This is a genomic window from Micromonospora sp. NPDC049903 (genome assembly GCF_044460945.1).
Taxonomy (GTDB): domain Bacteria; phylum Actinomycetota; class Actinomycetes; order Mycobacteriales; family Micromonosporaceae; genus Micromonospora.
Genome location: NZ_JBITKL010000006.1, coordinates 228,551 through 281,503, shown reverse-complemented (window position 1 = coordinate 281,503; position 52,953 = coordinate 228,551). Strand labels below are relative to the sequence as shown.

The 52,953-nt window shown below is 71.1% G+C and carries 38 protein-coding genes; 24 read left to right on the top strand and 14 right to left on the bottom strand.

Annotated features, from left to right (window positions below):
- The first annotated feature begins 207 nt into the window (after positions 1–207).
- The gene (locus ACIBO1_RS13850; RefSeq protein ID WP_396745412.1) at positions 208–1,146 is read left to right on the top strand and encodes a pyridoxamine 5'-phosphate oxidase family protein; all 939 of its coding nucleotides are present in this window, start codon (positions 208–210) and stop codon (positions 1,144–1,146) included.
- 101 nt (positions 1,147–1,247) lie between these two features.
- On the opposite strand, the gene ACIBO1_RS13845 is transcribed toward ACIBO1_RS13850, so the two are convergent.
- A complete protein-coding gene (locus ACIBO1_RS13845) occupies positions 1,248–2,843 on the bottom strand; it encodes a phytoene desaturase family protein (protein WP_396745409.1) in 1,596 nt (531 codons plus the stop codon).
- A 44-nt stretch (positions 2,844–2,887) separates the two neighbouring features.
- On the bottom strand, positions 2,888–3,742 hold the full coding sequence (locus tag ACIBO1_RS13840) for a YhjD/YihY/BrkB family envelope integrity protein (protein ID WP_396745406.1): 855 nt from the start codon (positions 3,740–3,742) through the stop codon (positions 2,888–2,890).
- Between the two features lie 94 nt (positions 3,743–3,836).
- Here ACIBO1_RS13840 and ACIBO1_RS13835 point away from each other — a divergent pair, with 94 nt between their 5' ends.
- The 3 genes from ACIBO1_RS13835 to ACIBO1_RS13825 all read left to right on the top strand — a co-directional run bounded on the left by ACIBO1_RS13835 (position 3,837) and on the right by ACIBO1_RS13825 (position 7,896).
- Positions 3,837–4,391 carry a GNAT family N-acetyltransferase gene (locus ACIBO1_RS13835; RefSeq protein ID WP_396745402.1) on the top strand — a complete coding sequence of 185 codons (555 nt, stop codon included), beginning with the start codon at positions 3,837–3,839 and terminating at the stop codon, positions 4,389–4,391.
- Positions 4,392–4,481: 90 nt separating this feature from the next.
- Positions 4,482–7,049 carry a M14 family metallopeptidase gene (locus tag ACIBO1_RS13830; RefSeq protein WP_396745399.1) on the top strand — a complete coding sequence of 856 codons (2,568 nt, stop codon included), beginning with the start codon at positions 4,482–4,484 and terminating at the stop codon, positions 7,047–7,049.
- Between the two features lie 124 nt (positions 7,050–7,173).
- The gene (locus ACIBO1_RS13825) at positions 7,174–7,896 is read left to right on the top strand and encodes an endonuclease V (RefSeq protein ID WP_396745396.1); all 723 of its coding nucleotides are present in this window, start codon (positions 7,174–7,176) and stop codon (positions 7,894–7,896) included.
- Positions 7,897–7,900: 4 nt separating this feature from the next.
- Here ACIBO1_RS13825 and ACIBO1_RS13820 read toward each other — a convergent pair whose 3' ends face one another.
- Entirely contained in the window at positions 7,901–11,071 is a 3,171-nt protein-coding gene (locus tag ACIBO1_RS13820) for an FG-GAP repeat domain-containing protein (RefSeq protein WP_396745393.1), read from the bottom strand.
- A 448-nt stretch (positions 11,072–11,519) separates the two neighbouring features.
- Between ACIBO1_RS13820 and ACIBO1_RS13815 the strand changes: the two genes are divergently transcribed.
- The 3 genes from ACIBO1_RS13815 to ACIBO1_RS13805 all read left to right on the top strand — a co-directional run bounded on the left by ACIBO1_RS13815 (position 11,520) and on the right by ACIBO1_RS13805 (position 21,238).
- The gene (locus ACIBO1_RS13815) at positions 11,520–19,286 is read left to right on the top strand and encodes a ricin-type beta-trefoil lectin domain protein (RefSeq protein WP_396745390.1); all 7,767 of its coding nucleotides are present in this window, start codon (positions 11,520–11,522) and stop codon (positions 19,284–19,286) included.
- Entirely contained in the window at positions 19,283–19,939 is a 657-nt protein-coding gene (locus tag ACIBO1_RS13810; protein ID WP_396745388.1) for a hypothetical protein, read from the top strand. The genes ACIBO1_RS13815 and ACIBO1_RS13810 overlap by 4 nt, the downstream gene beginning before the upstream one ends.
- Before the next feature lie 702 nt (positions 19,940–20,641).
- A complete protein-coding gene (locus ACIBO1_RS13805; RefSeq protein ID WP_396745385.1) occupies positions 20,642–21,238 on the top strand; it encodes a hypothetical protein in 597 nt (198 codons plus the stop codon).
- 86 nt (positions 21,239–21,324) lie between these two features.
- Here ACIBO1_RS13805 and ACIBO1_RS13800 read toward each other — a convergent pair whose 3' ends face one another.
- The 3 genes from ACIBO1_RS13800 to ACIBO1_RS13790 are packed head-to-tail and all read right to left on the bottom strand — an operon-like array spanning position 21,325 to position 22,093.
- A complete protein-coding gene (locus tag ACIBO1_RS13800; protein ID WP_396745382.1) occupies positions 21,325–21,588 on the bottom strand; it encodes a hypothetical protein in 264 nt (87 codons plus the stop codon).
- Positions 21,585–21,842, bottom strand: a complete 258-nt coding sequence (locus tag ACIBO1_RS13795; RefSeq protein ID WP_396745379.1) for a DivIVA domain-containing protein — start codon at positions 21,840–21,842, stop codon at positions 21,585–21,587. The genes ACIBO1_RS13800 and ACIBO1_RS13795 overlap by 4 nt, the downstream gene beginning before the upstream one ends.
- A complete protein-coding gene (locus ACIBO1_RS13790; RefSeq protein WP_350693718.1) occupies positions 21,839–22,093 on the bottom strand; it encodes a hypothetical protein in 255 nt (84 codons plus the stop codon). Before ACIBO1_RS13790 ends, ACIBO1_RS13795 begins: the two co-directional genes overlap by 4 nt.
- A 211-nt stretch (positions 22,094–22,304) precedes the next feature.
- Here ACIBO1_RS13790 and ACIBO1_RS13785 point away from each other — a divergent pair, with 211 nt between their 5' ends.
- Together ACIBO1_RS13785 and ACIBO1_RS13780 are read left to right on the top strand one after the other, a co-directional pair.
- A complete protein-coding gene (locus tag ACIBO1_RS13785) occupies positions 22,305–23,186 on the top strand; it encodes a helix-turn-helix domain-containing protein (RefSeq protein WP_387258958.1) in 882 nt (293 codons plus the stop codon).
- A 4-nt stretch (positions 23,187–23,190) separates the two neighbouring features.
- Positions 23,191–23,373: a DUF397 domain-containing protein gene (locus ACIBO1_RS13780; protein WP_396745473.1), complete on the top strand. Its 183-nt coding sequence runs from the start codon at positions 23,191–23,193 to the stop codon at positions 23,371–23,373.
- A 212-nt stretch (positions 23,374–23,585) separates the two neighbouring features.
- Here the strand turns inward: ACIBO1_RS13780 and ACIBO1_RS13775 are convergent, their stop codons facing one another.
- Both ACIBO1_RS13775 and ACIBO1_RS13770 read right to left on the bottom strand, forming a co-directional pair.
- On the bottom strand, positions 23,586–23,918 hold the full coding sequence (locus tag ACIBO1_RS13775) for a helix-turn-helix domain-containing protein (protein ID WP_396745375.1): 333 nt from the start codon (positions 23,916–23,918) through the stop codon (positions 23,586–23,588).
- Positions 23,915–24,283 (bottom strand): type II toxin-antitoxin system RelE/ParE family toxin, encoded by a 369-nt coding sequence (locus tag ACIBO1_RS13770; RefSeq protein ID WP_396745372.1) that lies wholly within the window; start codon positions 24,281–24,283, stop codon positions 23,915–23,917. The genes ACIBO1_RS13775 and ACIBO1_RS13770 overlap by 4 nt, the downstream gene beginning before the upstream one ends.
- A 126-nt stretch (positions 24,284–24,409) precedes the next feature.
- Between ACIBO1_RS13770 and dxr the strand changes: the two genes are divergently transcribed.
- The 3 genes from dxr to ispG are packed head-to-tail and all read left to right on the top strand — an operon-like array spanning position 24,410 to position 28,053.
- Positions 24,410–25,621 carry a 1-deoxy-D-xylulose-5-phosphate reductoisomerase gene (gene dxr, locus ACIBO1_RS13765; protein WP_396745369.1) on the top strand — a complete coding sequence of 404 codons (1,212 nt, stop codon included), beginning with the start codon at positions 24,410–24,412 and terminating at the stop codon, positions 25,619–25,621.
- Positions 25,621–26,871: a M50 family metallopeptidase gene (locus tag ACIBO1_RS13760; protein WP_396745366.1), complete on the top strand. Its 1,251-nt coding sequence runs from the start codon at positions 25,621–25,623 to the stop codon at positions 26,869–26,871. Before dxr ends, ACIBO1_RS13760 begins: the two co-directional genes overlap by 1 nt.
- A gap of 9 nt (positions 26,872–26,880) precedes the next feature.
- Positions 26,881–28,053, top strand: a complete 1,173-nt coding sequence (gene ispG, locus ACIBO1_RS13755; RefSeq protein ID WP_131052779.1) for a flavodoxin-dependent (E)-4-hydroxy-3-methylbut-2-enyl-diphosphate synthase — start codon at positions 26,881–26,883, stop codon at positions 28,051–28,053.
- A gap of 864 nt (positions 28,054–28,917) precedes the next feature.
- On the opposite strand, the gene ACIBO1_RS13750 is transcribed toward ispG, so the two are convergent.
- Entirely contained in the window at positions 28,918–29,496 is a 579-nt protein-coding gene (locus ACIBO1_RS13750; RefSeq protein WP_396745363.1) for a PadR family transcriptional regulator, read from the bottom strand.
- A gap of 185 nt (positions 29,497–29,681) precedes the next feature.
- Between ACIBO1_RS13750 and ACIBO1_RS13745 the strand changes: the two genes are divergently transcribed.
- Positions 29,682–30,521, top strand: a complete 840-nt coding sequence (locus ACIBO1_RS13745; RefSeq protein ID WP_396745360.1) for a GNAT family N-acetyltransferase — start codon at positions 29,682–29,684, stop codon at positions 30,519–30,521.
- A gap of 110 nt (positions 30,522–30,631) precedes the next feature.
- Complete coding sequence (locus ACIBO1_RS13740; protein WP_396745357.1) at positions 30,632–34,303, top strand: ATP-binding cassette domain-containing protein; 3,672 nt, start codon at positions 30,632–30,634, stop codon at positions 34,301–34,303.
- A gap of 52 nt (positions 34,304–34,355) precedes the next feature.
- On the opposite strand, the gene ACIBO1_RS13735 is transcribed toward ACIBO1_RS13740, so the two are convergent.
- From ACIBO1_RS13735 to ACIBO1_RS13725, 3 genes are all read right to left on the bottom strand, one after another.
- Entirely contained in the window at positions 34,356–35,423 is a 1,068-nt protein-coding gene (locus ACIBO1_RS13735; RefSeq protein ID WP_396745354.1) for an NADH:flavin oxidoreductase/NADH oxidase, read from the bottom strand.
- 72 nt (positions 35,424–35,495) lie between these two features.
- Entirely contained in the window at positions 35,496–36,272 is a 777-nt protein-coding gene (locus ACIBO1_RS13730; protein ID WP_396745351.1) for a DUF998 domain-containing protein, read from the bottom strand.
- Positions 36,265–37,230, bottom strand: coding sequence for a glutathione S-transferase family protein (locus ACIBO1_RS13725; protein ID WP_396745349.1), 966 nt, complete (start codon positions 37,228–37,230; stop codon positions 36,265–36,267). Before ACIBO1_RS13725 ends, ACIBO1_RS13730 begins: the two co-directional genes overlap by 8 nt.
- A gap of 105 nt (positions 37,231–37,335) precedes the next feature.
- Here ACIBO1_RS13725 and pcaF point away from each other — a divergent pair, with 105 nt between their 5' ends.
- From pcaF to ACIBO1_RS13685, 8 genes are all read left to right on the top strand, one after another.
- A complete protein-coding gene (pcaF, locus tag ACIBO1_RS13720) occupies positions 37,336–38,538 on the top strand; it encodes a 3-oxoadipyl-CoA thiolase (protein WP_396745346.1) in 1,203 nt (400 codons plus the stop codon).
- Between the two features lie 115 nt (positions 38,539–38,653).
- On the top strand, positions 38,654–39,472 hold the full coding sequence (locus ACIBO1_RS13715; RefSeq protein WP_396745470.1) for an SAM-dependent methyltransferase: 819 nt from the start codon (positions 38,654–38,656) through the stop codon (positions 39,470–39,472).
- 4 nt (positions 39,473–39,476) lie between these two features.
- On the top strand, positions 39,477–41,636 hold the full coding sequence (locus ACIBO1_RS13710) for a putative bifunctional diguanylate cyclase/phosphodiesterase (protein WP_396745343.1): 2,160 nt from the start codon (positions 39,477–39,479) through the stop codon (positions 41,634–41,636).
- Between the two features lie 129 nt (positions 41,637–41,765).
- Positions 41,766–42,266 (top strand): DUF456 domain-containing protein, encoded by a 501-nt coding sequence (locus ACIBO1_RS13705; protein WP_396745340.1) that lies wholly within the window; start codon positions 41,766–41,768, stop codon positions 42,264–42,266.
- A 402-nt stretch (positions 42,267–42,668) separates the two neighbouring features.
- Positions 42,669–44,033: a glutamine synthetase family protein gene (locus tag ACIBO1_RS13700; protein WP_396745467.1), complete on the top strand. Its 1,365-nt coding sequence runs from the start codon at positions 42,669–42,671 to the stop codon at positions 44,031–44,033.
- Between the two features lie 239 nt (positions 44,034–44,272).
- Positions 44,273–45,628: an aldehyde dehydrogenase family protein gene (locus ACIBO1_RS13695; RefSeq protein WP_396745464.1), complete on the top strand. Its 1,356-nt coding sequence runs from the start codon at positions 44,273–44,275 to the stop codon at positions 45,626–45,628.
- Positions 45,629–45,631: 3 nt separating this feature from the next.
- Entirely contained in the window at positions 45,632–46,396 is a 765-nt protein-coding gene (locus ACIBO1_RS13690; protein WP_396745337.1) for a 3-oxoacyl-ACP reductase, read from the top strand.
- A gap of 174 nt (positions 46,397–46,570) precedes the next feature.
- The gene (locus tag ACIBO1_RS13685; RefSeq protein WP_396745334.1) at positions 46,571–50,209 is read left to right on the top strand and encodes a SpoIIE family protein phosphatase; all 3,639 of its coding nucleotides are present in this window, start codon (positions 46,571–46,573) and stop codon (positions 50,207–50,209) included.
- An 18-nt stretch (positions 50,210–50,227) separates the two neighbouring features.
- Here ACIBO1_RS13685 and ACIBO1_RS13680 read toward each other — a convergent pair whose 3' ends face one another.
- Positions 50,228–50,542: an STAS domain-containing protein gene (locus ACIBO1_RS13680; RefSeq protein ID WP_396745331.1), complete on the bottom strand. Its 315-nt coding sequence runs from the start codon at positions 50,540–50,542 to the stop codon at positions 50,228–50,230.
- 94 nt (positions 50,543–50,636) lie between these two features.
- On the opposite strand from ACIBO1_RS13680, the gene map reads away from it, so the two are divergent.
- Both map and ACIBO1_RS13670 read left to right on the top strand, forming a co-directional pair.
- A complete protein-coding gene (gene map / locus ACIBO1_RS13675; RefSeq protein WP_396745328.1) occupies positions 50,637–51,494 on the top strand; it encodes a type I methionyl aminopeptidase in 858 nt (285 codons plus the stop codon).
- Complete coding sequence (locus ACIBO1_RS13670; RefSeq protein ID WP_396745325.1) at positions 51,491–52,207, top strand: VIT1/CCC1 transporter family protein; 717 nt, start codon at positions 51,491–51,493, stop codon at positions 52,205–52,207. Before map ends, ACIBO1_RS13670 begins: the two co-directional genes overlap by 4 nt.
- 12 nt (positions 52,208–52,219) lie before the next feature.
- Here the strand turns inward: ACIBO1_RS13670 and ACIBO1_RS13665 are convergent, their stop codons facing one another.
- Positions 52,220–52,939 (bottom strand): nucleotidyltransferase domain-containing protein, encoded by a 720-nt coding sequence (locus ACIBO1_RS13665; protein ID WP_396745322.1) that lies wholly within the window; start codon positions 52,937–52,939, stop codon positions 52,220–52,222.
- Positions 52,940–52,953: the final 14 nt, after the last annotated feature.

Sequence of the window (52,953 nt, the reverse complement as noted above, 5' to 3'; positions counted from 1 at the left end):
CATCGACCGCACCAACTACCACGCCACCATCAACATCAACATCCTCGAAACAGCAACATTGACAACCCGCCCACCGCCCTAACTGAGCGGCATTGCTGCTAACGCCTCGCGTATAGCAGGGGACCCCTCCTAACATTCCAGGCGAGCAGCCGAGGGTGCGATGGGTGCCGTAACCGTCAAATTGCGACGCTGACTACGATTCCGGGCATGCAATCGTCCCCTGGCGTCATCGTGCCCGAATCCGCGCTCGGCTCAACGATCTCCGCGTACCGCACCTGCGAGCTGGCGACGCTCACCAAGGACGGCACACCGGTCGCCTGGCCGACGTCCGGGCTGCTCCGCCCGGACGGCACGATCATGCTCACCACCTCGTTGGGTTACCCGCAGAAGGCGTTCAACGTGCGCCGCGACGGCCGGGTGGCGCTGCTCTTCTCCGACCCGACGGCCAGTGGGCTGATGCAGCCGGAGCAGATCCTGGTACGCGGCACGGCGCACTGCCCCGACGAGGTGCACACCGATCCGACCGGTGACCTGGCCGACTTCTGGACCCGGATGTTCCAGCGTCAGCCGAACTGCCGCAAGTACCTCGACTGGCCGGCGACCATGTTCACCGACTTCTACTTCATGCGGCTGCTGATCACCGTCACCCCGACCGAGGTGACCACCCGCCCGCTACCGGCCACCCCGGAAGCGGGCGAGTCGTCGGCCGAGGACGGGTCGCTGGTCGGTGCGGAGGTGCTGGCGGCGTACCCGAGTGTGGTGCTGGCGGCCCGGGACGGCGCGGGCGCACCGCTGTTGGTGCGTACCACCGCGACTGCCGGCGCGGACGGCTACCGGGTGGTGGTGCCGGACGGGGTGGACCCCGTCGAAGGCGCGGCGACCCTGCTGGTCCACCGGCACGACGCGCAGTTGTGGAACCTGCACAACGCCAACGTGCGCGGTGATCTGGTCCGCAGCGCCGACGGCTGGACGCTGCGTCCGCAGAAGCTGGTCGAGCCGGCGGCCCGGCACAAGGCCCGGATGACGGATTCGCTGCGTACGGTGCGTACCACCCGGGCCGCGACCCGTCGCTACCTGGACCGGCGAGGCTGGCCGCGTCCCACCGTCCCGTGGGCGGCCTACCGCGCCCTGCGCCCGGCCGACTGAGCCGTGCGGGTGTGCGGGTGTGCAGGTGTGCACGTGTTAGGAAGGGACCCCTCCTATACACCAGGCGTTAATAGGGGGCCCTTCCTTACACCGCACCGGGCTCAGCGGCCCAGGTCGGCGAGGATGCGTTGGGCGGCGTTGTGTCCGGCGGCGCCGATCACGCTGCCCGCCGGGTGGCAGCCCGCGCTGCCCGCGTACACCCCGTCGACACCGGTGGCGTACGGCATCCGGTCGGTGAACGAGACGGTGTTGTCGACGTGATGGATGTGCCCGCCGGTGATGCCGAAGTGCGCCTCGATGCCGGGCGGCGGCAGCGGCACCGCGTCGGCGATCAGGTCACCGGTGCCGGGGGCGTACCGTTCGCAGATCTCCACCAGCCGGGCGACGTATCCGGGCAGCGCCGCGTCCCAGGTGGTGCCGGCCAGCTCGTACGGCACGGACTGGACGAACAGCGCCGACGAGTGGTGACCGTCCGGGTCGGCCAGCGACGGGTCGACGGTGGTGTGCAGATACCACTCGATGGTCGGCTCCTGCGGCAGCCGTCCGGCCTGCACGTCGGCCCACATGGCGCGCAGCGCCGCCATCGGCGACTCGCCGCCGCCACCGGCCAGGGACGCCGACCCGGGCAGCAGGTGGATGGTGGACCCGAACGGGCTGGGCGCGTCCGGTGGCAGGCAGGAGAAGCGGGGCAGGTCGCGAAGCGCCAGGTTGAGCTTGAGCGTGGTGCCGGTGCGCCGGACCGCCGTCATCCGCTCGCCGAGTTCGGTCGGCAACGCGCCGTCGGGCAGCAGCGCCATCAGCCGGTACGGGTCGCAGGCGCCCAGCACCACCTCGGCGTCGACCTGCCGTCCGTCGGCGAGGACGACACCGGAGGCGGCCCCGCCGTCGAGCGTGATCGCGGTGACCGGGGTGCCGGTGACGATCCGGGCGCCGGAGGCGCGTGCCGCGTCGGCGAAGGTACGCGACACGGTGCCCATCCCGCCTTCGGCGATCATCCAGGTGCCGTCCGAGCCGGGCAGCCGGCACATGTTGTGCACCAGGAAGTTGTGCCCGGTGCCGGGGTCGTCCGGGCCGGCGTTGAGCCCGGACAGGCCGTCGGTGACCGCGTACATGCTGACCAGCAGCTCGGACTGGAACTCGAAGCGGGCGAGGTAGTCGGCGACCGAGCCGCGTACCAGGTCGACGAAGACCTGCCGCAGTTCGGGCCGTACGTAGCGGTCGGCGGTCTCCTCGACGGGCAGCGGCTCGGCCAGCCAGGCGGGGGCGAGGTCCGTGCGCAGGGCGGCCAGCTCGGCCTGCAACGCGTCGTCGGCGGCCACGTCGGCGGGGGAGAAGAACTCGGCGAGCTGGGCCCGGGTGGCCGTGGCGTCGGTGCCGAAGAGGAGGTACGGCGATCCGACGCCGCCGGGGGTGGGCAGGAAGTAGTGCGGGTCCCGGCGTCGTACCGGAATGCGGACGTCGAGCGCCGCCAGCAGTTCCGGGGGCATCAGGCCGAGCAGGTACGAGCCGGTGGAGTGGCGCAGCCCGGGCACCTTGGGGAAGGGGTTCTCGGTGCGGGTGGCACCGCCGATCACGTCGGCGGCCTCCAGCACCAGCACGTCCAGGCCGGCTCGGGACAGCAGGATGGCGGAGACCAGCCCGTTGTGTCCGGATCCGACGACGACCACGTCCGCGCGCCCTGGAACCTCACCCCTCATCCCCGCACCCTAACCCGTCCGCACCTGCTCCGGGACCGAGTTGATCATGCCCGGGGCGGCGACCCGTCGTCGGCGGCACGGCGGGTACGCCAGTCGGCCAGCGCCAGGGTGGCGGAGTAGCCAGCCAGCACGATCACGTGGAAGAGATAGAGCCAGAGCAGCACGGCCACGGCCGCACCGACCTCGACCAGACCGCCGAAGGGCAGGCCCAGGTCGAGCGGAAGCGAGGCGAACAGCACGAAACCGTGCAGGAAGCCGGAGAGGTTGGCGGCGGTGAACGACCCGACCGCCAGCGTGGAGAGCCAATCCGGCGACGCCGGACCGACCACCCGGAAGACCCACACCAGCACCGGGGTGAGCACCAGCCACACCGCCAGGAAGGACAGCACCACGCCGAGCGCGCCGGCCCAGCCGCCCCGCCGCACCAGCTCGGTGGTGGTCGGCAACGCCAGCAGGATCGACAGCAGCAGGGCCGGGGCCGGGGCGAGCAGCGGCAGCAGCAACACCCGGCCCCGCCAGCCGACCAGGTGCTCGTCGGTGCGGGGCGCGGCCACCGAGACGAACGCCCGGCGCAGCCCCTCGCCGTAGAGCGACGCGGGCAGCAGCGCGGCCAGCGCCAGCCAGGGCGTGAGACCCACCCCGGCGTCGACCAGGGCGGCCACCGCGTGGGGCGCGCCGATGGCGTCCGGCAGGGTCTCCACGGCGTACCCGGTGAGCCGGCGCACCCGGTCGCCTCCGGCGAGCAGGGAGGTGAGCCAGATCGCCAGCAGCGCCACCGGCACCACCGCGATACCCCCGTAGAAGGTGATCGCGGCGGCGTGCAGGGACAGGTCTCGTCCGCGTACCGGGCGGAAGGCGGCCCGGGTGATCCGTCTGGTTCGTCGCCACGCACCGCCCATCCCGCTTCTCTTCCCCCTCGCGACTCCGCCCACGCCTGGTGTCACCGGCAGCACACCCAACGCGCGGTGGTCGGCGTCGTTACGATCGGCGGCCATGACCGTGGACGTGACCGAGCGGCTGCTGCTGCGCGAGTGGCAGGACACGCCGGAGGACCTGGGCCGGCTCTACGACCTCTACTCCCGCGAGGAGGTGATGCGCTGGCTGGGCGGGGGAGCGGGACGGCTGACCGAGCCCGACCAGGCGGCCCCCCGGCTGGCCGCCTGGCGGGAGCGGTACGCCCCGTACGCCGGCCGGTACGGACTCTGGGCGATCGAGGTCCGCCAGACCGGGGTGGTGGCGGGCAGCGTACTGCTCAAGCCGTTGCCCGGGGCCGACGGCATGACGCCGACCGACGACATCGAGGTGGGCTGGCACCTGCACCCCGACTCCTGGGGGCACGGCTACGCCACCGAGGCGGCGCGGGCGGTGCTGGCCCGCGAGTTCGCCACCGGCACCGAGCGGGTGTACGCCGTGGTGCTGCCGGGCAACGAGCGGTCCACGGCGGTCTGCCGCCGGCTGGACATGACCCACCTGGGCCGGCGCACCGACTGGTACGGCGGCATCGAGGTGGAGGCGTTCGCGCTGACCCGCCGCGAGCTATCGACGTAGCACTGTCGCCGCTGGTAGAACAGCCAATCATCACGGTGCCGGCGATCACGAGTTCCCGGCACCTCACCTCCCTCGAGACGAGGTACCTGCGTGGCTGTTCGACGACCACTCATGGCACTGCTCGCCGCAGTGCTCCTCTTCGGACCGGCCCCCGCCGCGGTGGCGGCGCCGGCCGCCCCTGACCCCACGGGCGCGTCGGTCCAGTCGCCCCGCGGTCAGTCCGACACCGACCTGCCGTTCACCGTCGGGTCGCCGCAACAGCGGGGACGCTCCGCCGACGCCCCCGGCCGGCAACCCGCCCAGCCGGCCCCGTCGGCGAAGCTGCCCGGCAAACCACGGAACGACGTGATCCAGGACGTGCCGGTGGAGCTGACCGACGCGTCCATCCCGCTCAACCTCATCCCGTACCACGACATCCCGGCCGCGCTGCGCGGCCTGCAGCGCAGCGACCGGATCAGTGTGGAGGTCATCGGGCAGTCCGTGCTCGGCCGTGACCTGCACCTGGTGGTGGCCACCTCGCCGATGTCCGACGCCGCCTGGACGTCCTGGCAGAAGCTCTCCGACCTGCGGATGCGCGACCCGGCCGCGGCGCGGGCCACGATGGCGGCCGGCGGCTACGACACCTGGCGGACCCCGCTGTTCGTCAACAACAACATCCACGGCAACGAGTGGGAGGGCACCGACGCCAGCCTCCAGGTCCTCCAGGAGTTGGCCTTCTCCACCGACCCCGAGGTCGTCGGGATGCTCGACCGCCACGTGATCGCCTTCGTGGTCACCAGCAACCCGGACGGCCGGGTCGCGGCGACCCGGGCCAACGCCAACGGCTTCGACATGAACCGCGACTTCATCACGGCGTCGCAGCCCGAGGTCCGCGCCGTGCGCGCGCAACTCGTCCGCTACAGCCCGCTCACCATGGTGGACATCCACGGGTACGTCTCGTGCACGCTGATCGAGCCGACCACCGGCCCGCACGGCGACAACTACGAGTACGACCTCTACATCAAGCACGCGCTGCGCAACGCGCTGGCGATGGAGCAGGCCGTCCTCGCCACCGGCGAGACCCGCGCCTCGTGCGCGGACGGCAGCGGCGGTCGGCGTACCGACATCCCGTTCCGGGACCGGGCACAGGGCTGGGACGACTGGCCGCCGATCTTCACGCCGATGTACTCGATGTACCACGGCACCATCGGGCACACCATCGAGGTGCCGCTCAACCCGCGCGGCAACCTGACCGAGGCGGAGCGGCACGAGCGCACCCGGATCAACACCGCCGTGGCCCGGGCGTCGATCGAGGGGAACCTCCGGTACGCCACCGAGAACCGGGCGGCGCTGCTGGACAACCAGCTCGAATGGTTCCGGCGGGGTGCCGCCGGGGAGCCGACCCGGCCCATCGACGACCCGCTCGCCCTCTCGCTGGCCCGGGGGGACAACGCCAAGACGCACCCGCAGAGCTTCCCCCGCGCGTACGTCATCCCGGCCGGTACCGGTCAGCGCAGTGAGACCGCGGCGGCCCGGCTGGTGCAGTTCATGCTCGACAACGACGTCGTCGTGCACCGCGCCTGGCGTCCGTTCACGCTCGACGGCACGCGCCACGAGGCCGGCGCGTACGTCGTCGACATGCGTCAGGCCAAGCGTGGCCTGGTCAGCGCGCTGCTCGATGTCGGGCGGGACGTGACCCAGGACTTCAACGCGATGTACGACATCTCGGCCTGGAGCCACGGTCACCTCTGGGGCGCGACCGTGCAGCGGATGACCGGGAACGTCACGCTCGACGACAAGGTGCTGCGTCCGGTGACCGAGGCCCGTGCCACGGGTTCGGTCGCACCCGGCAACCGCACCCAGTACGGGCTGGTCGTCGACTCGGTCGCCGGCATCCAGGCGGTCAACCGGCTCCTCGACGACGGCGTGACGCTGGGACGGGCCCCCGACGGGACGTTCGTGGTGTCGGCCGGTGCCGCCGTGGTCGGTCCGATCGCCGAGGCGTACGGCGTCGAGTTCACGAAGATCACGCCGCCGCAGGCGCGGACCGCCACGCCGGTGTCCCGGGTCCGGCTCGGGGTCGCGGCCAACGCCGGTGAGATCCACGCCTTGCGGCAGATGGGCTTCGCGCCGATCTCGGTGACGCACACCGCATTCAACAGCGGGGCGCTCTCCTTCGCCGACTTCGACGCGCTGTTCGTCTCCACCACCTCGTTCAACCCGCTCAGCCTGGACGCCACTCGCGGTGCGGAGTTCACCCGGTGGCTGGGCGACGGCGGGACCGTGGTGGGCCGGGGCAGCAGCGGCAAGCTGTTCAACGACCGCGCCGGGCTGCTCGACGTGACGATCGCGGCGGGCCGCAGCGACGCCAACGGCATCGTCGCGGTGCGCAACGATCCGGCCTCGCCGATCACCGGTAACGCGCTGCCGACCGCGTTCGTCGACGCGCCGCAGTACTTCACCCGGGTCGGCGACGGCGTACGCGTCGACCAGCGTCTGGCCGCCGAGGGCTTCTTCCTCGCCGGACACTGGGGTGGCCAGGAGGCCGCCGCCGGTCACGCGGTGGTGGTCAGCGGCGTGGCCAAGGGCGCGAACGTGACCCTGTTCGGCACCGAACCGCTGTTCCGGGCCCACCCCGAGGGCCTCTTCCCGCAGGTCGCCAACGCCCTGTGGCAGTGACCTGACCGACGATCGCCCCGGCCGGTGCCGCCAGCGCCGGCCGGGGCGATCGCGTTGCGCGGTCACCGGCCGCCGTTACGATTGCGGATCATGGCGATCCTCTCCCCGCACCGGCCCGCCTGACATGCCCGCCGACCCGGCTCTGACCTCCGTCGAGGTGCGTACCGTGGCCGAGGCCGAGCGCGTCCAGCAGGAACTGCGACAGCACCTGGACCTGACCGGCGGCCCGGTGACCCCGCCGAGGCTGGTGGCCGGTGTCGACGTCTCCTACGACAAGACCTCCACCCGGGTCACCGCCGCCGCCGTGCTCGTCGACCTGACCACCGGCGTCGAGGTGGAGACCGTCGTCGTACCCGGCGAGGTGACGTTCCCGTACGTCCCCGGGCTGCTGGCCTTCCGCGAGGTCCCGATCCTGCTCACCACGCTGGGCAGGCTGAGCCGTCGCCCCGACACCGTGGTCTGCGACGGGTACGGCATCGCCCATCCACGGCGGTTCGGGCTGGCCTGCCACCTGGGCGTGGTGACCGGCCTGCCCACGTTCGGCGTGGCCAAGACCCCGTTCGTCGGCACGTACGCCGCACCCGGGTCGCGTCGGGGCGACCGGTCGGTGCTCTCCGACGGCGACGACGTGCTCGGCCACGCCCTGCGTACGCAGACCGACGTCAAGCCGGTCTTCGTCTCCGTGGGTCACCGCACCGACCTGGACCGGGTGACCGAGTTGACGCTGACGCTGAGCCCGCGCTACCGCCTGCCGGACGTGATCCGACGCGCCGACTTCCTGTCCCGCGAAGCCCTTCGCCGAGGCGAGGCTGCTTCCCGGCCCGGGCTCCGGGCTCCGCGGGTGTGACAGGTCAGCCGAGGACCCGGAACGTGGTGTTGTAGTTCCCGGAGAGGACGACCTGCACCGACGCGTCGATGTTGGTGAGGGACGGTCGATGCAGTTGGATCTTCCCGTCCACGCCGGCCCGCACCCAGAGGTCCGGGATCCCGTCGCCGCTGACGTCGGGGATGCCGACGACCGCGTTGTACGTCGTCTCGGTCCAGCCCGTGCCGATCCGCACGTCGCCGTCGCGGGAGTTTGCCGCCTGCTTGAGCGAGTCCAGGTTGACGCTGTTCGGGCCCGACCCGGGCCGTCCGTGGCGGACGTAGAGCGTGCCGGCGTCCAGGTTGCGCCAGAGCAGGTCCGGTGTGCCGTCCCGGTCGAAGTCGGTGATGTTCAGGATCTCCCGACGGGCCCAGGCGGTGCCCTCCATCAGCGTCGCCTCCTGGAAGCTCGCCCCGGTGTAGCCGGAGAGCACCCAGAACTGGGTCCCGGAGCGCAGCGCCAGGTCGGGCTTGCCGTCACCGGTGATGTCGCCGAGCGCCTTGATCTGGGTCCAGGTCGACGGGGCCGGCACGTTGGCCGGCAGCAGGATCCGCAGCCGCTTGTCCACGTTGAAGCTGCCGTATCCGTCACCGGGGTAGAGCCAGAACCCACCGTCGGGGGTGCGGGCGAACAGGTCGGTGAGCCCGTCTCCCGGGTACGCGTCGGAGTGCTTGGTGATCAGTGCGGCCTGGCCGGTGGCGGGGTTGTACCAGTGCCCGGGCGGGTTCTGCTCGCCCTTGTCGTTGTAGGAGGCGGCGAGGTGGTCGTACAGCTCACCGCCCTCGTCGCCGACGTAGGTGCGCAGGTTTCCGTCGCTGTTGATGATGAGCAGGTCGGGTCGTCCGTCACCGGTGATGTCGGCGGGACCGTCGGCCTCGTCCCGTGGTGGCACGAAGAAGGTGTAGTCGGTGCGGACGCTGCGGTTGCCGACCGCGTCGTAGGCGTACACGTGCAGGGTGGTGGGCCCGGCGTGCCGTGGTCTGAGGTCGGGCACGGTGACGGTGCCGTTGGTGGCGTTCACGGACGTGGTGCCGATGGACTCGAAGGCATAGGTGAAGCGGACCGCGCCGGTGGCGGTGAAGGTGATCGGACCGGTCCCGCCGAACTTCACCGTCGCCCAGGTGTCGCCGTCGTGGCTGCCCTCCAGCCACACGTCACTGGTCACCGTCGGGGCGGGCGGCGCGGACGCGTCGACGTTCAGCCGGCAGGGTTCGCTGCCGGGCGGGAAGTACGACGACGTGGCGCCCACCTGGTCCTCGGCCCGGACGTCCCAGGAATAGGTGGCCTTGTCCTCCAGGCTGCTGGACGGGATGGTGAGGCGGGCCTCACCGCTGCTGGTGGCGGTGACCAGGGTGCCGGTGGGCACCGTCGAGCCGGTCTTCCAGAAGCGGAACCGCAGCGCCTTGAGGTTGTTGTCGGGATCGGTGGCCTTCGCGTACAGCTCCAGGTTGGTCCTCGCGACCGTGACTCCGCTGCCGGGGCCGGGCACACAGTTGCCGCCGGGGGTGCTCCTGCCGCCGGTCGGCTCCTTGGGCGGCGAGTTGTACTCGACCGTCAGTTGGGCGGTGCTGACCCGGAAGCGGCGCCAGGTCAGCGTGTCGGACTCGCTGGTCGCCTGCATGCCCAGGGTGAGGGTGGAGTCGCTGCTGTCGGCGGCCGACCGGGCGGCGGCCGCCACGTCGAAGCGGGCGTAGTCGTTGTCGCAACTGCCGTCGTAGCCGTAGGCGAAGGACTGCTTGTCCTGCACCGAGCGCCAGGTCGGCTGCTTCTTCCACGTGGTGCCGGACGAGATCGCCGCCGTGTGCCACAGCTCCATCTGGCGGCGCGTGCAGTTCCAGGAGTGGACGTTGAGCACCCGGAAGGTGGCGGTCTCGATGTCCGGGCCCTTCAGGGTGCTCTTGAAGCCCATCCGCCAGAAGGAACGAGCCGTCAGCGGCGTGTTCTGCTCGTGACCGACCCGTGCGTCCGTGCTGCCGGAGTTGAAGTTGGTGCCGTTCCAGGTGTTGGTGCTCGGGTGCTGCTTGTAGACGGTGGCCCAGGCCTGCGTGGTGGTGTTCAGGGTGGGGTCGAGGAAGATCGGGAAGATCGCGTCGGCGTCGTCGAGCAGCCCGCTGGCGGCGGCGTCGAGGTGCAGGCGTACCTGCCCGGAACCGTCGCCGTCGAGGCGGGTGGGCATCCGCGCGTGGCGGGCGCCCGGCTCCACGCCGCTGAGACCGGAGAGGTTCAGCACGTCGGCGTCGGTGGCCACGGCGGTGCGGGGTGCGGCCGGGGGCGCTTCGGGTTCCTGGCCGGCGGAGTCCCAGGCGAAGGGGGTGGGGATCGAGCCGATCTCCGCCCCGTCGACGGAGTCGAGGATCCGGACGCCGCCGGTCTCCCGGTCGTGGTGGAAGGTCGCGGTCGGGGACTTCAGGCCGTAGACGAGGGACCGGACGGCGTCGATCGTGCTGTTCGCCCGGGTCTTGACGATCAGCAGTTGGCCGAAGCCGCCGTCGTCGCGGGCGACCAGGAGCAGGTCCACGCCGGGCCGGACCTCGGGATAGAGGGCACGCGGACCGTCGAGCACCGGCTCCGGCAGCGCACCGGGCCACAGGTAGGTGACCGTGTGGCCGTCGATCTCCACTTCGGCCAGCGGCGTGTCGGCCGGTTCGGTCCGCGTGTTCGCGACCAGCCGCAGCGCATGGCGGGAGGGGCTCGGCTCGGGGCTGTTCGGCTCGCTGCCGCCGGCGAACCGTACCGGCACCGCGGCGTTGACCGGGCGGATACCGAGGCCGTCGGGGGCGGCACCGGTGCGGGTGAGCGCGGTGTCGATCGGCGCCCACTGCCCGGTGGCGTCCTTGGCGCGCTGCGGGACCGCGTGGGACGTGGAGCGCCAGCGACCGCTCGGCAGTGCCCAGGTCAGCGAGGTGGGCGTGGTGGCGGTCTCCACCAGCACCTCCTGGCCGGTGCGCAGCGCCTCGGCCATCGCGGTGGCCTCGTCGCGCGGGGGAGTCGACACCGGAACGGCCGGGGTGGCGGTGGCCGGCCGGGAGTCGGGTCCGTCGAATCCGGGCCACCACGGCAGCGTCGCCGCGACGACGGCGGCCAGCAGAAGGCCCATGGTGCACAACAGCCGGGTGCGCGTACGCACGAGTGGGCTGATCAGGCGAGGCACAGTCACGGCGGTCTACTCCCGTGGGGCCGGGCGGACAGGAAGACGGCGCGCAGAACCGCCCCTGTCGGCGGGCCGTGGGGCAGAAATGCGGGCACACGATCGCACGCCACCGGTACGTCCCGTCTATCCCGTCAACGTTATCAATCCGTGATCTTCACTCCTTGAATATGTTCCGTAACGCCGTAATTTGATCTTGTGTCTGGTTTTGCGGGTCCGGCCTGTCGGACATGGCGGATCTGTGCGGTTAGATGATCTTCGGGGTGATCGGAGATCCACTGCGGCAATAGCGGCGTGACGGGGATCACTCCAATTCGATGTTGATCACTTTAGGTGACCTTGAGCTACTCAGCGCTCTGACGGAAGGTGCTCACGCACGGGCCGCACCTGGCATGTGCCCGGTGCGGTTTCCGCACCGTCCTCTTTCGTCTTGACGCCTGGGTGGGAGTCGACGCGCATGCGTGGTACCGGTTTGCTGGCTCGGCGGTGGGGTCGTCCCGCCCGTACGACCTTCGTCCTGGCGCTCACCATGACCATGGCGGTGACGACACTGCCCGCGCCCGCCTTCGCGAAGCCCGGACCGGGTATGAGCCGTGGCGCCATCGAGCTGCCGGAGATTCCGGAGGTCGATCAGGTCTCGCCCGACGAGGAGGCGGTGACGAACCTGCTCACCGACGAGCCGGAACCGTCGGAGCTCTACGAGCCCACGGCCGTCGAGGCATGGGAAGAGGGCAGCGGCACCGTCGACCTGACCGGGGTGACGCCCGGTGAGACGCTGCCGGTCGACGACCTGCCGGTCGCGCTCGGCGTGCCGGACGGCGGCGATCCCGCTGCCCTCGCCGGCACCTGGGCCGTCGACCTGGCCGCACCCGAGGCGTCCCACGACGCCGGGGTGTCCGGCCTGATCATGAAGATCACCCCGCCGGCCACCGCCGACCCGGAGGCCGAGGTCGCCCTCACCGTCGACTACACGCCCTTCGCCGACTTCTACGGCCCGCAGGCCGCCGACCGGTTCGGCGTCATGCTGCTGCCCGACTGCGTCTTCGACGACCCCGACGGCGGCGACTGCGCCCCCGACGACGCCGCCCGAGGAACGGCGGACTCCGCGAGCACCGCAGGTCAGACCGTCTCCAGCGAGGTGGAGCTGGTCCCGGTTGCCGGCTCCTCCGCCCGCAGCGCGCGGGTCGCCGGGGTCGAGGAGGGCGCTCCCGCCCGCCGGATGGTCACCAGCAGCCTGCCGGTCGGCGCGCTGCTCGGTGACGCCACGCCGGTGGCGGGTCGGTCGGCGATCGGCGCCCAGACCGCCGCGTCAGGCAGCAGCGTCGTCGGCGTACTCGACACCGGCGCCTCGGCGGCCGGTGACTTCACCGCCACCCCGCTGCTCTTCTCCGGCTCGTGGGCGGCGGGTTCGTCCTCCGGCGCGTTCACCTACTCGTACCAGGTCCAGGTGCCCGAGACGGCCGGTGGTCCGACGCCGAAGGTCGCCTTGTCGTACTCGTCGCAGTCGGTGGACGGGCGGACCTCGGCGACCAACAACCAGGCGTCCTGGATCGGCGACGGCTGGGACTACGCCGCTGGTTCGATCACCCGGACCTACGTCAACTGCCGCCAGGATTCCAAGAAGGCCGGCTCCAACAACGCCACCCACCGGACCGCCGACCTCTGCTGGGGCTCGAAGAACGCGACGCTCTCCCTCGGCGGGATGACCACCGAGCTGGTCTGGAGCGAGTCGGCCGAGACGTGGACCACCGCCAACGGCGACGGCTCCAAGGTGGAGCTGCGCAAGAACGCGAACCTCGACAACGGCGACGAGGACGGCGAGTACTGGGTCGTCACCACCAGGGACGGCACCAAGTACCACTTCGGCCTGCACCGCCTGCCCGGCTGGACCACCGGAGCGCCGGTCACCAACTCGGTCCTCGCCGTGCCGGTCTACGGCAACCACGCCGGTGAGGACTGCTACAAGGCGGGGAACTGGGCCGGCTCGGCCTGTGAGCAGGGGTGGCGGTGGTCGCTGGACTACGTCGAGGACATCCACGGCAACGTGATGACCCTCTGGTGGAAGAAGGAGAGGAACCGCTACGCGCAGAACTTCAACTTCACCAAGCCCGTCCCGTACGACCGCGGCGGCCACCTGCTGAACATCGACTACGGCCAGCGCAACACCAACAACAACGTCTTCGCGACCCCGCCGTTGGCCCGAGTCAAGTTCGACGTCAAGGAACGCTGCTACAACCAGGGTTCGCTGACCTGCTCCGACGAGAACTTCAACAGCAACATCCCGCACGACTACCGCATCTGGTACGACACCCCGGCCGACCTCAACTGCGTTGCGGGCAAGAAGTGCTGGAACGCCTCGCCATCCTTCTTCACCCGTGTGCGGCTCGAGAAGATCACCACCTTCGCGCAGCGCCGCAGCGGCTCCACCGCCCTGCAGAAGGTGGACGAGTACCAGCTCAGGCAGTCCTTCCCGGTGGAGTGGACCGGGACGAACACCGCGCTGTGGCTGGAGTCCATCGAGCGCACCGGGTACGGCGTCGGCGGTGACACCGAGTCGCTCAACCCGGTGCGGTTCGTACACAATTCCGAGGACATGCCCAACCGGGTCCGCAAGGACAACCGGCCCGGCTTCTCCCGGCTGCGCATCGCCCGGGTCGTCAACGAGTACGGCGGCGAGACCGTCGTGACGTACAAGAAGCCGACGGGCGCCTGCGCGGACGGCACCGGCCTGCCCGGCAAGACCGACACCGCGGGCCTGAGGTCGAACACCCGGCTCTGCTACCCCAACTTCTGGCACCCGGACCCGGCCAACGACGACGAGATCGACTGGTTCCACAAGTACGTGGTGGAGTCCGTCGAGGAGCTGCCCGCCATCGACGGCGCCGCCGCTTCCACCGTCACCACCTACCAGTACGCGAACGCCGGCTGGAAGCTGGCCGAGGCGGAGTTCACCAAGAAGTCCAGCCGCACCTACTCCCAGTTCGCCGGCTTCGAGCAGGTCACCGTGCTCACCGGCCCGCCCGTCGCGGAGCTGGGCAGCGAGCGGACCAAGTCCGTCACCCGCTACTTCCGGGGCATGGGCGACACCGTGTCCGTCAAGGACAACGTGGGCAACGGCGAGGAGATCGCGAAGGACCGGGAGCCCTTCGCCGGCCGGGTCGCCGAGGAGCTGACCTACGCCAGCGCCGGTGACGCCGACGCCAACTGGCTCACCCGCAGCGTCACCTACCCGACGGCGACCGAACTCGCCTCCCGTATCCGCGACGACGGCCTCAGCCCGCTCAAGGCGTGGCGGGTCACCGACACCCGGCAGAAGGCGGTGGCCCGGTCGTCCGGCACCGGCGACGACACCCGCACGTTGCGGACCGTCGAGACCAGGACCACCTACGAGAGCACGTACGGCCTCCCGGAGCGGATCGAGTCCCTCGGCGACACCGGTCGCACCGGCGACGAGTCCTGCACCTTGGTCGAGTATGCGCACCACACCGCTAAGCACGTCATCGGCCTGACCCGGCAGATCCGCAGCAGCGCCACGACCTGCGCCGCCGCGACCTTCGACGACCTGACCTCGCTGGCCTCCGCCGGCCGGGTCGCCTACGACGGCACCGCCTACGGTGCGGCGCTCCCGGCGAGCAGTCGCGGTCTGGCCACCCAGACCTGGTCGCTGAGGGCCGACGGCTCCGGTTTCCAGAACGACGGCACCACCAGCTTCGACGCCGTCGGTCGGGTGCGGACCCGCACCGACCCGGACGGCAAGGTCTCCCAGATCACCTACACCCCCGACAGCGGGCAGGCGTACTCGGTCACCGAGGAGAACTCCCTCGGGCACAAGCAGACCCGTGAACTGGACCCGGGCCGGGGCGTCACGCTCAAGACCACCGACCCGAACGACCGCGTCAGCCACGCCGAGTACGACGGCCTGGGCCGTCTGGTCAAGGCGTGGGGCGCCGGGCGTACCCCGTCGACCTCGTCGGTGCCGGACTTCCGCGCCGAGTACGCCCTGCCGCAGATCGTCCCCGACCCGGAGAACCCGGGCGAGAGCATCCGCAGGCCCCCGTACGTCACCACCTTCGCCCGTGGACACGAGGACCGCATCCAGACCTCGGTCACCATCTACGACGGACTGGGCCGGGAACGGCAGTCCCAGGTGCAGGCGACCAACGGCGGCCGGCTGGTCACCGACACCCTCTACAACTCGGCCGGCGAGGTCTGGCAGACCAACAACGCCTACTTCGCCGAGGGTTCGCCGATCGGTCAGCTCTTCACGCCGCTGTCGGACACGGTCATGCCCAACGCCACCCGCTACACCTACGACGGCCTCGGCCGGGTGGTCAAGGAAATCCCGCTGCTCAACGGCGAGCCGAACGAGGAACGCGCCACCAAGTACAGCTACGGCCTCGACCACTCCACCGTGACCAACCCCGAAGGGGCCGCGTCGTACCGCCTCTTCACCGACGGACTCGGCCGCACCACCCGGGTCGACACCTTCCGCGACACGGCCCGGACCGACTTCACCTCGATGCGCTACGAGTACGACTCGCGCGGCCAACTGGTGAAGGCGGACCACTCCGCCAACCCGCTGCCGTGGACCTGGACGTACGACCAGCGCGGCCGGCTCACCCGGACCACCGACCCGGACACCGGCGCCACCACCATGACCTACGACCACCGGGACCGCCCGCTCACCACGACCAACGCCCGTGGCGTGACGGTGTGGAACGGGTACGACGAGCTGTCCCGCCCCACCCAGCAGCGCCTCGGCGGCAGCGGCGGCACCCTGCTCTCCCAGTTCACCTACGACACGGTGGCCGGCGGCAAGGGCCTGCCCGCGACGTCGACCCGCTACACCGACGGCCTGCCGTACACCCAGTCGATCGGCGGCTACACCCAGGACTACCAGCCCACCTCGACCACGCTGACGCTGCCGCAGTCCATCGCCACCACCTGGGGCCTGAACCAGCAGTACCGCTACGACTACACGTACACCGACACCGGTCTGCCCGAGTCGAGCACCATGCCGGCGCTCGGGCCGCTGCCCAGCGAGAAGCTGCTGGTCCGCTACACCGCCGACGGCCTGCCGTTGTCCGTCTCCGGCAAGGACTGGTACGGCTCGGAGACGATCTACTCGCCGTACGGACAGGTGCTGCGCTCCACGCTGGGCACCCAGCCGTACCGGGTGTGGACGATGGCCGACTACGACGACGCCAGCGGCGCCCTCACCCGGCAGCAGGTCTTCCGCGAGGTCACCGGCAACCACCTGGTCTCCAACCGCTCCTACGGTTACGACGACGCCGGCAACGTCACCTCGATCCGCGAGCACGCGACCCCGATCGCGGAGCGGCAGTGCTTCACCTACGACCCGCTCGGCCAACTCCGTAACGCCTGGACGTCCAACAGCCAGACCTCCTGCGACGCCGGCCCCGGCACCGCGACCGCACCCAACGCGGCGGTCGGTGTCGACAGCACCGGCTACTGGCAGGAGTACGAATACGACCTGCTCGGCAACCGCACCGAGCTGGTCGAGCGGGACCTGACCGGCCGCACCTCCGTCGCCCCGCTGGAGACCACCTACGGCTACGGCCGGGAGGGCGGGGCCCAGCCGCGCACCCTCTCCGCCGTCACCAAGACGTACACCACCCCGCAGGGCGCGGCGATCGTCTCCGAGGCCGCCCGGCTGTACGAGCTGACCGGCGAGACCAAGTCGGTCACCTCCACCAGCAACGGCGACCAGCAGGAACTGACCTGGACCTACGACGGCCAGATCGAGCGGATCACCGGCTCGGGCAGCAAGGGCCGCAGCCCGTACGTCGGCCTGGCCGCCAAGTGCATCGACCTCAGTTCCGGCACCTCGGAGCCGAACCGGCCGATCCAGCTCTACACCTGCAACAACACCCAGGCCCAGCGGTGGAGTTTCCTCCCGGCCCCGGGTCAGAACAACGCCAACCTGGGCACCCTGTCCGGCTACGACGACTGGTGCGTCCAGCCGGCCGCCAACACCGCGGGCTCGGCCCTGCGGTTGCAGCGGTGCGACGGCACGACCAACCAGCGCCTGGAGCGGATGTCGACCGCGCAGCTGAAGCACGTCGCGTCCGGCCTGTGCCTCGCCGTGCAGGGAGGCGCCACGGCGAACGGTACGCCGATCGTGCTGGCCACCTGCGCCGGCGGGTCGGCGGCCCAGCAGTGGAACGCGCAGGACGAGACCCGGCACATCTACGGCCCGGGCGGTACCCGCCTGCTGACCGTGCAGGGCCAGCAGGCCACGCTCAACCTGGGCGAGGCGCAGCTGACCGTGCAGCCGGGCGGCATGCCGATCGACGTCCAGCGCACCTACTCCACCCCGGGTGGCGCGGTGGCCCGTCAGGTGCACGGCACCGTCACCCAGGTGCTGACGGCCCTGGCCGGTGACCACCAGGGCAGCCCGTTGGCCGAGGTGGTGCTCGCCGACGGCATGACGACCCGGATCCGGAAGCAGGACCCGTTCGGCAACCAACGGGGTACCGCGTCCGTGGGCGCGAACATGCACACCAACAGAGGTTTCCTCGGCGCGGTACGCGACGACTCGTCCGGCTTCGTGCCGCTGGGTGCGCGTCTGTACGACCCTGAGGTGGGCCGGTTCATCTCCGCCGACCCGGTCCTGGACCTGACCGACCCGGTCCAGAACAACGGCTACACGTACGCCCACAACAACCCGGTGACCCACTCGGACCCGTCCGGCCTGTCGGTGGCGTTGACCGCGTCGGAGACGGCGGCGGCCCTGGCCGGTGCGGGACTGTCGGCGGCGATGATCTCTCAGGCGCAGGCCAACATGGGCCGGTCGCTGATGTCGGTGGTCCTCGACTCGGCCTGGTACATCCTCAAGGAGTTCATCGGCATCAACGACGCCATGAACTGCTTCGGCGGTGACATGTGGGCGTGCGGCAGCCTGATCATCGGGGCGATCCCGTGGGCGAAGCTGGGCAAGATCCCGGCGGTGATCCGGGCGATCGACCGAACGATCGCCGCAATCCAGGCATGGCAGGCCGCGAAGCGGGCCGCAGAGATCGTGCTGGCCGCGGCGCGGGCGGCGGAAGCCGCCGCGTTGCAGGCCAAGAAGCTGGCCATCGAACGGGCCAAGAAGGCCGCCCAGGCAGCCAAGAAGAAGGCCGCTGACAAGGTCAACTCGACAAGCAACAAGGCAACCCAGTCGGCGAAGAAGACGGGTAACCCGGCACAGAAGCAAGCCCAGGCCAAGTCCAACCCGAAGGGCTCGTCCGCAGCCTCCGGCGGTGCCGGTGGCAAGGGTGCCAGCGGCGGCGGCAAGGGCGACTCGAAGCCGGGCGGCTCGTCGGGTGGGTCGAACCGCAGCAACGGCGGCACCAGCGGCAGCGACGCCCGCTCGTCCGGCGGCGGCGATTCCTGCGCCGTCCCGAACAGCTTCGTGCCGGGCACGAAGGTGCTGATGGCCGACGGCTCGACCAAGGCCATCGAGGACGTCGAGCCGGGCGACAAGGTGGTGGTCACCGACCCCGAGTCGGGTCGCACCGAGGTGGACACGGTCACCGCCGCGATCACCGGCGACGGTGTGAAGAAGCTGGTGAAGGTCACCATCGACACCGACGGCGACCAGGGCTCGAAGAGCGCCGACGTCACCGCCACCGACGGTCACCCGTTCTGGGTGCCCGAGCTGGACGAGTGGATCGACGCCACCGACCTCCAGCCGGGCCAGTGGCTACAGACCAGCGCCGGCACGTACGTTCAGATCACCGCCGTCGACCGTTGGGACGTCCCCCGCGCCACCGTCCACAACCTGACCGTCGCCAACACCCACACGTACCATGTGCTTGCCGACAACACCCCCGTGCTTGTGCACAATACGGGCGTCGGCATCTGTCCAGCAGATGGTAAGACTGATCATGGTGAATTGGCTGCGTTCGCGATGCACAAGGACTTGGAGAGTCAAGGATACGTCGACATCATCTCCGAGGTGTCATTCCGTGCGAGCGACGGTACACCGTTCAGGGCGGACTTCGTTGCACGGAAGACCGGCGGGCCGTGGCAGGCCTTCGAGTCTAAAGGCAACACCGGAGGATACACTGACAATCAGGTGGTAGGATACCCGGAGCTCGAAACTATTGGTGCGGAACTCCGAACTGACAAGCTGAAATCGTTCGGGCTTAATTCGGGGGACTTTGTGCAGATGTCTGTAACATCAGAGCGACGGTGGTGTCCTCTATGCACGTCGTGAGAAGTGAGGTGGTGTTCCGTCTGGGCGCAGCACTTACTGAGCGCGGCTGGCGATGGTGGGATGATATCAATCATGAAACGCCTAGCCTCGTTCTGAGCTCCTCAAACGGTATGGTTTACAGCGTTGGGCTTGTGTCCCAGACGATGTCGGAGAGGCGGGTCGCCTTCAGCCCGACGCTAGGGGTGACGCATGTGGAGGTAAGTAGGCTTGCTGCTGCCTTCAACGGTCGCCCGTGGCGTGGTGCTGGAGATTCCTCCTCACTCGGTGTGGCGTTATCGAACTTGTTGCATTCCGCAGGTTTTCCCGCCTCTCCATATTCGCGTTGGATGGTAAATTCGGAATCCGAGGTGGAGCACGTTTCTAGTGTTATTCTTGAGGACTTGGAGTTGCATGGGTCGGATTTCTGGAACGGCTTCCTTGGCTTGGATGACATGATTTCCTGGATGCGGGGCGACAAGGGGTATCAGGCGCTTGTGGGAAACTTGGCAATAGCCTTGGCATTGCGCGGCGCGGATGAGGAGGCGGTCGTCGCACTTAGGGAATACGCGGCTTTCGCTACCGGGCTCCCAGAGAAAATGCGCGACCGGACGCGTGTCTTTTTGGTGTCGTTCTCTGAGCATTTCGAGTTGGGTTCGAATGTCTGCGTAGCTTGAGTGAATACCCGTTCCGGTCGCGTGGGCCTTGGGAATAAAAATTCATTGCCACCTATCAGCGCGGAGTCCCCTGGAGTGTGCTGCGAGTGGAGGGTCTAGGGTCGTTAAGCGGCATTCCTGAGCTGGATCTCCCCACATTATTCGTTGCATACAACGAGAGCTGCCTCGCTTTGGCCGTTGCGCCTGCTGAGGTCGAGGTGGAAATAGGCGTTGCCATCACGGGGCCGCCGTCGGACTAGACGGTCGTGTTTACGGGCACCCTGGCGGTTCCGGCAGGGATCCTTGAAGTCGGCGATCTCGTGGGCGAGGACTTTGCGCACCGGTTCTGTGTCCCGGCGGGTGTGGTGCAAGTGGTGGTATCCGTAGACTTTCCTGAAGAAGCGACGAAGGTTACGCTCGTTGTTCCGGAAATCACAGGGGTCGCGAACTGACAAAATTCTGCTTCCGGCAAAATCCTTTAGCCAGGGTGGGTGTCTGGTCGATTCACCGGCTCGCGCAGGAATCACTCCTCAAGGTATCCGGTGAACGTGCTTTGCCCGGATCGTTGGCCGTCCTGTCATTTCGGCTGGTCGGGATGGCGGCGAGTGTGCGGGCGTCATGGTGCTCGTTGACGTGGGCTGGCCCGCTAGAGAGCGTGCGGTTAATCCGATGGAGGCTCATTTTGAGCTGCCAAGTGGTTGAGCCGTCGTTCTTGGTGAAGGGTTGATTGAGTTGCAGGGACCGATGCCGGGTGGGCGTCTGGTGGATCCGGCTAGTGCTCTTTCGGCGGCGATTGCCAATAGGGTGGCTTCGGTCATCACGATCTTCTTTGGACGCATGTATGGTCTCGGGAACACCGATAAGTTCGATATCACTCAGGGTATCGAGTCGAGGTGGCGTGAGTTGGCGGGATTTCCACAATCCGAGAAACTGATCCGGCAGGTAAGGTCGCATGCCCTGAAGTGGCGGGAGCGGTTGGTCGATGCCGACTCGGTGGGGGCGCCCATGGTGGTCTCCGCAATCGACGCGGTTCGTGCGGTGATTGATACGCCGGCAGGTCAGGATGGCGGGGTAGCTCCCGCGTCAGCCGCGGCTCTGCAGGTTGCGCTTCACTTCGACAGGACGACCGTTGCGGCGCCCGAAGGTAGCTCTAACTGGGCTGCGTACGAGTTGAAGGGGCAGGCTTCTCTCTTCGATATGGTGGCCTCTTACGATGGGGGATTCACCCAGAGTGGTCTGCATGATCTGCGGAACGAGTCCGGGGCGCAGGCGTTGGTGTACCGCAGTGCCATGAAAACGCTGCTGCAGCCTCGTCGGTGAAATCAGCCAGTCCGTGTGTGCAAGTAGCGCGCGCTGAGCGTCTCGACTCTGTTCAGCGCGTCGCTAGGGCATCATCGCAATGACCGCTACGGGTTGGCGGTCTCGTGGAAACCTCCACACTGGCTGTCGTGTGCGCTGGGGCGATGGCAGCGGTGGCCGTTGTCGAGTGGGGTGTCGCACCAGACTCGGTGGCGGAGGAACTGGCGGTCTTCTTCGCTGAGTGTCGTCTCGCCGAAGTCGATGGTCGTCAGGTGACCGAGAGAGTCGCGTAGGGCCACGGCGAGGGCGGTCACTTCGTCCAGGGTGGTCAGCCTGGTGGGCAGGTGGATGATCCAGAATGGCGCGCTCATCGTGGCCCCCGATGGTGAGTGGCGTCCGCGTGGCGGCCGACGCTCTGCCGGGACTGCCATTGGCGTAGTGCCTGGCGGATGCGCTCGGCTTCGGTGGTGGCGGTGGTGAGTTCGCGGCGTAGGCGTTCCATCTCGTCGGCGATTCGGTCGAGGTAGGCGTACACCTGGGCGGGGTCGAGGCCGCGTCGACGGGTGTCGAAGGTGGCCGCGCGGACCTGTTGGGGGAGCGGTCGCTCTCCGGTTTTGTAGATCATGGGCGTGACGTCTCCTGCTCGGCGAGCATCGTCTGGATGTCGTGGTCGGTGAGGCCACGCTCGGCGAGCACCCGGCGGCCCCAGCGGTGTAGCCGGCACGGATGTGGTGCCCGGTCGTTGCGGCAGCGCGGTCCGTCGGGTTGTTGCTCGGCGGCGTGCACCCGGACGGCTCGGAGCGCGAAGGTGACGTCCTCGGCGGTGACGTACGGCGGGAGCGGGATCTCGCCGAGGCTTTCGTCGATCGAATCCACGGGCCGGTACTCCCTCTGCTGATTGGTGACGTGCCGGGGCGGACGCCGGGATGAGGTTTGGGGAAGGCGTCCGCCCCGGTCGTGACCGGCGAAAGGGGGTTCGACCGGTTATCTACGATCGTCATTTCGCTATTGGCTGCGCGCAATGATCTGCGGAAGAATGCGGACCAAGGGATGAGGTGCCTTACGCGACAACAGCGAGGGAGATGACGTGGACGACCCGGGAAGCACCGTCCCGCGTAGGCAACTCGGCAGGTATTTGAGAGAACTTCGGGAAAGCGCGCACGTGACGGCGGTCGCGGCGGCCAAGGAACTGGAGTGGTCGGCGCCGCGCGTCTGGCGGTACGAGACCGGTCAGGTCCCGATGCACCCGAACGACGTGGAGGCCATGTGCCGGCTGTACGGCGCGACGCCGGAGACCATCCAGACCATGCGGGCCCTGGCCAGGGAGACCAAGGCGCACGGTTGGTGGCACAGCTACGGGGAGGCGATCAAGGACTGGTTCAAGGTGTACGTCGGCCTGGAGGCCGCCGCGACCAGGATTCGGAAGTACGAGTCCAATCTGGTGCCCGGCCTGTTGCAGACGGTTGAGTACATGCGCGAGGTGATCGCCGTTGACCACCCTGATCTGAGCGAGGCGGAACGGCAGGCCAAGGCCGATGTGCGGCTGCATCGGCAGCGGCTGCTGGCGCGGGCGGTGCCGCGAGCCCCGTACTACGACGTGATTCTCAACGAGGCGGTGCTCCGTCGGCCGCTGCGCGACCCGGCCGCGATGGCCCGGCAGCTCGACGCCCTGGTGGTGGCCGGTGGGCAGCACAACATCACCATCCGGGTGTTGCCCCTGCGCGCCGGGCTGTTCCGCTGGGCTGAGACCGGCACCTTCACTGTGCTCGACTTTCCCACCGACGTGCGGGAGCCGGAGCCGACCACCGTCTACATGGACGGTCCGTGCGGGGCGGTCTACCTCGACAAGACGCACGAAATTCAGACCTACGAGGACGCCTGGCGTTCGCTCGGCGAGCGGACACTCGACGTCGACGACTCCCGTGAGTTGATCACGGCGATTGCGAAGGAGATGAACCATGAGACGTGACGGAGTGTGGCGCACGTCGTCCCGGTCCGGCGGGAACGGCGAATGCGTCGAGGTGGCGGGGTTCGCTGACGCGGTCGGCGTACGCGACAGCAAGGACCGGCAGGGCGCGGAGCTGGCCTTCGACGCGACGAGCTGGACCCGGTTCGTCGCCGCCACCCGCGCGGGCCGCTTCGACACCCACGCCTGAGCCCGACCTGAGACGGTTCCGGTGCCGGCCCCCACGGGCCCGCACCGGAACCACACACCTGACACCCGATCTATCCACTGCCAACACGGTGATGGGCGGGTGAAGCCTCCCCGCCGTCGGCTGGAGTGGCGGGCGTGGCTTCCATGCGGTGCCGCGAAGCTGGGGCAGTCGTGACCTTCGGCAGACGGGGCAAGTGGAGCTGGAGGTGCTGCTCAGGCGACGTTGAGGTGGATGTTGCCGATGCGCGCGACGACGTCGAGGTGTCCGCCAAGTCCTGCGACGTAGGCGCGTAGCGTCTCCAGGTTGGTCACAGTGCCGTTCTCGATCTGACTGATGCGTGCCTGAGATAGTCCCGCCGCCTCGGCGAGCTGCGTCTGGGTCATGCCGAGCTGTTTACGGATCTCGGCCAGCTGAGCGCCGCTGACCGAGGCGAGCATCTGCTCCCGCATCCGGGTGCGCTGGGCGACCCGTTCCTCGGTGTCCCACTCGGGATCGGCCGCCCGGGCCTTGGCCTTCACGTCACGCCAGTTCGTCGCCTCGCTCATCGTTGCTCTTCCTTCAGCCTTGTCAGATGCTCCTCGAAGCGGGCGTCGGCAATCGGGATGGCGCTCTGATACCAGCTCCGCCACTGCCCGGACTTGTCGCCGGCGACGAGAAACACTGCCTCCCGAATCGGGTCGAACGCGAAGATCACGCGGACCTCGGTGGTTCCCGTCGATCCTGGCCGCAGCTCTTTCATGTGGTGGAACCTGCTGCCCTTCAAACGATCCACAAGCGGGCGGCCCAGCGCCGGGCCGTGCTCGACGAGCAGATCGATTGCCTCGGAGACGAGGTCAGCGGTGGTGGGGTCGGTGCGGCAGAGGTCCAGGAACCATGCCTCGACCTCGGAGTGCAACCTCACTTCCCACACGCTGCAACTATAAGCCCTGCTTATTTCCGGCGTGGTACGGGTTGTCAACGCGCGCCGCTTCCGCTGCCAAAGGGGTAGGGAAGGTGCCCTTCCGTGCACCCGGTCCGCGTGGGGAAGAATGGGCGCGTGACCTCCCCCCGCGATCTTGTGCTGTTGGGTTGTACCGGGTCGATCGGTACCCAGGCCATCGACATCGTGCGGCGAAATCCTGACCGGTTCCGGGTGGTGGCGCTCGGTGCCGGTGGCGGCAACGTCGCGCTGCTCGCCGCCCAGGCTCTCGAACTCGGTGTCGAGGCGGTCGGGGTGGCGAAGGCGTCCGCCGCGCAGGATCTCCAGCTCGCGTTCTATGCCGAGGCGAGCCGACGGGGCTGGGCCAGCGGCGACTTCAAGCTGCCCAAGATCGTGGCCGGGCCGGACGCGATGAGCGAGTTGGCGCAGTGGCCGTGCGACGTCGTGCTCAACGGGGTGGTGGGGTCGCTCGGGCTCGCGCCGACGCTGGCCGCGCTGCGCGCCGGGCGTACGCTCGCGCTGGCCAACAAGGAGTCCCTGGTCGCCGGTGGCTCGTTGGTCAAGGCGGCGGTGACGCGGCCGGAGCAGATCGTCCCGGTGGACTCGGAGCACTCGGCGCTGGCGCAGTGTCTGCGCGGCGGCAGTCGGGGTGAGGTGCGGCGGCTGGTGGTCACCGCCAGTGGCGGGCCGTTCCGGGGAAAGCGGCGCGACGAGTTGACGGCGGTGACGCCGGAGCAGGCGCTCGCGCACCCGACCTGGAACATGGGGCCGGTGGTCACGATCAACTCGGCGACCATGGTCAACAAGGCGCTGGAGGTGATCGAGGCGCACGAGCTGTTCGACGTGCCGTACGCCGACATCACCGTGATGGTGCACCCGCAGTCGGTGATCCACTCGATGGTCGAGTTCGTGGACGGCTCGACGCTTGCCCAGGCCAGTCCGCCGGACATGCGGTTGCCGATCGCATTGGGTCTGGGCTGGCCGGATCGGGTGGCCGACGCCGCCGCAGCCGTCGACTGGACCACGGCGCACACCTGGGAGTTCACGCCGCTGGACGACGAGGCGTTCCCGGCGGTGGCGCTGGCCAAGGCGGCCGGCGACACGGGGCGCTGCCGGCCGGCGATCTACAACGCGGCCAACGAGGAATGCGTCGCGGCGTTCGTCGCCGGGCGACTGCCGTTCCTCGGCATCGTGGACACGCTACAGCGGGTGTTGGAGGACGCTCCCGATTTCGACGAACCGGGTACCGTCGAGGACGTACTCGAAGCCGAGTCGTGGGCGCGCGGGCACGCGCAGGAGATCATCGCTGCTGCGGTGGAAGGAGCTTGATGTCGTTCGCGTTCGGGGTGGTGCTGTTCGCCCTCGGCATCCTCATCTCGGTGAGCCTGCACGAGGCGGGCCACATGATCACCGCCAAGGCCTTCGGAATGAAGGTCACCCGCTACTTCGTCGGTTTCGGCCCCACCATCTTCTCCTTCAAGAGGGGCGAGACCGAGTACGGCCTCAAGGGCATCCCGCTCGGCGGCTTCTGCAAGATCGTCGGCATGACGCCGCAGGACGACGACGTCGAGCCCGGTGACGAGAAGCGCGTGATGTGGCGCTACCCGGTGTGGAAGCGCACGATCGTGATGTCCGCCGGCTCGATCACCCACTTCGGGTTGGCGATCTTCGCGGCCTGGCTGGCGGCGATGACGTTCGGCCTGCCCAACCCCAACTTCCCGAGCACCGAGGAGCAGATCCGCGCCGAGCCGGCGGTGATCGCGATCCAGGAGTGCGTCCTGCCGGACACCACCTACCGGGTCTGCGAGGCCGGTGACGCGCCGAGCCCGGCCGGTGCCGGCGGGTTGCAGAACGGTGACCGGATCACCTCGATCAACGGCACCCCGATCAACAGCTACGGCGACCTGCTGACCACCCTGCGCACCACCACGCCGGGCAGCACCGCCACCCTCGGGTACGTCCGCGACGGTCAGCCCGGCACCGCCGAGACCACCCTGGCCACCACCAAGCGCCCGCCGATCGACGACCCGAACGGGCCGGTCACCGAGGTCTCCGCGCTCGGTGTAGGCCTGGTCGTCTCGACTCCCGGCCTGGTCTCCCACGGCCCGATCGACGCGATCGGTGCGACCAGCACCTTCATCGGTGACATGGCCGTCGCCACCGCGCAGGCGTTGCAGCGGCTCCCGGAGAAGATCCCCGCGCTGTGGACCGCCATCACCGGCGGCGAGCGGGACATCGACACCCCGATCAGCGTGGTCGGCGCCAGCATCCTCGGTGGCGAGGCGGTGGCCAACGACGCCTGGGAACTGTTCATCATGCTGTTCATCTCGTTGAACTTCTTCATCGGGGTGTTCAACCTGTTGCCGCTGCTGCCACTGGACGGTGGGCACATCGCCATCGCCTGGTTCGAACGCGTCCGTTCCTGGGTGTACGCGCTGCTGCGCAAGCCCGACCCGGGCCGCGTCGACTACTTCAAACTGATGCCCGTCACGTACGCGGTGATCCTGATCGGTGGCGCGTTCACGCTGCTCACGATCACCGCGGACGTCGTCAACCCGATCTCGATCTTCTCAAGGTGAGTGCTTGAAGTGACCGCTGTCAGTCTCGGTATGCCCGCCGTGCCGCCGCCACCGCTCGCGCCCCGACGGGCGAGCCGTCAGATCATGGTCGGCTCGGTGCCGGTCGGTGGTGGGGCACCGGTCTCCGTGCAGTCGATGACCACCACGCTCACCTCCGACGTCAACGCGACGCTCCAGCAGATCGCCGAGCTGACCGCCTCCGGCTGCCAGATCGTCCGGGTGGCGGTGCCCAGCCAGGACGACGTGGAGGCGTTGCCGGCGATCGCGCGCAAGTCGCAGATCCCGGTGATCGCCGACATCCACTTCCAGCCGAAGTACGTCTTCGCCGCGATCGACGCCGGATGCGCGGCGGTGCGGGTGAACCCGGGCAACATCCGGCAGTTCGACGACAAGGTCGCCGAGATCGCCAAGGCGGCCTCCGCTGCCGGTACGCCCATCCGGATCGGGGTCAACGCCGGCTCGTTGGACAAGCGTCTGCTGACCAAGTACGGCAAGGCCACCGCGGAGGCGCTCGTCGAGTCGGCGCTCTGGGAGTGCTCGCTGTTCGAGGAGCACGGCTTCCGGGACATCAAGATCTCGGTCAAGCACAACGACCCGGTGGTGATGATCCGGGCCTACCGGCAGCTCGCCGAGCAGTGCGACTACCCGCTGCACCTGGGCGTGACCGAGGCCGGTCCGGCGTTCCAGGGCACCATCAAGTCGGCGGTCGCCTTCGGGGCGCTGCTGGCCGAGGGGATCGGCGACACCATCCGGGTGTCGCTCTCCGCGCCGCCGGTCGAGGAGATCAAGGTCGGCGCGCAGATCCTGGAGTCGCTGGGGCTGCGCGAGCGCGGCCTGGAGATCGTCTCCTGCCCGTCCTGCGGCCGGGCCCAGGTGGACGTCTACAAGCTGGCCGAGGAGGTCACCGCCGGGCTGGAGGGCCTGCCGGTGCCGCTGCGGGTCGCCGTGATGGGGTGCGTGGTGAACGGCCCCGGTGAGGCCCGCGAGGCCGACCTGGGTGTCGCCTCCGGCAACGGCAAGGGTCAGATCTTCGTCAAGGGCCAGGTCATCAAGACCGTGCCCGAGGGGCAGATCGTGGAGACCCTGATCGAGGAGGCCCTGCGGCTGGCCGACGAGATGGGTGCCGAGCTGCCCGAGGAACTGCGCGGCCTGCTGCCCGGCGCCACCGTCAGCGTGCACTGACCCATAGCGACACCGAGGGGCGGCCACCCGAGGGTGGTGCCCCTCGGCGCGTCCGGCACATGCCCCACAACCGCCCAGGGACTTGCATTGCCGCATGTCCCCACCCTCCCCCGTGCCCTACGGCAAGATCACGCGCTCGATCCTGGATCGAGTGGTCTCGGCCCGCCGCTGAAGCCACTCGATCCGGGATCGAGCGCGATCTTGGCTTGGTGAGCTGACCCATGGCACCGTCGGGCGTGCGCTGACCCATGGCACCGTCGGGCGTGCGCTGACCCATGGCACCGTCGGGCGTGCGCTGACCCATGGCACCGTCGGGCGTGTGCTGACTCGTGGCACCGTCAGCGTGTGCTGACTCGCGGCACTGCTGGGCGGGCGCTGACTCCCCGCCACCGTCGGGCGTGTGCTGACTCGCGGCACCGTCGGGCTGCCCGGCGTATTCGCACAGGCATCCGAGAACGCTGGCACGAGGGCGGCCACCCGCAACCAGGGCGGTCGCCCTCGGCACCTCCGGCGAACTGTGCGCCGAATCGCCCGGCACGTTGCCGCACGTCGCGACGGGGCACGTGTCGCCGCGTCGCCATGCCGCGTCGCCATGCCGCGTTGCCGTGCCGTGATGCCACCCCAAGGTCGCGCTCGATCCTGGATCAAGTGGCTTCACAGGCACGCCGAGACCACTCGATCCAGGATCAAGCAGGATCTTGGGAGGGGCCCCGCGCCAGGAGCGGGTGGCGGGCCCGGGGTGTGCCGGTGCTGCTCGTCGGTCGCCCGGAGAGAGGAGCCCTCCCGGGCCCCCGTGCGGGAAAGCGACGAGGTCGGGGACCGCGGCGGCCGACGGGGCGGTGGATCCGCGTCGGACGGTGGCGGTCACTCGGATTCGGCGAGGATGGCGTACAGCTTGCGGCGGGTCTCGTCGAGCACCTGGGCGGCCCGCTCGCGCTGGTCGTCCGTACCGGTCATCATGACCTGGCGCAGCGCGTTCATGGCCTGCGCGCCGGCGTCCCGGATGTCGTGCCAACTGTTGATCGTGTCCTCGGCGACCTCCGCCCAGGGGGGCGTCTGGGCCGCCGTCTCGGCCTCGGGTCGACCCTGTTCGGTGAGGGTGAACCGCTTACGGCCGCCGCCGGACTCCTCGGTGGCGACGATGACTCCCTCGTCCTCCAGGAGTTGGAGCGTCGGGTAGATCGAGCCGGGGCTGGGCCGCCAGCCGCCCCCGGTGCGGGAGTCGATCTCCTGGATCATCTCGTAGCCGTGCATCGGCCGCTCGGTGAGCAGCGCGAGCACCGCGCCACGGACGTTCGGGCGGCGTCCCCGACCCCGTCCGCGTCCGCCCCGGCCGTGACCGTGCCCGCCGGGCGGGAAGGGTGGACCGGGCGGGAAGGGCGGGAAGCCGAATCCGCGCATCCGGGCCTCGTGCAGGGCGTGTGCCCGTCGGTGGAACCTCATCAGACTGTCTCCTTCGTAGAACTGTCGCTGATACGTTGACGATATATCGAAAATACATCGGCGACAAGTCACCCGAGGAGCGGTGGGGAGTTTTGCGACACGCCGTCCGGTAGCGGGTCGTCCAGCCGTCGAGCACCGGTCACTGTCCGCCACCGCGCTCCGGACGCATCTGGCAGGCTGTAAGCGTGTTGACGGCGCCGGTGCGGCAACTGGGGGAGTCGGAGCGTCGCGCGGTCGAACGGTTGCTCGACTCCGACCCGTACGCGAGCGCGCAGGTCGCGGAGCGGGTCGCCGCGCGCGGACTGGCGTGGTGGCGGGCCGAGGGCCGGGTACTCGGCTACGGCTCCCGCCGCCATCTCGAATCGGTCTGCTGGCTCGGCGGCAACCTCACCCCGGTCCTCGCCTCGTCGCAGGCCGTGGCCGCCTTCGCCGAGCTGCTCGCGGGCGAGGAGCGGCTCTGCTCCTCGATCGTCGGGCGTGCCGACGCGGTCCTCGGACTGTGGGACCAGCTCGCCGGCACCTGGGGGCCGGCCCGCGACGTCCGCCCCAACCAGCCGCTGCTGGCCACCGAGGCGATGCCCGAGGTCCGCGCCGATCCGCAGGTACGCCTGGTCCGCGGCAGCGAGATCGACCTGCTCTTCCCGGCCGCGGTGGCGATGTACACCGAGGAGGTGGGCGTCTCGCCGCTGGCCGAGGACGGTGGGCGCGGGTACCGCCGTCGGGTCACCGAGATGGTCCGCTCCGGCCGGGCGTACGCCCGCTTCGTCGACGGCCGGGTGGTCTTCAAGGCCGAACTCGCGGTCGTCACCCGGCGCACCGCGCAGGTCCAGGGGGTCTGGGTGGCGCCGGAGTGGCGTGGCCGGGGAATCGGCACGGCGGCGATGGCGGCGGTGGTCCGCGACGCGCTGGCCCGGGTCGCGCCGACCGTCAGCCTGTACGTCAACGACTTCAACCTGCCCGCCCGGCGGGTCTACGAACGCTGCGGATTCCGGCCCGTCGGCACCCTCGCCACCGTGCTGTTCTGAGCCGACGCCGCCGGCCGCCACCCGGGTCTGCCCCCGGCGAAAATGCGTTGAGCTGCGCGGGCGCGCGACGCAGGCTGGAACCTCCGCCACGAAACCGGAGGAACCGACCCATGCGCCTGCTCCGTGATCTGTGGGTCACCTCGTCTCGCCGGATGACCCTGGTGGTGGTCCTGATCGTGCTCGGCGGGATCGGCCAGGCGGGCACCGCCGCGCTCGCCGGTCCGGTGCTGGTGAACCGCTCCGTCGAGTTCTTCGTGCTGCTCGCGGTGGCCCTGGTCGTGGTGGTCGCCAGCGATCTGGTGGTCAGCCTGGTGATGGCCGGGGTGACCGCCGACTGGGCCGCCGACCTGCGACGCCGGCTGTGCCGGGTGGCGATGGGCCAGCCGATTCCCGCCCTGGAGACCACGCCGGTCGGCGAGATGCTCGACCGGATCGACGGCGACGTGTACGACGTCGCCTCCGGCGTACGCGGTCCCGGGGTGCGCCTGGCCCAGTCGCTGGCGGTGGGTCTGCTCTCCACGCTGGTCGCGATCACCGTCTGGTGGCCGGCCGGGATCGGCATGCTGCTGCTCTGCGTCCTGCTCGCGGTCACCATGCGCCGGCCGGCGAGCCGGATCGCCCCGGCCCGGATGCACGAGGAGGCGGCCTGGTCGGACCTGGCGGCGGTGATGGAGGAGTCCATCCACGGCCAGGACGACGTCCGCACCAGCCTGGCGCGCCCGTACGTGCTGCGGCTGTACGCCGCCCGGGCGGCCGAGGTGCTGCGGCGCGGCTGGCGGGTGTGGCGGTTGTCCGCCCAGGTCAACACCGTGGCCGCCGGGGTGACCCGGGTCGGTGTCGCGCTGGTCGTGCTCGGTGGGGTGTGGGCGCTGACCACCGGCCGGGTCGACTCCGCCCGACTGACCGCGATCTGGCTGCTCGCTCTCTCGCTGGGGATGACCGTCGAGCACGTCAGCCGGATGGTGCCCGAGGTGCAGTACGCCCTCGGCGCGTGGGGCCGGGTACGACTGCTCCAGGCCGCCGCACAGGAACCCGTCGGCGGTGCCGCCCCGGTCGACGGTGACCTGGTCATCCGCGACCTGACCTTCCACTACCCGGCCGCCGACGCCGACCGTGGCCCGGCGTTGCGCGAGGTCGACCTGACCTTCGCCCGAGGCCGCTCGTACGCGCTGGTGGGACGGACCGGCTCGGGCAAGTCGACGCTGGCCAAGCTGCTCACCCGGGCGGTGGACGTACCACCCGGGGCGGTGCTGCTCGGCGGGCGCGACGTGCGCGACCTCGACGTGGACCTGCTGCGCCGGTGGATCGCCGTGGTGCCGCAACGCACCGAGATCCTCGCCGGCACGCTCGCCGAGAACGTCGCGTTGTTCGACCCCGAGCTGCTCGACGCCGCCGCGCGGGCCCTGCACGAGCTGGGCCTGGCCGGGTGGATCGCCGAACTGCCCGCCGGGCTGGACACCCGGCTCGGTGAGGGCGGGCACGTGCTCTCCGCCGGGCAGGAGCAGCTCGTCGCGTTCGCCCGCATCCTGGTCCGCGACCCGCACGTGGTGATCCTCGACGAGGCCACCGCCCGGCTCGACCCGGTCACCGAGGCGCGGGTGCAGCAGGCCACCGAACGGCTGCTGCGCGACCGGATCGGCATCGTCATCGCGCACCGGCTCTCCTCGGTGCGGCAGTGCGACGAGGTGGTGGTGCTGGCCGACGGCGCGGTGGTCGAGGCCGCCCCGCTGGCCCGGTCGCGTCGCTTCGCCGAACTCCTCGCCGCCGGTGACGCCGACCTGCTCGCCGACCCGGGCGCCGACACCGCCGACGCGGCCGACCTGCTGGCCGATCCGGGCGCCGACCGCCTCCGTGGCGAACCGGCACTGGTCGGCGTCACCGGTGCGGTCACGGAGGGCCATCGCCTCACCGGGGCGTCCGGGCTGACCGCCGTGGTGGATCCCGCGCCCGTCGTCGGGCCCGAGCCGGTCGCGCCGACCGACGGCCGGGAGATCACCGCCCGGGAGGTCGGTGGACGCGAGGCGGCCCGTACCACCACCGTCGCCGACGAGCCCGCCCCGGCCGCCACCGAGGGAACGGACCGGGCCGGCGACCGGAAGCCCGCGTCCCGGGCGCGGACCCTGCGGGAGATCTTCCGGCTCTGTCTCAACGACCCCCGGTACGGCGCCGCCGCGGTGGGCATCTTCGCCGTGCTGGCCGTTCTGAGCCTGGACGGCCCGATCCTGGCCTGGCTCTGGGCCGACGTGGTCGACGGCACCGGCGACCCGTGGCTGCCCGCGCTGGGCATCGCGGCCGGGCTGGTCCTTGCCATCCCCGCGCACTACTGGACGCACCTGTGGTTCCCGGCCTGGTGGGTCCGGCAGATGCTGCGGATCAGCGCCCGCCTGGTGTACGGCCAGACCGGCCCGCGCCGGGTCAGCCGGCACACCCCGGCCGAGGTGGTGGCGCAGGGTGGCGACACCGAGCGGGTGGTGCAACTCGCGGACAACGTGCTGGACCAGACCGTCGGCGTGATCCTGCTGGTCAGCATGACCCTGATCACCGGCAGCGTGGTGCCGGGGCTGTTCTTCCTCGGCACGATGGTGCTCTCCGGCTTCGCCGCCACCGCGTTCGGCCCCCGGCTGGAACGCGCGGCACGGGAGACCGTCACCGCCCGGGCGGCGTTCGCCACCGCACTGGTCTCGGCGCTGTCGGCGGCCCGGACGGTGAAACTCGCCGGGGCGACCCGGCCGGTGCTGACCCACCTCGCCGACCTGGACACCGTGCGCAGCGACCGGCAGCGCCGGGAGATCGCCGTGCAGGTCTGGGCCCGCTCCACCCCGTCGATGGCCAGCGGTCTGCTGCCGATCGCGGTCTGGGCGCTGTTCCTGGCCGGCACGATCTCCGCCGGGGCGGCCCTGGTCTCGGTCGCCACGCTGGGCGCGGCGCGCTGGTTCGCCTGGACCACCGCCTCGCTGATCTCCCAGGTGCCCTCGGCGCGGGTGTGGACACGGCGGACGGCGGAGATGACCGGCATCGAGGCGTACTCGGCGCGGGTGCCCGGGATGGACCTGGTGGCCGGTACGGCACCCGCCCCGGCGGTGACTCCGCGTACCCCGTTGCGGCGGCTGGAACTGGTCGGCTTCGGCGTCCGGCACACCGACGGCACGGTCGCCGTACGCGACGTCGACCTGACCGTGGCACGCGGACAGTTGGTGCTGGTGGTGGGCCCGGTCGGGGCGGGCAAGTCCTCGCTGCTGCGGGCCCTGGCCGGCATCGCCCCGCACACCGGGTCGATGACCTGGAACGGCGAGCCGGTGACCGAGCCGGAGCTGTTCCTGCGCCCGAACCAGGTCGGTTACGTCGGCCAGTTGCCCCGGGTGCTCTCCGGCACCGTGGCCGACAACATCACCCTGGGCCACCCGGTGGACCCGGCGCACGCGGTGGCGACCGCCCAGCTCGACCACGACCTGGCCGCCACCGGCAGCGGCCTCGGGCTGCTCATCGGGCACAAGGGCACCCGGCTCTCCGGCGGGCAGTTGCAGCGCCTGGCGTTGGCCCGGGCGCTGGCACCGCGTACCGAACTGCTGGTCGCCGACGACGTGTCGTCCGCCCTGGACGTCACCACCGAGCTGGCGCTCTGGCAGGCGTTGCGCGAACGCGGCGTGACCGTCGTCGGGTCCACCTCCAAACGGGCCGCCCTGGTGCGGGCCGACCACGTGGTGGTGCTCGTCGACGGTGCGGTGCGGGCGCAGGGGCCGTGGCGCGAACTGGCGCCGCGCTGGGGCCACCTGGCCGGGTGATCCGGCACGACCGTGCCGGATCAACCGGCCCGAGGGGACGGTGGGGGCCGGGTCAGAGTGCCCGGCGGTACTGGTGCGGCCAGTCCGCGTCGGCGCCCAGTTCGGCGGCGGCCCGGCGCGGCCAGTACGGGTCGCGCAGCAGTTCCCGACCGAGCAGCACCAGGTCGGCCGCACCGTCGGTGACGATCGCCTCGGCCTGCGCGGGCGCGACGATCAGGCCGACCGCGCCGGTGGGTACCCGTGCCTCGCGGCGGATCCGGGCGGCGGCCGGCACCTGGTAGCCGGGGCCCACCGGGATGGCGGCGTTCGGTGCGGCGCCGCCGGAGGAGCAGTCGACGAGGTCCACCCCGGCCGCGGCCAACTCGGTGGCGAGCACCACGCTGTCGTCGACGGTCCAACCGCCGTCGACCCAGTCGGTGGCCGAGATGCGGGCCAGCACCGGCACGTCCGGACCGACGGCGGCCCGCACCGCGCGGACGACCTCCAGGGTCAGCCGCATCCGCCCGGCCCGGTCCCCGCCCCAGTCGTCGGTGCGCCGGTTGGTCAGCGGGGAGAGGAACTCGTGCAGCAGGTAGCCGTGCGCCGCGTGCACCTCGACGGCGGCGAAGCCCGCCTCCAGCGCGCGGGCGGCGGCGGTCGCGAACGCCTCGACCACCCCGGCGATCCCGGTCGGGTCCAGCGCGGTCGGCTCCCGATACTCGGGCACGAAGGGCTCGGCGGTCGGCCCGACCGGCGTCCAGCCGCCCTCCGCGTCGGGCACGCCACCGCGCTGCGGCGCCCACGGCCGGTACGTCGACGCCTTGATCCCGGCGTGCGCGAGCTGCACGACCGGCACCGCGCCGTGCGCGGTCAGGAAGCGGGTCACCGGACGCCAGGCGTCGACGTGCCGACCGGACCAGAGCCCGGTGTCCTGCGGGCTGATCCGCCCCTCCGGCACCACGGCGGTCGCCTCGGTCATCACCAGTCCGGCACCGCCCACGGCCCGGGTGCCGAGGTGCACCAGGTGCCAGTCGGTGGGCAGGCCGTCGGGCCCGGCACTGTACTGGCACATCGGCGCCATCGCGATGCGGTTCGGCAGGGTCACGGTGCGCAGCGCAAGGGGCGTGAACAACGAACTCATCGCGCCATCCTCTCCCGGCCGTCGGGCGCGCGACCCGGGCGCGGGCTGTGGGCTCGGGCACTCCCGCGCCGGTCAGCTCCGGTCGGGCCGTCTGCCGGAGGCCAGGGTGAGGGCGGTGGTCAGACCCCAGACCACGGCGACCGCCAGCAGCAGCCGCTCCAGCACGCCGACCAGCGAGCCACGCCCGACGAACAGCATGGCGGCGGCCACGGCCCCGGCGAGTGGCAACGCGACCACCGCCGCGATCACGGCCGGCCGACGCAGCCGCCGGTCGGGCTGCGGGGCGAGGGCGATGGCGATCATCGCGAACACCACCGTTGCGGTCGCGGCGACGCTCGCCCCACCGTGCACCAGATCCGCCACGGTGGCCGGTTCGAACGGCGGCAGCGGGCAGCCGGCGCTACAGGTCACCGCCCCGGACAGCAGCGTGCACAGCGCACCCGCGACGAGCAGCGCCACTGCGCCGGGCAGCGTCGCCACCTGCCGCAGCACCGCCGCGCCCCGGTGTCCCGCGAGCCGCCGCACCACGGCCACGCCCGGGTGGTCCGCCCGCGCCGGGTCCGGGCGCGCCGTCCGCGCCGGATCGGGCCGCCGGTCCTCGTCGCGCAGCGACACCGCGAGCAGCAGCAGCGCCGTGGCCAGGGAGAACACGCCGATCCGGTACGTCCACGCGTACCCGCTCTCGGCCACGCCGGCCTCGCTGACGTACCCGGTCAGGCCCGGTCCCGGACCGGCGACCACGGCGAGGACCACCAGGGCCGTCCCGGTGACCACGCCCAGCGCGGCACCCGCCGCCGCGACCCCGCCCCGTCCCGACGCCCGGCGGTACGCCGTCGACGGCTCAGCCACGTCCGTGCGGGGCCGTCCAGCCGTGCAGGTCCGGACCGAGCGGCACCACCCCGGTCGGGTTGATCTGCTGGTGGGTCGCGTAGTAGTGCCGCTTGATGTGGTCGAAGTCCACGGTCTCACCGAGACCCGGGGTCTGGAACAGGTCCCGCGCGTACGCCCACAGCACCGGCATCTCGGTCAGCTTCTGCCGGTTGCACTTGAAGTGCCCGTGGTACGCCACGTCGAAGCGGACCAGCGTGGTGAACAGGCGTACGTCCGCTTCGGTGATCGTGTCGCCCATCAGGTACCGCCGGTCGGTCAGCCGCCGCGACAACGCGTCCAGCCGGTCGAACAGCGTCCGGTACGCCTCGTCGTACGCCTGCTGGGAGGTGGCGAAGCCGCACCGGTAGACGCCGTTGTTGACGTCCCGGTGGATCTCCGCCATCAGCGTGTCCATCTCCGGGCGCAACGTCACCGGGTACAGGTCCGGTGCGTCCGGTGCGTGCAACCGTCGCCACTCGGTGGACAGGTCGAGGGTGAGCTGCGGATAGTCGTTGGTGACCACCCGGCCGGTGAGCGTGTCCACCAGCGCGGGCACGGTGACCCGGCCGGAGTAGTCGGCGTCGGTCGCCAGGTACGCCTCGGACAGGTGACCGATGCCCAGCACCGGGTCGAAGCCGTCCTGGTCGAGCGTGAACCGCCAGCCCCGGTCGTCCCGGATCGGGTCGACGGTGCCCAGCGAGATGGCGTCGCCGAGCCCGAGCAGGTTCCGCACGATCAACGCCCGGTGCGCCCACGGGCAGGCGCGGCACCAGATCAGCCGGTAGCGGCCCGCCTCCAACGGCCAACGGTCCTGCGCGTCCGGCCCCGCGCCGGGCGGCGAGGTGGAGTGCGGGGTGACCCGCCCGGTGAACCGGTTGGGCTGCCGGACGAACGCGCCCGCGTCACTGGTCTCCGAGCGGAACTGGGGTCGGGCCATGCCGACAACCTATCGGGATACGCCGGGGATATCCTGGCCGCCGGACGTCCGGCGGGACCCGACGGGCGGCCGGTGCCCGCCCTTCCCACCCCCGAAGGACTCGCGATGACCGTGGCTTACCTGGTGGCCGGTGTGCGTACCCCGATCGGCCGCTACGCCGGGGCCCTGGCCGGCGTACGCCCCGACGACCTGGCCGCGCACGTGATCCGTGAGCTGGTGGCCCGCCACCCGGCGGTGGACTGGGCGCGTACCGACGACGTGATCCTGGGCTGCGCCAACCAGGCCGGCGAGGACAACCGCAACGTGGCCCGGATGGCCGCGCTGCTCGGCGGGCTGCCCGAGGAGGTGTCCGGCACCACGATCAACCGACTCTGCGGCTCCGGCCTCGACGCGCTGGCCACCGCCGCCCGCGCGGTCACCGCCGGTGAGGCCGACCTGGTGGTCGCGGGCGGCGTCGAGAGCATGAGCCGGGCCCCGTTCGTGATGCCGAAGGCGACCACCGCCTACTCCCGGGCCGCCGAGGTCCACGACACCACCATCGGCTGGCGACTGGTCAACCCGCTGATGCGGCAGGGCTGGGGCGTCGACTCGATGCCGGAGACCGCCGAGAACGTGGCCGAGGAGTACGGCGTGGATCGCTCCGCGCAGGACGAGTTCGCGTACCGGTCGCAGGCGCGGGCCGCCAAGGCCCAGGCCGACGGGCGGCTGGCCGAGGAGATCGTGCCGGTGACCGTGCCGGCCGGGCGGCGCGAGACGCGGCTGGTCGAGGTCGACGAGCACCCCCGGCAGACCTCGCTGGAGAAGTTGGCCGCCCTGCCCACCCCGTTCCGCGAGGGCGGCACGGTGACCGCGGGCAACTCGTCCGGCGTCAACGACGGCGCGGTGGCGCTGCTGGTCGCCTCGGAGGCGGCCGTCGCCGCGTACGGCCTGACTCCGCTGGCCCGGGTCTCCGGTGCGGCGGCGGCCGGCGTGCCGCCCCGGACCATGGGCGTCGGCCCGGTCCCGGCGACCCGGCGGCTGCTGGACCGGCGCGGGTTGGCGCTGGCCGACCTCGACGTGATCGAGCTGAACGAGGCGTTCGCCGCGCAGGCCGTCGCGGTGCTGCGTGAGCTGGGCCTGCCGGAGGACGCCGAGCACGTCAACCCGAACGGCGGGGCCATCGCGCTGGGTCACCCGCTGGGCGCCAGCGGCGCCCGGCTGGCGCTCACCGCCGCGCTGGAACTGCGCCGCCGGGGTGGTCGGCGGGCCCTGGCCACCATGTGCGTCGGCGTCGGGCAGGGCATCTCGCTGCTGCTGGAAACGGCCTGACCGGCGACGTCGGCAGGCGCGGCGCGACGCGTACGGGAAAGGTGTTCGTGGATCTCCCTCGGGCGTGACCGACCGGCCTAGAGTGGTCAGCATCACGCGACGAGCTGAGGTGCCAGTGCAGACCCCCGACGGACTCCCCTCCGAGATCGACCTCTCGCGGCCCAGCGCGGCCCGGGTGTACGACTACTTTCTGGGCGGCGCTCACAACTTCGAGATCGACCGTCGGCTGGCCGAGCAGATCGCCGCCACCACACCCCACCTGCCGGCGACCATGCGGGCCGGTCGGGAGTTCCTGCGCCGGGCCGTACGCGTGCTGCTCGACGCCGGCATCGACCAGTTCCTCGATATCGGCTCCGGCATCCCCACCGTCGGCAACGTGCACGAGGTGGCCCGGGCCGCGAACCCGAAGGCCCGGGTCGTCTACGTCGACATCGACCCGGTGGCGGTGGCGCACAGCCGGGAACTGCTGGCCGACGACGAGCTGACCGGCGTGCTCCACGGCGACCTGCGCGACCCGGAGCGGATCCTGGCCGACGCCCGGGCGTTGCAGCTGCTCGACTTCGACCGCCCACTGGGCGTGCTGCTCGCCGGGGTGGTGCACTTCGTGCCGGATACCGACCGTCCCGCCGAGGTCCTGGCCACCCTGCGAGCCGCCGCCGCGCCCGGCAGCCACCTGGTCGTATCGCACTCCACCTTCGAGGACCAGCCACCGGAGATGTTGGACGCGCAACGACTGTCGGCACGGACCGCCACCGAGATCACGCTGCGCTCGCGGGCCGAGATCACCGGCTTCTTCGGCGACTGGACGCTACTTGCGCCGGGAGTGGTGCACATGGAGTTGTGGCGCCCCGACGCGCCGTCCGACGTGGCCGCGAACCCGCAACGGTTCGGTGCGTTCGGCGGCGTCGCCCGGAACGACCGGTCCGCCGGCTGACCTGATGTCCGCCGTCGGCGACTCCGGCGGGAACGCCGTGGACCAGACCGGTGCCCAGCGGTACGCGGCCGACTGGGCCCGTGCCGTACGCGGGCTCGGGTTCGTGCCGTTGAGCCCGACCGAGACCGAGCGGCTGCTGCTCGGGCACACCGTGCGGCTGGCCCGTGCGCTGCTCTCCGGTGAGCCGGTGACCCCGGCCGCCGAGGAGGTCGGGCGGGCGCTGGTGACGGCCCATCTGATCGCGCCGGGGGTGATCGGCTGGGCGGTGCGTACCCTCGCGGTCCGGTTCCCCACCGAGGTGCTGGACGTCCGGGCGGACCGGCCCGACCTCGCCGACCGGGTCTCGGCGGCCCAGGCGGGCCTGGCCGCCGGCTTCGCCGGTGCGCTGCGCGACCGCACCTTCGCCCAGCAGGAGGGGATCGCACGCTCGGCGTGGCAGGCCCGGGACACCGTGGAGCGGGCGTTGCGCGACAGCGAGGCGCGGTTCCGGGCGGTCTTCAGCGGGGCGGCCATCGGCATCGGCATCGCCGGGATCGACGGCACGATCATCGACGTCAACCAGAGCTTCGCCGAGATGCTCGGCTACGCCATCGAGGAACTGCGGCAGACCAACGTGGCGTCGCTGTTCCACGCCGACGACGCCGCCGGGATGTGGGAGCTTTACCAGGAGCTGATCGAGGGCAAGCACGAGGCGGTCCGGGTCGAGAAGCGCTACTACCGCAAGGACGGCACCGCCGTCTGGACGGACCTGGCGGTCTCGCTGATCCGCCACGACGACGGCCGTCCCCGGTTCACCGTCGCCGTGGTCGAGGACATCACCGAGCGGTACGAACTCCAGCAGCGGCTGCGGTTCCAGGCGCTGCACGACCCGCTCACCGGCCTGCCCAACCGGACGCTGTTCTTCGAGTCACTCGGTCGGCTGGTGAACCGTACGCACCCGCCCGGCCGGGTCGGCGTCTGCTTCCTGGACCTAGACGGCTTCAAGGCGATCAACGACAGCCTCGGTCACGACCTCGGTGACCGGTTGCTCGTGCTGATCGCCCGGCGGCTGGCCGACTGCGTGGCCGATCGCGGCTACCTGGTCGCCCGGATGGGCGGCGACGAGTTCGTCATCCTGGTCGACGGCATCGCCCGGATCGAGGACGTGACCGCGGTGGCCGAGACGGTGCTGGCCGCCGTCGCCGCCCCGGTGCACATCGGTGACCAGCAACTCGCCGTGTCGGCGAGCATCGGCATCGTCGACTCGGACCTCGCCGGCACCAGCGCCACCGAGTTGATGAAAGCCGCCGACACCACGCTCTACTGGGCCAAGGGAGAGGGGCGGGGCCGGTGGGCGGTGTATGACCCGGAGCGTAGCGCCCGGGACATCGCCCGGTCGGCGCTCGCCGCCGAACTGCCCACCGCCCTGGACCGTGGTGAGTTCGTGGTGCACTACCAGCCGATCGTGTCCCTGCTGGACGGCCGGATGCTGGCCGTCGAGGCGCTGGTCCGCTGGCAGCACCCGGAGCTGGGCCTGGTCGGGCCGGACCGGTTCATCGGGCTGGCCGAGGAGACCGGCCTGATCGTCCGGCTCGGTGAGTGGGTGCTGCGGCAGTCCTGCCGGGACGCCCAGCGGTGGCACGCCGACTTCCCGGAGGCCCGGCTGGTGGTCAGCGTCAACCTGGCCGCCCGCCAGGCCGACGCCCCGGCGATCGTGGACACCGTGGCCGACGCCCTGGCCGAGAGCGGGCTCCCCGCCGAGCTGCTGCAACTGGAGCTGACCGAGAGCGCGGTGATGGGTTCCGCAGGCGAACCGCTGCGGACGCTGTACCGGCTCGCCGCGCTCGGCCTACGGCTGGCGGTCGACGACTTCGGCACCGGGTACTCGAACCTGGCGTACCTGCGCCGGTTGCCGATCACCTGCCTGAAGCTGGCCGGGCCGTTCGTGGAGGGCTTGCGGGGCGACGAGCCGTCCGCCACCGACCACCGCGACGTGCGGATCGTGGACGCGTTGGTCCGGTTGGCCCACGCGCTGGAGCTCTGGGTGACCGCCGAAGCGGTGGAGACCGAGGCGCAGGCCGAGCGACTGCGCTCGCTGCGCTGCGACTCCGCGCAGGGCCGGCTCTTCGGCGCACCCGGCCCGGCGGAGGCGATCGTCGCCCGACTGCGCGGCGAGCCGTCATGAGCGGAGACGTTCTGCTCGCGGTGTCGCGGCGTTCTGCGTGCGGTGTCGTGGCCCGGCGCGGCGGCCCGGTGGCGGTGCTGGGGCACGATCTCAGGCGACGTGGGCGAGACGATCTGATGGGGAGTCGACGTGGATTTGACGGACACCAGCGGCGTGGTGTCGGTGGTCGCCGCCCTGGCCATCCTCGCCGGGCTGGCCGGGGTGGTGGTGCCCGGCCTGCCGGCGCTGCCGCTGTGCTGGGGCGGCGTACTGGTGTGGGCGCTGTTCGGCGGGGCCGGTGCCGGCCGGTGGCTGGTCCTCACCGCCGCCACCCTGGTCGCGCTCGGCGGCACCGTGGTCAAGTACGCCTGGCCCGGCCGCAACCTCAAACGCGCCGGGGTACCCACCACCTCACTGCTCGCCGGTGCCGTACTCGGGCTGATCGGCTTCTTCGTGATCCCGGTCGTCGGACTGGTGATCGGTTTCGTCGGCGGCATCTTCGCGATGGAACGGCTGCGGTTGGGCGACACCCGGCTGGCCTGGCCGGCGACGAAGCAGGCGGTCGGCGCGGCCGGTCTGTCGATGCTGATCGAGTTCCTCTCCGGCATGGTGATCGGCATGCTCTGGGTGACCGGCCTGGTCCTCACCTGAGCCGTCGGCCGGGCGTGGTGCTCGGCTGGGCCGTCCGCCCAGCGCCGTGCTCGGCCGGGCCGTCGGCCGCCGGGCGGCGGCGCGGTCGTGGTGGGCCCGTGGCGGAACGGCGGTGGGTGCCGGGTGGCGGGGACGAGTCGATGGGCACGGCGGATGGACGTACCGGTGAGAGAGAGGTGACTCGCCCCGCGCCACCGCGGCTGCCGGGCCGGCCGAGGGCCCGGCGGTGGTCCCGTTCCGGACCAGGTCACCGCCCCAGGATGCGTCCGGCCGGACCCGTCGGGCAACGCATTTACCCACCCGCCTGCCGGCGCATGTTAGGAAGGGACCCCTTTAATACTCCAGGCGTTAATAAGGGTCCCTTCCTTGCACCAAGGGCGGGGCGGTGGTTCGGTGATGCTCATGAAGAGAGCCCCGCTGACGCTGGAGCAGTTGCGGGTCGCGGTCGCCGAGGGCGAGATCGACACGGTGGTCCTGGCCCTGGTCGACATGCAGGGCCGACTACAGGGCAAACGGTTCCACGCGCCGTACTTCCTCGACCAGGTGGTCGGGCACGGCAGCGAGGGCTGCGACTACCTGCTCGCGGTGGACGTCGACATGAACACCGTCGACGGGTACGAGATGTCGAGCTGGTCGCGCGGCTACGGTGACCTGGCGATGACGCCGGACTTCGACACGCTGCGGCGGGTGCCGTGGCAGCCCGGCACCGCCCTGCTCCTGGCCGACCTGCACTGGCCCGGCGACACCGGCCCGGTGACCGTCTCGCCCCGGCAGATCCTGCGTCGGCAACTGGACCGGCTGGCCGCGCACGGACTGACCGCGTACGCGGGCACGGAGCTGGAGTTCGTGCTGTTCCGCGACTCGTACGAGCAGGCGTGGCAGCGCGGTTACCGCGAGCTGACCCCGGCCAACCAGTACAACGTGGACTACTCGCTGCTCGGCACCGCGCGGGTGGAGCCGCTGCTGCGGCGCATCCGCAACGAGATGGCCGGCGCGGGACTCACCCCGGAGAGCGCCAAGGGTGAGTGCAACCTCGGCCAGCACGAGATCGCCTTCCGCTACGACGAGGCGGTGCGCTGCGCCGACCATCACGTGATCTACAAGAACGGGGCGAAGGAGATCGCGGCCCAGGAGGGCATGTCGATCACGTTCATGGCCAAGCCGAACGCCCGGGAGGGCAACTCCTGCCACATCCACTTCTCGCTGCGGGACGCCTCCGGCGGGTCGGCGATGCTGGGCGACGGGCCGGGGCACCTGAGCGTCACCGGGCAGCGGGTGCTGGCCGGGCTGCTCGCCACGATGCGCGAGTTCAGCCTCTTCTTTGCGCCGAACATCAACTCCTACAAGCGTTACCAGCCGGATTCGTTCGCCCCGACCGCGTTGCGCTGGGGCACCGACAACCGCACCTGCGCGCTGCGGGTGGTGGGACACGGTCAGGGGATGCGGGTGGAGAACCGGGTGCCGGGGGCGGACGTCAACCCGTACCTGGCGATCGCGGCGCTGGTGGCGGGCGCGCTGCACGGCATCGAGCAGGAGTTGGAGCTGGGCGAGGAGTGCACCGGCAACGCGTACGACGACGCGGCGGCCGAACGGGTCCCCGGCACCCTCCGGGACGCGCTGACGCTCTGGGAGTCCTCCACCGTGGCCCGGACGGCCTTCGGTGACGACGTGGTGGCCCACTACACCAACATGGCCCGGGTCGAGCTGGCCGCCTTCGACGCTGCCGTCACCGACTGGGAACTCGCCCGTGGTTTCGAGCGCCTCTGACCGGCCGCCTGTCGTCTGGCAGGGCGACCCACGCGACTGTTCCGCTCGGCTGCACGCCGCCCACGCCGGAGTGCGCCGATCATGGAGTCGTGGCGCCTGACCTGTCCGCTTCTCGGCTTTTGTAGGGGGCCGCAACTCCATGATCGGCGCGGAGAGGGCGGGCGGCGCGGAGGGCACGGGCGGCGTGGGGAGGGCGGGCGGTGTGGACGGTGACGAGGGTGAGGGGAGTGCGGGTGGGCGTGGGTGAGGTGCGGGATCCGGCCAGCGGGACGGTGCTGCGCGAGGTCGTGGGAGCGTCGGCGGACGAGGTCGACGCGGCGGTGGCGCGGGCGGCGGTGGCGTACGAGCGGTGGCGGTGGGTGGCGCCGGGGGAGCGGGCCCGGCTGTTGCGGCGGTTCGCGGCGGTGGTGGACGCGCACGTGGAGGAACTGGCCCGGCTGGAGGTCGAGAACGCCGGGCACACCATCGGCAACGCCCGCTGGGAGGCGGGCAACGTCCGCGACGTGCTGGACTACTACGCGGGGGCGCCGGAGCGGCTGACCGGACGGCAGATCCCGGTGGCGGGCGGGTGGGACGTCACGTTCCACGAGCCGCTCGGCGTGGTCGGGGTGATCGTGCCGTGGAACTTCCCGATGCCGATCGCCGCCTGGGGGCTGGCTCCCGCGCTCGCCGCCGGCAACACGGTGGTGCTGAAGCCCGCCGAGCTGACTCCGCTGACCGCGTTGCGCCTGGGCGAGCTGGCCCGGGAGGCGGGGCTGCCCGAGGACGTGTTCACGGTGTTGCCGGGGCGGGGCGACGTAGTGGGTGAACGCTTCGTCAGCCACCCGGCGGTACGCAAGATCTGCTTCACCGGCTCCACCGAGGTCGGCACCCGGATCATGGCCGGCTGCGCCGCCCAGGTGAAGCGGCTGACCCTGGAGTTGGGCGGCAAGTCGGCGAACCTGGTCTTCGCCGACGCCGACCTGGAGCAGGCGGCGGCGGCCGCCCCGGCCGGGGTCTTCGACAACGCCGGCCAGGACTGCTGCGCCCGCTCCCGGCTCCTGGTGCAGCGCCCGGTCTACGACCGTTTCCTGGAGTTGCTGGAGCCGGCGGTGCGGGCGTTCCGGGTACGCCACCCGGCCGACGAGGCCGCCGAGATGGGCCCGCTGATCTCCGCCGGGCACCGGGACCGGGTCGCCGGGTACGTCGACGGCGCGCGGGTCGCCTTCACCGGCTCCTGCCCGGACGGCCCCGGCTACTGGTACCCGCCGACGGTGCTGCTCGCCGACTCGCCGGCCGACCGGCACTGGCGCGAGGAGGTCTTCGGCCCGGTCGTCTCGGTGCTGCCGTTCGACGACGAGGCGGACGCGATCCGGCTGGCCAACGACACCGAGTACGGCCTGTCCGGCTCGGTCTGGACCCGTGACGTGGGTCGGGCGTTGCGGGTGGCGCGGGCGGTGGAGGCGGGCAACCTGAGCGTCAACTCGCACTCCTCGGTGCGGTACTGGACGCCGTTCGGCGGGATGAAACGCTCCGGTCTCGGTCGCGAACTGGGCCCGGACGCCCTGCACGCGTTCACCGACGTCAAGAACGTCTTCATCAGCACGGAGGAGTGAGCGATGCAGCGGTTGCAGGACCGGGTGGCCGTGGTGACCGGCGCGGCCAGCGGGATCGGGCTGGCCACCGTACGCAGGCTGGCCGCCGAGGGGGCCCGGCTGGTCTGCGTCGACGTCGACACCGAGGGAGGTGCCCGGGCCGCCGAGGAGGTCGACGGGACCTTCGTCGCCGTCGACGTGACCGACGAGAGTGCCGTCCGTGACCTCTTCGACGGGGTGGTCGAGCGGTACGGGCGGGTGGACGTCTCGTTCCACAACGCCGGCATCTCGCCGCCGGACGACGACTCCATCCTGGAGACCGGGCTGGACGCCTGGGAACGGGTGCTGCGGGTGAACACCACCAGCGTCTACCTGTGCTGCAAGTACGTCATCCCGCACATGCGCCGGCAGGGCCGGGGATCGATCATCAACACCGCCTCGTTCGTGGCGCTGATGGGTGCGGCGACGTCGCAGATCGCGTACACGGCGAGCAAGGGCGGGGTGCTGGCGCTGAGCCGGGAGCTGGGCGTGCAGTTCGCCCGCGAGGGCATCCGGGTCAACGCCCTGTGCCCCGGTCCGGTGGCCACGCCGCTGCTGCGGGAGTTGTTCGCCGCCGACCCGGAGCGGGCCGCGCGCCGGCTGGTGCACGTGCCGATGGGGCGGTTCGGCGAGCCGACCGAGATCGCCGCGGCGGTGGCCTTCCTGGCCAGTGACGACTCCTCGTTCATGACCGCCGCGCAGTTCGTGGTCGACGGCGGGATCACCGGCGCCTATGTCACGCCGCTGTGATGTTCCCGACACTTGTGGTGATCGAGTGGGCGAATCGTATCGGTTGATCGACAAGTGTCGTGGGCTAATCAGCGTCGCCACCGGCTGATGCGTTACGTTCCTGGTGCAGCGGGGTAGAAGTCCGGTCACGGCAGCGATGATCAGGGCACGTCGCGCACAGGCCGGGGAGGCTGCATGAACTCGGCCCAGGGGGGCGTGGACGGAGGCGATCCGTCGGCGACGCGTGGTGCGGTTCCACCACTGCTCGCGGCGGCGTTCGCGGGTGGTGGCGAAATGGGCACGCTGCTGCGTGACCGGGACTGGTCGACCAGTCCGCTCGGCGCACCGGAGAACTGGCCCACCGCGCTCGGCAACGCGGTCAGCACGATGCTCGCCTCGAAGGCGCAGATCGTCGTCTTCTGGGGCGAGGACCAGCGTGCCTTCTACAACGACGCCTACCGGCCGACGATAGGAGACAAGCACCCCGCCGTCATCGGGCAGCCGGCCCGCGACCACTGGGTCGAGACCTGGGACGTGCTCGAGCCGCTGCTCACCGACGTCGTGCGTACCGGTGAGGCGTACCAGGCGCGGGACCACCACTTCCTGCTCGACCGGTACGGCTTCGTGGAGGACGTCTACTTCGACGTCTCGTACGACCCGATCCGGGACACCGACGGCTCGATCAGCGGGGTGCTCTGCGTCTGCAGCGAGACCACCGGTCGGGTGCTCGGCGAGCGGCGACTGCGTGCGCTCGCCGAACTCGGCTCCGAGCTGGCCGACGTGGTCAGCAGCGCGGAACTCGGCCGGGTGGCCGCGGCCGTGCTCGATCGGCACCGGCAGGACGTCCCCTTCGGGCTGCTCTATCTGGACGGCCTCGACGGCGGCCTGCGGCTGGCCGGGACGAGCGGCCCGGTGACCGGTGCCGAGGAGCTTGCCGCCGGGCTCGCCGAGCTTGCCGCCGCCGGGGGCGGCACGGTGTCCACCGCCGACCTGTTCGGTGAGGTGCCGGCCGACGCCGCCGACGAGGCGCTGCTGCTGCCGATCACCGCCACCGCGGAGCAGGCGGGCGTGCTGGTGCTGGGGGTGGCCCGCCGGCTGCCGCTCTCCGACGACTACCGCACCTTCCTCGAACTGGTCGCCGCGCAGGTCTCGCGGGCCGTCGGCAAGCAGCGGGCGTACGAGCAGGAGCAGGCCCGCGCCGCCGAGCTGGCCGCCCTGGACCTGGCGAAGACCAACTTCTTCGCCAACGTCAGCCACGAGTTCCGCACCCCGCTGACCCTGGTGCTCGGCCCGCTGGAGGACCTGCTCGCCGACCCCGGCCTGCCGGAGCCGTACACCCAGCGGCTGACGATGATGCACCGCAACGCGCTGCGGCTGCTCAAGCTCGTCAACACGGTGCTCGACTTCTCCCGGCTGGAGTCCGGCCGGTTGGCCGCGCACTACGAGCCGATCGACCTGGCCGACTACACGGCCCGGCTGGCCAGCACGTTCCGCTCGGCCACCGAACGCGCCGGGTTGCGGCTGACGGTGGACTGTCCGCCGCTGCCCGAGCCGGTCTACGTCGACCAGGAGATGTGGGAGAAGATCGTCCTCAACCTGGTCTCCAACGCGGTGAAGTTCACCTTCGACGGGGAGATCCGGATCGAGGTCCGGGCGGTCGACGGGATGGCCCGCCTGGAGGTCGTCGACACCGGCGTGGGCATCGTCGCCGAGGAGCTGCCGCACGTCTTCGAGCGGTTCCACCGGGCGCCCGGAGTACGGTCGCGCAGCCACGAGGGCACCGGGATCGGCCTGGCGCTGGTGCGGGAACTGGCCGAGATGCACGGCGGCGGAGTCCACGCGACCAGCCGGGTCGACGAGGGCAGCCGCTTCGTCGTCACCGTCCCGTTCGGCTCCGGGCACCTGCCGGCGGACCGGGTGGCCGATACCGGCACCGACCGCGAGCCCCAGCAGAGCGCACTCTTCGTCGCCGAGACCGAGCGCTGGAGCGACGGCCGGTCCGGGGCCGGAGAGACGCGCCACCCGGGGTCGGCGGGCCGCATCCTGGTCGTCGACGACAACCCGGACCTACGCGAACACGTCACCCGGCTGCTCGCGTCGACCTGGGAGGTGTTCACCGCCACCGACGGCGTGGACGCCCTGCGACTGGCCGCCGACACCGACTTCGACCTGGTGCTGACCGACGTGATGATGCCGCGGCTGGACGGCTTCGGCCTGGTCGCCGCGCTGCGTGCCGACCCGCGCACCCGGTACGTGCCGATCGTGCTGCTCTCCGCCCGCGCCGGCTCGGCCGAGGAGGTGGCCGGCCTCGCGGTGGGTGCCGACGACTATCTGACCAAGCCCTTCTCCGGGCAGGAACTGGTCGCCCGGGTACGGGCCAACGTCGAACTCGGCCAACTGCGCGGCCAACTCATCCGGCGGTTGGCCGCACTCGCGGACGCCGCCGTGGCGGTGAACACCGCGCGCTCCACGGACGAGGTGCTCCAGGTCGCGGCGCGGCACGCGTTGAGTCTCGCCGAGGCGGTCCGGGTGTCCGTCACCGCCGGTGACGCCCGGTTCGAGGCCGACGGCGGCGGCACCAGCGCCGCCGACCCCGCCTTCGTCCTGCCGCTGACCGGCGTGGGTGGCAAGCGCCTCGGCGAACTGCGGGTGTGGCGTGCGGTCGCCGAGCCGGCCGGCACGGACGAGGCCGCGTTGACCCAACTCGCCCGACTGGTCGGCGTACGACTGGAGAACGCACAGCTCTACGAGGTGGAGCACCGCATCGCCACCACCCTGCAACACAGCCTGCTGCCGCGCACCCTGCCCCAGTTGCCCGGTGCCGTGGTGGCCAGCCGCTACCTGCCCGGCAGCGACGACGTCGAGGTCGGCGGCGACTGGTACGACGTGGTGACCCGCGAGGACGACGAGATGGTCCTGGTCATCGGCGACGTGGTCGGCAAGGGGGTGCCGGCCGCGGCGGCGATGGGCCAGTTGCGCAACGCGCTGCGGGCGTACGTACTGGAGGGGTTCGATCCGGGGGAGTCGTTGACCCGGCTCAACCGACTGGTGGGCTCGACCGAGTCCCGCACCTTCGCCACGGTCTTCTGCCTGTGGTTCAGCCCGCGTACCGGGCGACTGCGGTACGCCAACGCCGGACATCCGTCCCCGCTGCTGATCCGAGGAGGCGACGTGGCGTTCCTGCACGACCGGGCGCTGGGTCCGCCCGTCGGCGCGATCCCCGGAGCGGAGTACGAGACGGTCACCGGCGAGCTGTGTCCCGGCGACCGGCTGCTGCTCTACACCGACGGCCTGATCGAGGACCGGAACGTCGACATCGACGACGCGCTGGCCCAGCTCCGCGCCGACGCGACCCGGCCGGGGGAGCACGTGGTGGACCTGGTCGACGCGGTCGTGCAGCGGGTCGTCGACCGGCCCCGCCGGGACGACGTGGCGGTGCTCGCGTTGGAGGCCGCCGAACTCAACCGGTTCGCGCTGCGGCTGCCCGCCGACCCGACCCGGCTGAGCGTGCTGCGCAAGCGCCTGGAGGACTTCCTGGTCGCGCACGGCGTGAACGAGACCGACCTGTTCGACCTCACGGTGGCGGTCTCCGAGGCGGCGGCGAACGCCATCGAACACCCGGTCGACCCGGTGGAGCCGACGATCGGCATCGAGGTGACCGTGGAGGGCCGGACGGTGACCGCGACCGTACGCGACAGCGGACGCTGGCGGGAGTCGACCGGGTCGGGCTTCCGGGGACGGGGACTGTCGCTGATCCAGGCACTCGGGGAGCTGTCGGTCACCCGCACCGCGGAGGGCACGGAGGTGACCCTGCGTCGGGAACTGGGCGCCTGAGCCGGTGGGCGCGGCGGGTCAGACCGGCCGCAACCAGTGCTGCTCGCCCAGACCGGCGATGTGCAGCACGCGGCTGACCTGTCGGGACGGCAGCACCGCCAGGGTGTCCGGATAGTGACGGGCGAGCCGCACCACCGCGTGGATCGCCGCCGAGTCGAAGAAGCTCACCGCGCGCAGGTCGAGGGTCAGCCGGGTGGCCGGCTCGCGCAGCGCGGTCTGCAGCATGGTGTCCGCGGTCGCCATGTCCACCTCGCCGGTGACCACCACGCGGAGGTGATCACCGTCGATCTCCGCGCTGGCGGAGAAGACGGGCGGTGCTCCCCCTTGATCCACGCTGACACCTTGACACAGCACTTGTGGTAGGGCAACAACCGTGGACGACCGACGGTGGTGGGGGTCGCCCGGAGCGCGGCGATAGGCTTGCCGCATGACCGTCCGTGCGCCGTTGACCCCAGGCACGCTCTCCCCGTGGCGGCCGGTGCCCGCCCACATCGTCCGACCGGAGTACGTCGGCAAGAAGACCCCCCGGCCGTGGCAGGGGTCGCACGTGCAGACGCCGGAGACGATCGAGAAGATGCGTGTCGCCGGGCGGCTCGCCGCGCAGGCCACCCAGCTCGCCGGCGAGCACTGCAAGCCCGGTGTGACCACCGACGAGATCGACCGGTTGGTGCACGAGTTCCTGATCGACCACGGCGCCTACCCGTCGACGCTGGGTTACCGGGGTTTCCCGAAGTCCTGCTGCACCAGCCTCAACGAGGTGATCTGCCACGGCATCCCGGACACCACCGTGCTGGCCGACGGCGACATCATCAACGTCGACGTGACCGCGTACATCGGCGGGGTGCACGGCGACACCGACGCCACCTTCTGCGTCGGCGAGGTCGACGAGGAGGTCCGGCTGCTGGTCGAGCGGACCCACGAGGCGATGACGCGGGGCATCAAGGCCGTCGCGCCGGGCCGGCAGATCAACGTCATCGGCCGGGTCATCGAGTCGTACGCGAAGCGGTTCGGCTACGGCGTGGTGCGCGACTTCACCGGCCACGGCATCGGCGAGGCGTTCCACAGCGGCCTCTACGTGCCGCACTACGACAGCCCACGGCCCACCGACGTGATGGAGCCGGGCATGACGTTCACCATCGAGCCCATGATCACCCTCGGCACCCACCAGTACGACATGTGGGAGGACGGCTGGACGGTGGTCACCAAGGACCGCAAGTGGACCGCCCAGTTCGAGCACACGGTGCTGGTGACCGAGGACGGGTACGAGATCCTGACGCTGCCGTGACCGACACCCCTGCGGCACTGCGGGAGCACCACCACGCAGACGTCTCCGGCGGGTGGCTGCGACCCGCCGTCTTCGGTGCCATGGACGGCCTGGTGACCAACATCGCCCTGATCGCGGGCGTCGGCGGTGGCGGCGTCTCGCCGCAGGCCATCGTGCTGACCGGCACCGCCGGTCTGGTCGCCGGCGCGATCTCGATGGCGCTCGGGGAATACACGAGCGTCCGCTCGGCCAACGAGCAGATCGCCGCCGAGGTGGCCAAGGAGCGGCGCGAGCTGGAACGCCACCCCGAGGAGGAGGCCCGGGAACTCGCCGAGATGTGGATGGCGCGGGGGTTGCCCGAGGATCTTGCCGTCCAGGTGGCCGAGGCGGTCCGCCAGCATCCGGAACAGGCGTTGCGGATGCACGTCCAGGAGGAGTTGGGCGTCAACCCGGACGAGCAGCCCAACCCGTGGGCGGCGGCGCTGTCGTCGTTCCTGTGCTTCTCGGTCGGCGCGTTGGTGCCGCTGCTGCCGTACCTTCTCGGCGCGACCAGCCTGGCGCTGGCCCTGGCGGTGGGCGGGCTCGGGCTCTTCGTGGCCGGCGCGGTCGTCTCGCGGTTCACCAACCGGCGCTGGTGGACCGGCGGGATGCGGCAGTTGCTCCTGGGCGCCGCCGCCGCGGCGGCCACCTACCTGGTCGGTGCGTTGATCGGCGTGCAGGGCGGCCTGGGCTGAGCCGACGCGCGGTCAGCCGGCGAGCAGGTCGTCGACGGTCCCGTCGACCGGCCGGCCCCGGGCGGTCAACTCCGCCGACTGGCGGGCCAGCACCGCGCCCACCTCGGTCATGTCCGCCCCGGCCAGCCCGGTCCGCCGGACCGCGTCGCCGGAGTCGCGGAAGTAGGTGCGGCTGAGCAGCCCGGTGACGGTCGCGGCGGCCAGCCGCGCCTCGCCGAGCATCAGCAGGGCCTGGTCCGTCTCGTACCACTCGGCCAGCCGGGCCGCCCGCGCGTGCGCGGCGCTGCCCCGATACCACGCCCGGCGGGCGGCACCGCTGAACTCGGCCGGACGGGCTCTCGCCAGCCGCCCGAGGTGCTCGTCACGCAGGGTGCGCAGCCACCCGGTCGGATCGTGCAGCGGCCGGGTCGTCACGTACCGGTCGGCGGTCAGCGGCCACCGCGAGGTGAGCTGCCGGGCCTGCCGCAGGCGCTCCTCGGCGGCGGCCACGGTCAGGTCGACGAGCACCCCGTCGACCCGCCGGGTGGCCGAGGGCGGCCCGGTGCCGGGTCGGTACGTGACCACCAGCAGCCCGACCTCGCTGTCCCCTCCGCCGTCGTCGTCGCCGTGCGCGAGCGGCCCGTGCACCGCGACGGCGAGCACGTCGGCGGGGAAGCGTCGACGGACCGCCTCGGAGACGCGTTCGGCCACGTGCCACCGGGGATCGTCCCGGTGCTCCTGGGCACCGTCCACACCGACCACCCCAC

Coding starts and splice junctions, on each gene's coding strand:
- ACIBO1_RS13800 (WP_396745382.1), bottom strand. CDS start 21,588: ATGAGCGCGCCATTCTGGATCATCCACCTGCCCACCAGGCTGACCACC.
- ACIBO1_RS13835 (WP_396745402.1), top strand. CDS start 3,837: ATGACCGTGGACGTGACCGAGCGGCTGCTGCTGCGCGAGTGGCAGGAC.
- ACIBO1_RS13775 (WP_396745375.1), bottom strand. CDS start 23,918: ATGAGCGAGGCGACGAACTGGCGTGACGTGAAGGCCAAGGCCCGGGCG.
- ACIBO1_RS13815 (WP_396745390.1), top strand. CDS start 11,520: ATGCGTGGTACCGGTTTGCTGGCTCGGCGGTGGGGTCGTCCCGCCCGT.
- ACIBO1_RS13690 (WP_396745337.1), top strand. CDS start 45,632: ATGCAGCGGTTGCAGGACCGGGTGGCCGTGGTGACCGGCGCGGCCAGC.
- ACIBO1_RS13795 (WP_396745379.1), bottom strand. CDS start 21,842: ATGATCTACAAAACCGGAGAGCGACCGCTCCCCCAACAGGTCCGCGCG.
- ACIBO1_RS13850 (WP_396745412.1), top strand. CDS start 208: ATGCAATCGTCCCCTGGCGTCATCGTGCCCGAATCCGCGCTCGGCTCA.
- ACIBO1_RS13760 (WP_396745366.1), top strand. CDS start 25,621: ATGTCGTTCGCGTTCGGGGTGGTGCTGTTCGCCCTCGGCATCCTCATC.
- ACIBO1_RS13735 (WP_396745354.1), bottom strand. CDS start 35,423: ATGAGTTCGTTGTTCACGCCCCTTGCGCTGCGCACCGTGACCCTGCCG.
- ACIBO1_RS13750 (WP_396745363.1), bottom strand. CDS start 29,496: ATGAGGTTCCACCGACGGGCACACGCCCTGCACGAGGCCCGGATGCGC.
- ACIBO1_RS13725 (WP_396745349.1), bottom strand. CDS start 37,230: ATGGCCCGACCCCAGTTCCGCTCGGAGACCAGTGACGCGGGCGCGTTC.
- ACIBO1_RS13685 (WP_396745334.1), top strand. CDS start 46,571: ATGAACTCGGCCCAGGGGGGCGTGGACGGAGGCGATCCGTCGGCGACG.
- ACIBO1_RS13740 (WP_396745357.1), top strand. CDS start 30,632: ATGCGCCTGCTCCGTGATCTGTGGGTCACCTCGTCTCGCCGGATGACC.
- ACIBO1_RS13825 (WP_396745396.1), top strand. CDS start 7,174: ATGCCCGCCGACCCGGCTCTGACCTCCGTCGAGGTGCGTACCGTGGCC.
- ACIBO1_RS13700 (WP_396745467.1), top strand. CDS start 42,669: ATGAAGAGAGCCCCGCTGACGCTGGAGCAGTTGCGGGTCGCGGTCGCC.
- ACIBO1_RS13840 (WP_396745406.1), bottom strand. CDS start 3,742: ATGGGCGGTGCGTGGCGACGAACCAGACGGATCACCCGGGCCGCCTTC.
- pcaF (WP_396745346.1), top strand. CDS start 37,336: ATGACCGTGGCTTACCTGGTGGCCGGTGTGCGTACCCCGATCGGCCGC.
- ACIBO1_RS13845 (WP_396745409.1), bottom strand. CDS start 2,843: ATGAGGGGTGAGGTTCCAGGGCGCGCGGACGTGGTCGTCGTCGGATCC.
- ACIBO1_RS13710 (WP_396745343.1), top strand. CDS start 39,477: ATGTCCGCCGTCGGCGACTCCGGCGGGAACGCCGTGGACCAGACCGGT.
- map (WP_396745328.1), top strand. CDS start 50,637: ATGACCGTCCGTGCGCCGTTGACCCCAGGCACGCTCTCCCCGTGGCGG.